This is a genomic window from Pseudomonas sp. 13B_3.2_Bac1, assembly GCF_025466205.1.
GTDB lineage: Bacteria > Pseudomonadota > Gammaproteobacteria > Pseudomonadales > Pseudomonadaceae > Aquipseudomonas > Aquipseudomonas fluorescens_H.
In genome coordinates, this window is sequence record NZ_JANLOG010000158.1 from 1 (window position 1) to 57,340 (window position 57,340).

General features: G+C 61.5%; 50 protein-coding genes (1 of these 50 cut by a window edge). 26 read left to right on the forward strand and 24 right to left on the reverse strand.

The features are described from left to right. Positions 1 to 50: 50 nt before the first annotated feature. Positions 51 to 1,859 carry a sodium-extruding oxaloacetate decarboxylase subunit alpha gene (oadA, locus tag NTD85_RS27380; protein WP_103484036.1) on the reverse strand — a complete coding sequence of 603 codons (1,809 nt, stop codon included), beginning with the start codon at positions 1,857 to 1,859 and terminating at the stop codon, positions 51 to 53. An 11-nt stretch (positions 1,860 to 1,870) separates the two neighbouring features. Beyond that, on the reverse strand, positions 1,871 to 3,286 hold the full coding sequence (locus NTD85_RS27385) for an acetyl-CoA carboxylase biotin carboxylase subunit (RefSeq protein ID WP_027610345.1): 1,416 nt from the start codon (positions 3,284 to 3,286) through the stop codon (positions 1,871 to 1,873). Positions 3,287 to 3,476: 190 nt separating this feature from the next. Here NTD85_RS27385 and NTD85_RS27390 point away from each other — a divergent pair, with 190 nt between their 5' ends. After that, entirely contained in the window at positions 3,477 to 4,439 is a 963-nt protein-coding gene (locus NTD85_RS27390) for a LysR family transcriptional regulator (protein ID WP_045122685.1), read from the forward strand. On the opposite strand, the gene NTD85_RS27395 is transcribed toward NTD85_RS27390, so the two are convergent. The 3 genes from NTD85_RS27395 to NTD85_RS27405 form a co-directional block, all read right to left on the reverse strand. Next, positions 4,381 to 4,593, reverse strand: a complete 213-nt coding sequence (locus tag NTD85_RS27395; protein WP_003229681.1) for a PA3496 family putative envelope integrity protein — start codon at positions 4,591 to 4,593, stop codon at positions 4,381 to 4,383. The genes NTD85_RS27390 and NTD85_RS27395 overlap by 59 nt on opposite strands. 211 nt (positions 4,594 to 4,804) lie before the next feature. After that, positions 4,805 to 5,671: a transcriptional regulator HexR gene (gene hexR, locus NTD85_RS27400; protein WP_007912071.1), complete on the reverse strand. Its 867-nt coding sequence runs from the start codon at positions 5,669 to 5,671 to the stop codon at positions 4,805 to 4,807. A gap of 127 nt (positions 5,672 to 5,798) precedes the next feature. Beyond that, entirely contained in the window at positions 5,799 to 8,672 is a 2,874-nt protein-coding gene (locus NTD85_RS27405) for a putative bifunctional diguanylate cyclase/phosphodiesterase (protein WP_262143731.1), read from the reverse strand. A 258-nt stretch (positions 8,673 to 8,930) separates the two neighbouring features. On the opposite strand from NTD85_RS27405, the gene uvrD reads away from it, so the two are divergent. The 4 genes from uvrD (at position 8,931) to NTD85_RS27425 (ending at position 13,293) form a co-directional block, all read left to right on the forward strand. Further along, positions 8,931 to 11,114, forward strand: a complete 2,184-nt coding sequence (gene uvrD / locus NTD85_RS27410) for a DNA helicase II (RefSeq protein WP_003229685.1) — start codon at positions 8,931 to 8,933, stop codon at positions 11,112 to 11,114. Between the two features lie 141 nt (positions 11,115 to 11,255). Continuing rightward, positions 11,256 to 11,696, forward strand: coding sequence for an EamA family transporter (locus NTD85_RS27415; RefSeq protein WP_262143732.1), 441 nt, complete (start codon positions 11,256 to 11,258; stop codon positions 11,694 to 11,696). A 176-nt stretch (positions 11,697 to 11,872) separates the two neighbouring features. Further along, the gene (locus tag NTD85_RS27420) at positions 11,873 to 12,748 is read left to right on the forward strand and encodes a Tim44 domain-containing protein (protein ID WP_003229688.1); all 876 of its coding nucleotides are present in this window, start codon (positions 11,873 to 11,875) and stop codon (positions 12,746 to 12,748) included. A 137-nt stretch (positions 12,749 to 12,885) separates the two neighbouring features. Beyond that, entirely contained in the window at positions 12,886 to 13,293 is a 408-nt protein-coding gene (locus tag NTD85_RS27425; protein WP_047596914.1) for an SMI1/KNR4 family protein, read from the forward strand. Positions 13,294 to 13,314: 21 nt separating this feature from the next. On the opposite strand, the gene NTD85_RS27430 is transcribed toward NTD85_RS27425, so the two are convergent. After that, positions 13,315 to 15,078, reverse strand: a complete 1,764-nt coding sequence (locus NTD85_RS27430; RefSeq protein WP_003229692.1) for a cation:proton antiporter — start codon at positions 15,076 to 15,078, stop codon at positions 13,315 to 13,317. 282 nt (positions 15,079 to 15,360) lie between these two features. Here NTD85_RS27430 and NTD85_RS27435 point away from each other — a divergent pair, with 282 nt between their 5' ends. Beyond that, positions 15,361 to 15,843 carry an acyl-CoA thioesterase gene (locus NTD85_RS27435; protein WP_003229693.1) on the forward strand — a complete coding sequence of 161 codons (483 nt, stop codon included), beginning with the start codon at positions 15,361 to 15,363 and terminating at the stop codon, positions 15,841 to 15,843. 136 nt (positions 15,844 to 15,979) lie between these two features. Here the strand turns inward: NTD85_RS27435 and pdxY are convergent, their stop codons facing one another. After that, on the reverse strand, positions 15,980 to 16,852 hold the full coding sequence (pdxY, locus tag NTD85_RS27440) for a pyridoxal kinase PdxY (RefSeq protein ID WP_003229694.1): 873 nt from the start codon (positions 16,850 to 16,852) through the stop codon (positions 15,980 to 15,982). 117 nt (positions 16,853 to 16,969) lie between these two features. On the opposite strand from pdxY, the gene NTD85_RS27445 reads away from it, so the two are divergent. Continuing rightward, entirely contained in the window at positions 16,970 to 17,383 is a 414-nt protein-coding gene (locus NTD85_RS27445) for a DUF3301 domain-containing protein (RefSeq protein ID WP_103484033.1), read from the forward strand. 1 nt (position 17,384) lies between these two features. On the opposite strand, the gene NTD85_RS27450 is transcribed toward NTD85_RS27445, so the two are convergent. Beyond that, entirely contained in the window at positions 17,385 to 18,356 is a 972-nt protein-coding gene (locus NTD85_RS27450) for a CobW family GTP-binding protein (RefSeq protein WP_262143733.1), read from the reverse strand. 28 nt (positions 18,357 to 18,384) lie between these two features. Here NTD85_RS27450 and NTD85_RS27455 point away from each other — a divergent pair, with 28 nt between their 5' ends. After that, on the forward strand, positions 18,385 to 18,741 hold the full coding sequence (locus NTD85_RS27455) for an NADH:ubiquinone oxidoreductase (protein ID WP_103484031.1): 357 nt from the start codon (positions 18,385 to 18,387) through the stop codon (positions 18,739 to 18,741). Between the two features lie 4 nt (positions 18,742 to 18,745). On the opposite strand, the gene NTD85_RS27460 is transcribed toward NTD85_RS27455, so the two are convergent. Continuing rightward, positions 18,746 to 19,396: a DUF1826 domain-containing protein gene (locus tag NTD85_RS27460; RefSeq protein ID WP_262143734.1), complete on the reverse strand. Its 651-nt coding sequence runs from the start codon at positions 19,394 to 19,396 to the stop codon at positions 18,746 to 18,748. Further along, positions 19,396 to 20,601 (reverse strand): zinc metallochaperone GTPase ZigA, encoded by a 1,206-nt coding sequence (zigA, locus tag NTD85_RS27465; RefSeq protein WP_262143735.1) that lies wholly within the window; start codon positions 20,599 to 20,601, stop codon positions 19,396 to 19,398. The genes NTD85_RS27460 and zigA overlap by 1 nt, the downstream gene beginning before the upstream one ends. A gap of 234 nt (positions 20,602 to 20,835) precedes the next feature. Here zigA and NTD85_RS27470 point away from each other — a divergent pair, with 234 nt between their 5' ends. Further along, positions 20,836 to 21,213, forward strand: coding sequence for a glutamine synthetase (locus tag NTD85_RS27470; RefSeq protein WP_103522506.1), 378 nt, complete (start codon positions 20,836 to 20,838; stop codon positions 21,211 to 21,213). On the opposite strand, the gene NTD85_RS27475 is transcribed toward NTD85_RS27470, so the two are convergent. After that, positions 21,210 to 22,412 carry an N-acetylmuramoyl-L-alanine amidase gene (locus tag NTD85_RS27475; RefSeq protein ID WP_262143736.1) on the reverse strand — a complete coding sequence of 401 codons (1,203 nt, stop codon included), beginning with the start codon at positions 22,410 to 22,412 and terminating at the stop codon, positions 21,210 to 21,212. The two genes, NTD85_RS27470 and NTD85_RS27475, sit on opposite strands and share 4 nt — an antisense overlap. Before the next feature lie 84 nt (positions 22,413 to 22,496). Between NTD85_RS27475 and folE2 the strand changes: the two genes are divergently transcribed. The 6 genes from folE2 to NTD85_RS27505 are packed head-to-tail and all read left to right on the forward strand — an operon-like array spanning position 22,497 to position 27,703. Beyond that, entirely contained in the window at positions 22,497 to 23,393 is an 897-nt protein-coding gene (folE2, locus tag NTD85_RS27480) for a GTP cyclohydrolase FolE2 (RefSeq protein ID WP_262143737.1), read from the forward strand. Then, the gene (locus NTD85_RS27485; protein WP_262143738.1) at positions 23,390 to 24,058 is read left to right on the forward strand and encodes a metal ABC transporter ATP-binding protein; all 669 of its coding nucleotides are present in this window, start codon (positions 23,390 to 23,392) and stop codon (positions 24,056 to 24,058) included. The genes folE2 and NTD85_RS27485 overlap by 4 nt, the downstream gene beginning before the upstream one ends. After that, complete coding sequence (locus tag NTD85_RS27490; RefSeq protein WP_262143739.1) at positions 24,058 to 24,924, forward strand: metal ABC transporter permease; 867 nt, start codon at positions 24,058 to 24,060, stop codon at positions 24,922 to 24,924. Before NTD85_RS27485 ends, NTD85_RS27490 begins: the two co-directional genes overlap by 1 nt. Positions 24,925 to 24,935: 11 nt before the next feature. Beyond that, a complete protein-coding gene (locus NTD85_RS27495; RefSeq protein WP_262143740.1) occupies positions 24,936 to 25,811 on the forward strand; it encodes a metal ABC transporter substrate-binding protein in 876 nt (291 codons plus the stop codon). Beyond that, positions 25,808 to 26,368, forward strand: coding sequence for a DapH/DapD/GlmU-related protein (locus tag NTD85_RS27500; protein WP_262143741.1), 561 nt, complete (start codon positions 25,808 to 25,810; stop codon positions 26,366 to 26,368). The genes NTD85_RS27495 and NTD85_RS27500 overlap by 4 nt, the downstream gene beginning before the upstream one ends. A gap of 3 nt (positions 26,369 to 26,371) precedes the next feature. Next, positions 26,372 to 27,703, forward strand: coding sequence for a dihydroorotase (locus NTD85_RS27505; RefSeq protein ID WP_262143742.1), 1,332 nt, complete (start codon positions 26,372 to 26,374; stop codon positions 27,701 to 27,703). A 94-nt stretch (positions 27,704 to 27,797) separates the two neighbouring features. Here the strand turns inward: NTD85_RS27505 and NTD85_RS27510 are convergent, their stop codons facing one another. Further along, a complete protein-coding gene (locus tag NTD85_RS27510) occupies positions 27,798 to 28,316 on the reverse strand; it encodes a DUF3617 domain-containing protein (RefSeq protein WP_003229722.1) in 519 nt (172 codons plus the stop codon). Between the two features lie 131 nt (positions 28,317 to 28,447). On the opposite strand from NTD85_RS27510, the gene cls reads away from it, so the two are divergent. Next, a complete protein-coding gene (gene cls, locus NTD85_RS27515) occupies positions 28,448 to 29,887 on the forward strand; it encodes a cardiolipin synthase (RefSeq protein ID WP_262143743.1) in 1,440 nt (479 codons plus the stop codon). A gap of 44 nt (positions 29,888 to 29,931) precedes the next feature. On the opposite strand, the gene cfaB is transcribed toward cls, so the two are convergent. The 5 genes from cfaB to hflK (NTD85_RS27540) form a co-directional block, all read right to left on the reverse strand. Further along, a complete protein-coding gene (gene cfaB / locus NTD85_RS27520; RefSeq protein ID WP_262143744.1) occupies positions 29,932 to 31,119 on the reverse strand; it encodes a C17 cyclopropane fatty acid synthase CfaB in 1,188 nt (395 codons plus the stop codon). A 210-nt stretch (positions 31,120 to 31,329) separates the two neighbouring features. Further along, complete coding sequence (locus NTD85_RS27525; RefSeq protein WP_103484021.1) at positions 31,330 to 33,237, reverse strand: heavy metal translocating P-type ATPase; 1,908 nt, start codon at positions 33,235 to 33,237, stop codon at positions 31,330 to 31,332. Beyond that, positions 33,234 to 34,295 carry a protease modulator HflK gene (hflK, locus tag NTD85_RS27530; RefSeq protein ID WP_262143745.1) on the reverse strand — a complete coding sequence of 354 codons (1,062 nt, stop codon included), beginning with the start codon at positions 34,293 to 34,295 and terminating at the stop codon, positions 33,234 to 33,236. The genes NTD85_RS27525 and hflK (NTD85_RS27530) overlap by 4 nt, the downstream gene beginning before the upstream one ends. Beyond that, positions 34,292 to 35,335 carry a protease modulator HflC gene (gene hflC, locus NTD85_RS27535; RefSeq protein WP_262143746.1) on the reverse strand — a complete coding sequence of 348 codons (1,044 nt, stop codon included), beginning with the start codon at positions 35,333 to 35,335 and terminating at the stop codon, positions 34,292 to 34,294. The genes hflK (NTD85_RS27530) and hflC overlap by 4 nt, the downstream gene beginning before the upstream one ends. Continuing rightward, positions 35,332 to 37,293, reverse strand: a complete 1,962-nt coding sequence (gene hflK, locus NTD85_RS27540) for a protease modulator HflK (protein WP_262143757.1) — start codon at positions 37,291 to 37,293, stop codon at positions 35,332 to 35,334. The genes hflC and hflK (NTD85_RS27540) overlap by 4 nt, the downstream gene beginning before the upstream one ends. A gap of 210 nt (positions 37,294 to 37,503) precedes the next feature. On the opposite strand from hflK (NTD85_RS27540), the gene lpdA reads away from it, so the two are divergent. After that, a complete protein-coding gene (lpdA, locus tag NTD85_RS27545) occupies positions 37,504 to 38,904 on the forward strand; it encodes a dihydrolipoyl dehydrogenase (protein WP_003229736.1) in 1,401 nt (466 codons plus the stop codon). Between the two features lie 111 nt (positions 38,905 to 39,015). Here lpdA and NTD85_RS27550 read toward each other — a convergent pair whose 3' ends face one another. Further along, the gene (locus tag NTD85_RS27550) at positions 39,016 to 39,489 is read right to left on the reverse strand and encodes an Lrp/AsnC family transcriptional regulator (RefSeq protein ID WP_103522514.1); all 474 of its coding nucleotides are present in this window, start codon (positions 39,487 to 39,489) and stop codon (positions 39,016 to 39,018) included. Between the two features lie 144 nt (positions 39,490 to 39,633). On the opposite strand from NTD85_RS27550, the gene NTD85_RS27555 reads away from it, so the two are divergent. After that, complete coding sequence (locus NTD85_RS27555) at positions 39,634 to 40,263, forward strand: LysE family translocator (RefSeq protein ID WP_262143748.1); 630 nt, start codon at positions 39,634 to 39,636, stop codon at positions 40,261 to 40,263. Here the strand turns inward: NTD85_RS27555 and NTD85_RS27560 are convergent. Genes NTD85_RS27560 through NTD85_RS27585 form a run of 6 tightly spaced genes read right to left on the reverse strand, consistent with a single transcriptional unit; the run spans position 40,260 to position 48,467 of the window. Then, complete coding sequence (locus NTD85_RS27560) at positions 40,260 to 42,401, reverse strand: hypothetical protein (protein ID WP_262143750.1); 2,142 nt, start codon at positions 42,399 to 42,401, stop codon at positions 40,260 to 40,262. The two genes, NTD85_RS27555 and NTD85_RS27560, sit on opposite strands and share 4 nt — an antisense overlap. Beyond that, positions 42,388 to 43,581, reverse strand: a complete 1,194-nt coding sequence (locus NTD85_RS27565; protein ID WP_262143751.1) for a DUF3142 domain-containing protein — start codon at positions 43,579 to 43,581, stop codon at positions 42,388 to 42,390. The genes NTD85_RS27560 and NTD85_RS27565 overlap by 14 nt, the downstream gene beginning before the upstream one ends. Before the next feature lie 47 nt (positions 43,582 to 43,628). After that, complete coding sequence (locus tag NTD85_RS27570) at positions 43,629 to 44,447, reverse strand: class I SAM-dependent methyltransferase (RefSeq protein ID WP_003229744.1); 819 nt, start codon at positions 44,445 to 44,447, stop codon at positions 43,629 to 43,631. After that, positions 44,441 to 45,595, reverse strand: coding sequence for an acyltransferase family protein (locus tag NTD85_RS27575; RefSeq protein ID WP_262143752.1), 1,155 nt, complete (start codon positions 45,593 to 45,595; stop codon positions 44,441 to 44,443). The genes NTD85_RS27570 and NTD85_RS27575 overlap by 7 nt, the downstream gene beginning before the upstream one ends. Next, on the reverse strand, positions 45,592 to 46,896 hold the full coding sequence (locus NTD85_RS27580; protein WP_103484014.1) for a glycosyltransferase: 1,305 nt from the start codon (positions 46,894 to 46,896) through the stop codon (positions 45,592 to 45,594). The genes NTD85_RS27575 and NTD85_RS27580 overlap by 4 nt, the downstream gene beginning before the upstream one ends. Beyond that, positions 46,890 to 48,467 carry a glycosyltransferase gene (locus tag NTD85_RS27585; RefSeq protein WP_262143753.1) on the reverse strand — a complete coding sequence of 526 codons (1,578 nt, stop codon included), beginning with the start codon at positions 48,465 to 48,467 and terminating at the stop codon, positions 46,890 to 46,892. Before NTD85_RS27585 ends, NTD85_RS27580 begins: the two co-directional genes overlap by 7 nt. 427 nt (positions 48,468 to 48,894) lie before the next feature. Here NTD85_RS27585 and NTD85_RS27590 point away from each other — a divergent pair, with 427 nt between their 5' ends. The 8 genes in view from NTD85_RS27590 to NTD85_RS27625 are tightly spaced (at most 3 nt apart) and all read left to right on the forward strand, a layout consistent with a single transcriptional unit that may run on beyond the window. Next, complete coding sequence (locus NTD85_RS27590) at positions 48,895 to 49,809, forward strand: GDP-mannose 4,6-dehydratase (protein ID WP_003229752.1); 915 nt, start codon at positions 48,895 to 48,897, stop codon at positions 49,807 to 49,809. Beyond that, positions 49,806 to 50,774, forward strand: coding sequence for a GDP-mannose 4,6-dehydratase (gene gmd, locus NTD85_RS27595; RefSeq protein ID WP_003229754.1), 969 nt, complete (start codon positions 49,806 to 49,808; stop codon positions 50,772 to 50,774). The genes NTD85_RS27590 and gmd overlap by 4 nt, the downstream gene beginning before the upstream one ends. Positions 50,775 to 50,777: 3 nt before the next feature. Further along, positions 50,778 to 52,220: a mannose-1-phosphate guanylyltransferase/mannose-6-phosphate isomerase gene (locus NTD85_RS27600; RefSeq protein ID WP_003229756.1), complete on the forward strand. Its 1,443-nt coding sequence runs from the start codon at positions 50,778 to 50,780 to the stop codon at positions 52,218 to 52,220. Continuing rightward, the gene (locus NTD85_RS27605; protein WP_262143754.1) at positions 52,221 to 53,018 is read left to right on the forward strand and encodes an ABC transporter permease; all 798 of its coding nucleotides are present in this window, start codon (positions 52,221 to 52,223) and stop codon (positions 53,016 to 53,018) included. Next, positions 53,018 to 54,271 (forward strand): ABC transporter ATP-binding protein, encoded by a 1,254-nt coding sequence (locus NTD85_RS27610; protein ID WP_262143755.1) that lies wholly within the window; start codon positions 53,018 to 53,020, stop codon positions 54,269 to 54,271. Before NTD85_RS27605 ends, NTD85_RS27610 begins: the two co-directional genes overlap by 1 nt. Beyond that, positions 54,268 to 55,635, forward strand: coding sequence for a glycosyltransferase family 4 protein (locus NTD85_RS27615; RefSeq protein WP_262143756.1), 1,368 nt, complete (start codon positions 54,268 to 54,270; stop codon positions 55,633 to 55,635). The genes NTD85_RS27610 and NTD85_RS27615 overlap by 4 nt, the downstream gene beginning before the upstream one ends. Continuing rightward, positions 55,619 to 56,749 (forward strand): glycosyltransferase family 4 protein, encoded by a 1,131-nt coding sequence (locus tag NTD85_RS27620; RefSeq protein ID WP_103521801.1) that lies wholly within the window; start codon positions 55,619 to 55,621, stop codon positions 56,747 to 56,749. Before NTD85_RS27615 ends, NTD85_RS27620 begins: the two co-directional genes overlap by 17 nt. Then, on the forward strand, positions 56,750 to 57,340 hold the 5' portion of the coding sequence (locus NTD85_RS27625) for a glycosyltransferase family 4 protein (protein ID WP_103484008.1). Its footprint extends 540 nt past the window's final position; the window shows 591 of its 1,131 coding nt (coding positions 1-591); the start codon lies at positions 56,750 to 56,752; its stop codon lies off the right edge, out of view.

Here is a 57,340-nt window from a genome sequence, read left to right on the forward strand (position 1 = left end):
GGGAGCACATGCCCCCCCGAGGTTTAAAGCGTTGGATCGCGGCAGTTATCTCAGCCTTCGATCTCGATCAGGATTTCACCCGGATTCACTCGGTCACCCTTGGCAACGTGAATGGCCGTGACCTTGCCGGCAATCGCCGCCTGGACTTCGGTTTCCATCTTCATCGCTTCGGTGATCAACACAGCCTGGCCAGCCTTGACGGTGTCGCCCTCCTTGACCAGCACATCGACGATGTTGCCCGGCATGGTGGTGCTGACGTGGCCCGGCGCAGACGCCTGTTTACGCTTGCTGCTGCCACCGCTGACGAACTCGTTGAGCGGTTCGAACACCACTTCTTCCGGCATGCCGTCGATGGACAGGTAGAAGTGACGCTTGCCTTCGGCCTTCACGCCAACCCCGGTGATGTCGACGCGGTAGGTTTCGCCGTGGACGTCGATGACGAACTCGGTCGGTACGCCTTCGCCACCCGCTGAGGCGACCTTGCCGGCTTCAGGAATCGGCAACAGCACTTCCGGGGTCAGGGTGCCGGCGGCACGCTCTTCGAGGAACTTGCGCCCGATGTCCGGGAACATGGCGAAAGTCAGCACGTCTTCTTCGGACTTGGCCAGTGCGCCGATGTCGGCACGCAGCTTGGTCATTTCCGGCTTGAGCAGATCGGCCGGACGTACGTCGATCACCTCTTCGCTGCCGATGGCCTGACGACGCAACTTCTCGTTGACCACGCCCGGCGCCTTGCCGTAGCCGCCTTGCAGGTACAGCTTCACTTCGTTGGTGATGGTCTTGTAGCGCTCGCCGGCCAGCACGTTGAAGAACGCCTGGGTGCCGACGATCTGTGAAGTCGGCGTCACCAGTGGCGGGAAACCAAGGTCTTCACGCACCCGCGGGATTTCCGCCAGGACTTCGCCCATGCGGTTCAGCGCGCCCTGCTCTTTCAACTGGTTGGCGAGGTTGGAGATCATCCCGCCCGGCACCTGGTTGACTTGCACGCGGGTATCGACGGCGGTGAACTCGCTTTCGAACTGGTGGTACTTCTTGCGCACGGCGTAGAAGTACAGACCGATCTCCTGCAGCAGTTCCAGATTCAGACCGGTGTCGTATTCGGTGCCTTTAAGCGCTGCGACCATCGACTCGGTGCCCGGATGGCTGGTGCCCGAGGCGAAGCTGGAGATCGCGGTGTCGATGTGGTCAGCGCCGTTTTCAATGGCTTTCAATTGGCACATCGCCGCCAGACCCGCCGTGTCATGCGAATGGATGAACACCGGCAGCGACTGCTCGGCTTTCAACGCGCGGACCAGTTCACCGGTGGCGTATGGGGTCAGCAGACCGGCCATGTCCTTGATCGCGACCGAGTCGCAGCCCATGGCTTCCATCTGCTTGGCTTGCGCCACAAACGCGTCGATGGTGTGCACCGGGCTGGTGGTGTAGGCGATGGTGCCCTGGGCGTGTTTGCCCGCAGCCTTCACCGCTTCGATGGCTACGCGCAGGTTACGCACGTCGTTCATCGCGTCGAAGATGCGGAACACATCGATGCCGTTGACCGCGGCCTTGGCAACAAAGGCTTTGACCACGTCATCGCTGTAGTGGCGGTAGCCCAGCAGGTTCTGCCCGCGCAGGAGCATTTGCAGACGGGTGTTAGGCAGCGCGGCGCGCAGTTGGCGCAGGCGTTCCCACGGATCTTCTTTGAGGAAACGTACGCAGGCATCGAACGTCGCGCCGCCCCAGCATTCCAGCGACCAGTAGCCGACCTTATCGAGCTTGTCGCAGATCGGCAGCATGTCTTCGGTGCGCATGCGGGTGGCGAGCAGCGATTGGTGGGCGTCGCGCAGGATGGTGTCGGTTACGAAAATTTTCTTGGTCATTGTTGTATTCCTCACAGGCCTGCGTGGGCGGCGATGGCGGCGGCGATGGCCAGGGCCAGCTCTTCGGGTTTGCGCTTGATCGAGTAGTTGGTCAGTTCCGGGTGGCTTTCAACGAAGCTGGTATTGAACTGACCGCTACGGAATTCCGGATTGCGCAGGATTTCCTGGTAGTACGCGGCGGTGGTTTTCACGCCTTGCAGACGCATGTCGTCGAGGGCGCGCAGGCCCCGATCCATGGCCTCTTCCCAGGTCAACGCCCAGACCACCAGTTTCAGGCACATCGAGTCGTAGAACGGCGGAATGGTGTACCCGGTGTAGATCGCCGTGTCGGTACGCACGCCGGGGCCGCCGGGGGCGTAGTAGCGGGTGATCTTGCCGAAGCTCGGCAGGAAGTTGTTTTTCGGATCCTCAGCGTTGATGCGGAACTGCAACGCGAAACCACGGTGCTGGATGTCTTCCTGCTTAACCGACAGCGGCAGGCCAGAGGCGATGCGGATCTGCTCACGAACAATGTCGATCCCGGTGATTTCTTCGGTGATGGTGTGTTCCACCTGCACCCGGGTGTTCATCTCCATGAAGTACACCTCGCCTTCGGCGAGCAGGAACTCCACGGTGCCGGCGTTCTCGTAACCCACGGCCTTGGCTGCGCGCACCGACAGGTCGCCGATGTAGGCGCGCTGTTCCGGGGTCAGTTGCGGGCTCGGGGCGATCTCGATCAGCTTCTGGTTGCGGCGCTGGATCGAGCAGTCACGCTCGAACAGGTGCACCACGTTGCCGAAGCTGTCGCCGAGGATCTGCGCTTCGATGTGCTTGGGATTGACGATGCATTTTTCCAGGAACACTTCCGCCGAACCGAACGCCTTGGTCGCTTCGGAAATCACCCGAGGGAAGTTCTGTTCGAGCTCTTCGCGGCTGTTGCAGCGACGAATGCCGCGCCCGCCACCACCGGAGGTGGCCTTGAGCATCACCGGATAACCGATGCGGTCGCCCTCGGTCAGGGCTTCTTCGATACCCGACACGTTGCCTTCAGTGCCCGGGGTGACCGGCACACCGGCCTTGATCATGCTGCGGCGGGCTTCGGTCTTGTCGCCCATGCGGCGAATGACTTCTGCCGACGGGCCGATGAATTTGATTCCGCGTTCGGCGCAGATGTCTGCCAGCTCTGCGTTTTCCGAGAGGAAGCCGTAACCGGGGTGCAATGCATCGCAACCGGTTTCCACCGCCAGATTCACCAGCTTGCGCGGGTTGAGGTAACCGGCCAGTGGCTCGGCACCGATGCTGTGGGCTTCGTCCGCACGCTTCACATGCAAGGCATGGCGGTCGGCGTCGGAAAAAATCGCTACCGAGCGAATGCCCATCTCGGCGCAGGCCCGCACGATTCGTACGGCAATCTCACCACGGTTGGCGATCAGGATCTTTTTTATCACTTGGAAATTCCCTTGAGCCGGTGGCACCACGACCTGCTAGACCCAGGTCGACGCGTGACCAAATGTTTCAATCTGGTCGCGACCCCACACTAGCCCTCGCAAGGGATTAACAAAAATGAATAAAAATTGGGTCAGGCATAAGCAAAGACTTATAGTTAAACCACCAGCCTGCCGTCAGAGCCTATAAAAAATGCGTAAGTCCTTGATGCGTATGACATTACGCCAATTGCAGATCTTCAACGAAGTGTGTGATTTACGTTCCTACAGCCGCGCCGCCGATGAAATGTCTCTCACACAACCGGCGGTCAGCCTACAGATTCGTCAGCTTGAAGAGCTGATCGGCCAGCCATTATTCGATTATGTCGGCAAAAAACTCTACATGACCGAGGCTGCCGAAGCCCTGCAGCGCGCCAGCCGGGACATCTTCGGACGCCTGGAAAACCTCGATATGCAGCTGTCGGACATGCAGGGCTCGCTGCAGGGCCAGTTGAAACTGGCAGTGGAATCCAGCGCCAAATACTTCGTGCCGCACCTTTTCGCCGCCTTCAAGCGCCAGCACCCGGAAGTGAACCTGCAACTGACCGTGGTCAACCGCGGCCAGGTGATTCGTCGTCTTTCGGACAACCGCGACGACCTGGTGATCATGTCGATGGTGCCGCAGGACATGGGCCTGGAATTTCTGCCGTTTCTCAACAACCCGATCGTCGCCGTGGCGCGCCCGGACCATCCGTTGGCGCACATGGGGCCGCTGCGTTTGCAGGATCTCGAGCCTTACACGTTGCTGATCCGTGAGCCCGGCTCCGGGACGCGACTGGCCTGCGAGGAATACTTCAAAGAGAAACGCGTGCACTTCACCCAGACTCAGGAAGTGGCCTCGGCCGAAGCTCAGCGCGAATGCGTGGTGGCGGGTCTGGGCCTGGCGCTGTTGACGCGCCACGCCCTGAACCTGGAGCTGGCAACCGGCGGCCTGGTGGAGCTGCCGGTCGAAGAGTTGCCGCTGTTTCGCAGCTGGTGTCTGGTGCAAGCCAAGGCCAAACGGCTGTCACCGGTGGCGCACGCCTTCCTGGCGTTTATCCGCAGCGAACGCGTGCAGATCAGCGCGCTGGTTGAGCGCTTCGACGGGAAGCTGCCGGTGCTGCCTGCCAGTAGTTGAGTTCGATGTCCTCGGGAAAATCGTTGATTTCGCTCTGAAGCTGACGGAGTTCGAAGCGATCTTCGATGGCGCGACGGAATTCCATGCGGCGCTGGTCTTCCTGTTGACGACGGGTTTTCGCGGCGCTGTTGCGTTCTTCGTAGGGCTGAGCCATTTCGAGTCTCCCAAGGCGAGTACGGGAGTTTCACGATAGGCGTGGGGGATGACGGTTTGGCTGCGCTGGGATGACAGTGCGATGAAAGTTTGCCGATTGCGTTTCATTGTGGCGAGGGAGCTTGCTCCCGCTGGACTGCGAAGCAGGCCCGGCCTTTCAGGGCCGCTGCGCGCCCCATCGGGAGCAAGCTCCCTCGCCACAAAAGCAGGCTTCAGTCATCCAGCGCTTTTGCAGCTTTCGGGGACAGCCGCAAGCTGCGCAGACTGCGCTTCACGCTCTTCAGGTGATTGACCAGGCTCGGCCCGCGCGCCATGGCCACGCCCATCGCCAGCACGTCGATCACCACCAGATGGGCGATGCGCGAGGTCAGCGGCGTATAGATTTCGGTGTCTTCATGCACATCGATCGCCAGGTTGACGGTCGACAGCTCAGCCAGCGGTGTCTGGCTCGGGCACAGGGTGATCAACGATGCGCCGCTCTCGCGAACCAGGTTGGCGGTGATCAGCAGATCCTTGGAGCGCCCGGACTGGGAAATGCAGATCGCCACGTCAGTCGGCTTCAGCGTCACCGCCGACATCGCCTGCATGTGCGGGTCGGAATACGCCGCCGCCGTCAGCAGCAAACGGAAGAACTTGTGCTGCGCATCCGCCGCCACCGCGCCCGACGCACCAAAGCCGTAGAACTCGACACGCTGCGCCTGAGACATCAGCGTCACCGCGCGCTGCAATTCCACCGGATCGAGCTTCTCGCGAACCTCCATCAAGGTGTGCAACGTGGTGTCGAAAATTTTCAGACTGTAGTCGGCGACCGAGTCGTCTTCATGGATCGCGAACTGACCGAAACTGGCACCGGCGGCCAGGCTTTGCGCCAGTTTGAGCTTGAGATCCTGAAACCCGGAGCAGCCGATGGCCCGGCAGAAACGCACGATGGTCGGCTCGCTGATGCCGACGCTGTGAGCCAGGTCGGCCATGGAACTGTGCATCACGGCCGCAGGGTCAAGCAGCACGTGGTCGGCGACCTTGAGCTCCGACTTGCGTAACAGGTGACGTGACTGGGCGATGTGTTGCAGCAGATTCAAGGGGCTGGACTCTTCTTATGGGCAAGGATGTAGCACGCTTGTAGTTATACTACATGAATTGGCTTTTTGCCTGCTCAATGCGTAACTCCATGTCCCCGTATCAGGCGCGATGGACTGCATGTAGCCCTTAAAACGAATTTCCCTGTTCGCGCAAAAGCCCGGCCAGACGCTCGGCCTCCACCGGGCGACTGATCAGATACCCCTGAACTTCGTCGCAGCGCTCAGCACGTAAAAACTCCAGCTGCTCCTGCCGCTCGACACCTTCGGCGACCACTTTCAACGACAGCCCATGGGCCATGGCGATGATCGCCCGAGTGATCGCCGCATCCTCGCTGCCCTGCCCCAGTCCGCGAATGAATGCCTGATCGATCTTCACGTAATCCACCGGAATCCGTTTGAGGTAACTCAGCGACGAATAGCCGGTGCCGAAATCGTCGATCGCCAGCTTCACCCCCAGATCGCGCAACTGCTGGAAGGTCGCGATGATGTGTTCGACGCTGTCGAGCAACTGGCTCTCAGTGAGTTCCAGTTCGAGGTAGTGCGGCGCCAGCCCGGTTTCCTCCAGCACCTGGCGCACCAGACTGACCAGTTTGCCCTGACGCAGTTGATGCACCGACAGGTTCACCGATACCCGAATCGGCTCCAGCCCTTGGCGCTGCCATTCGCACGCCTGCCAGCAGGCCTGGCGCAGCACGAATTCGCCGATCGGGCCGATCAGGCCGGTTTCCTCGGCCAGACCGATGAAGTCCCCCGGCGGCACCCGGCCCATGCTTGGGTGATCCCAGCGCACCAGCGCTTCCGCCGCATTCAGGCGCCCGGTCTGCAGGCACAGCTTCGGCTGGTAGAACACCTTGAGCTGCTTGTCTTCGATGGCTTTGCGCAACTGGTTCTCCAGTTGCAGACGCTCAAGGGTGCTGGCTTGCAGGCTGTCGGTGTAAAACTGGAAATTGTTGCCGCCCAGATGCTTGGCGTGTTGCATCGCCATGTTCGATTGACTGACCAGCGCGGAAATCTCCCGGGCGTTGTCCGGCAGCATGCTGATGCCCATCGAGGCACTGACCACCAGCTCATGCCCTTCGATCGTCAACGGCAGACGCAGCTTGCTCGACAGACGCGTGGCGACCCGCGCCAGGCTCGACAGGTTGCCGTAGGCATCGAACAGCACGGCAAATTCGTCGCCGGACAGCCGCGCGATGGTGTCGGCCTCCGGCAACGCATTGACCAGCCGTCGAGCCATTTTCTGCAATAGCTGATCCGCCACCTCGTGACCGAGGCTGTCGTTGAGCAACTTGAAGCGATCCAGATTGATGTGCAGCAGCGCCAGACTGCGGCGCCCGCCCTGACGCACGCGCTGATGGGCTTCGTGCAGGCGTTCGCGGAACAGCGAGCGATTGGCCAGCCCGGTCAGCTCATCGTAGTGCGTCAGGAAGCGCATGCGCTCTTCGGATTCGCGCCGCGCCGAAAGATCGGCGAAGAAGCCGACGATATGACTGACGTTTCCCCGACTGTCGCGCACCGCGTTGAGTTGCAACCACTGCGGATACAGCTCGCCGTTCTTGCGGGTTTCGACCAGTTCGCCCTGCCAACTGCCGTGCTGCTCCAGTGCGTGACGGATCGAAACATAATGCCGCCGCGCATCACGACTGCACGGCAGCTCGACGACATTGCGCCCGAGCATGTCGTCGATGTCATAACCGGTGACACGACTGAACGCCTGATTGATCGCGATCAGCGCGTAGTTCGGATCGAGAATGACGATGCCTTCGCTGGCCGCTTCGAACACCGTGGCCGCCAGTCGCTGCTGTTCTTCAAGACTTTTGCTCGCGCTGATGTCGCGCCGGGTACCGACCATGCGGATCACCCGCCCACTTTCACTGCGCTCCACGGCGCGACCGCGGTCCTCGATCCACACCCAATGGCCGTCGCCGTGGCGTACGCGGTATTCGATCTGATAGTCCTCGGTGCGCCCTTTCAGGTGCTCGATCAGCGCCTGCTTGAGCGACGGCACGTCCTCGGGGTGCAGACGGGGCTTGAGGTCGCGCAGGAGCGCCGTGACGTACTCCGGCGCAAGGCCGAACAGTTCCTGGATCTGCGTGTGATGGACTTCGTCGGTTTGCAGGTTCCAGTCCCACAACCCCAGCTCACTGGCCTTTAACGCCAAGGCCAGACGGGCTTCGCTTTTGATGAGTGCCTGGCTGGCCACATCCAGTTCACGGCTGCGCAGGGCCACGCGATCTTCCAGTTCGACCTGAGCCTCGCGCAACTGGCCCTCGGCGCAGCGCCGCTGTTCGATCTCTTTGCCCAGTTCCTGATTGAGCTGTTCGCTGCGGCTCTGTGCCCGCTGCAAGTGTTCGATGAGGTGTTGGTTCTGAAAGCGCCGCAGCAGGCCGCGATCAATCAGCCGATTGACCTGCCACGCCACCACGCTGAGCGAGCCCAGCAGGATCAGCCCGAGCCAGCCCCAACCCCGCGCCAGTTCATCGCCGCCCCAGAACAGGTAACCGATCGCCGGCAGCAGGCACGGCAAGGTGAAGGAAAGAAACGCCGGCAGACTGACCGCGTAGGCAACACTGGCCGACAACGTCGCAGCACCGATCAGGCCGAAGACCCAGGCCTGCTGCATGAAGTTGTCGGCGGGCACCAACGCAATACCGGCCCCGGCGAGCGTCAGGCCGGTCATGGTCGAACCGAGCAGGAACATGCGGAACCAGATCGGCTGAGCCTGACGATCGGGGATTGCCGAATCGAAGGCCGCGACCTGAATCACCCGCAGCGCCACCAGCGACAGCAGCCAGACCAGCCAGATGCTGACCACGAAATAGCGCTGCGGGCTCCAGAGCAAACCGGCGCAGACCAGACCATTGATCAACATGAAGAGTGTGGGCAGCAATGAGCCCTGATAAAGCAGACGCGTGCGTTCGACCGCCATCTCGGTGGCGTAGTGTTTGCGGATAACCCGGGGTTCCACAGAGGGGCCCGACAGTTCGGAGCTGAGGGTCATGGGCAACGTTCTTGTTCTTATTAGGACGGGCATGCGCCCGAAATGTGCACGGAGCATACACAAGCCGATCCAGTTGCCAAACTGCTCCAGATCATAATTTCAGCGAAACTTTTCGCCCCCGCAGCGCCGACAAAACCCGCAGAGCGAGGCGGGCCGAAGCCTGTAGCCAATGACCGACCGGTCGTCATTGGCGGCACTTTCATCGGCTAATGCAAAGCTCGGTTTGCCCGGGCCTGCGGCGCACCCTAGAATGCCCCGATGCGCGATGATCTCTCCCTTCTGCTGAACTCCCTCAACGATGCCCAACGGCAGGCCGTAGCAGCCCCCGTTGGCCGTCAGTTGGTCCTGGCCGGTGCCGGCTCCGGTAAAACCCGAGTGCTGGTGCACCGTATCGCCTGGTTGATCCAGGTCGAAAACGCCTCGCCCCACTCCATTCTGTCGGTGACCTTCACCAACAAGGCCGCTGCCGAGATGCGTCATCGCATCGAGCAGTTGCTGGGTATCAACCCGGCCGGCATGTGGGTCGGCACCTTCCACGGCCTGGCGCACCGCTTGCTGCGGGCGCACTGGCAGGAAGCGGGCTTGAGCCAGACTTTCCAGATTCTCGACAGCGACGACCAGCAGCGACTGGTCAAGCGGGTGATCCGCGAGCTGGGGCTGGACGAACAGCGCTGGCCGGCCCGTCAGGCCCAGTGGTTCATCAACGGGCAGAAAGACGAAGGTCTGCGTCCGCAACACATTCAGGCCAGCGGCGACTTGTACCTGGCCACCATGCGCGGCATCTATGAGGCCTACGAGGCTGCCTGCCAGCGCGCCGGCGTGATCGACTTCTCCGAACTGCTGCTGCGCGCGCTCGACCTGTGGCGCGACCATCCGGGCCTGCTGGCGCACTATCAGAAGCGCTTCCGCCATATCCTCGTCGACGAGTTCCAGGACACCAACGCCGTGCAGTACGCCTGGTTGCGTCTGCTCGGCAAGGGCGGCGACAGCCTGATGGTGGTCGGCGACGACGACCAGTCGATCTACGGCTGGCGCGGAGCGAAAATCGAGAACATCCATCAGTACTCCTCAGACTTCCCGGATTCGGTGACCATTCGTCTGGAGCAGAACTATCGCTCCACTGCCGGCATCCTCAAGGCCGCCAACGCCCTGATCGCCAACAACACCGGACGTCTCGGCAAAGAGCTGTGGACTGACGGCGGCGACGGCGAAGCGATCAACCTGTACGCCGCGTTCAACGAACACGACGAAGCGCGCTACGTTGTCGAAACCATCGAAAGCGCGCTGAAAACCGGCCTGGCCCGCAGCGACATCGCGATTCTCTACCGCTCCAACGCCCAATCGCGCGTTTTGGAAGAAGCCTTGCTGCGCGAGCGCATTCCGTACCGCATCTATGGCGGCCAGCGCTTTTTTGAACGCGCGGAAATCAAGAACGCCATGGCCTACCTGCGCCTGCTCGAAGGCCGTGGCAACGATGCCGCACTGGAGCGGGTGATCAACGTCCCGGCCCGTGGTATTGGTGAGAAAACCGTCGAAGCGATCCGCGACCATGCACGCCACAGCGATGTGTCGATGTGGGAAGCGATGCGCCAACTGGTCGCCAATAAAGGCCTGACCGGTCGTGCTGCCGGCGCCTTGGGTGCGTTTATCGAGCTGATCGAGAACCTTGCCGCCAAGTGCATGGAGATGCCGCTGCATCTGATGACCCAGACCGTCATCGAGCAATCGGGGCTGATCGCCTATCACGAAGCGGAAAAAGGCGAGAAGGGCCAGGCCCGGGTAGAAAACCTTGAGGAGCTGGTCAGCGCCGCGCGCAACTTCGAGAACACCGAAGAAGACGAAGAGCTGACGCCGCTGGCGGCGTTCCTCGGCCACGCTTCGCTGGAAGCCGGCGACACTCAGGCCGACGAACACGAAGACAGCATTCAGTTGATGACCCTGCACAGCGCCAAGGGCCTGGAGTTCCCTTACGTGTTCCTGGTGGGCATGGAAGAAGGTCTGTTCCCGCACAAGATGAGCCTGGAGGAACCGGGTCGCCTTGAAGAAGAACGTCGTCTGGCCTACGTCGGTATCACCCGGGCCATGCAGAATCTGGTGATGACCTATGCTGAAACCCGACGCCTGTACGGCAGCGAAACCTACAACAAGGTCTCGCGTTTCGTCCGTGAAGTGCCGAAGGGTCTGATTCAGGAAGTACGCCTGTCGAACAGCGTCAGCCGACCGTTCGGCGGCAACCAGTCGATGAGCGGCAGCAACCTGTTCAGCGGTAGCGAGATTCCGGAAACCGGCTTCAGCCTGGGTCAGGCGGTGCGTCACTCGATCTTCGGCGACGGCGTGATCCTCAACTTCGAAGGCGCCGGCGCGCAGGCGCGGGTGCAGGTGAACTTCAGCGAAGGCAGCAAGTGGCTGATGCTCGGGTACGCCAAGCTGGAAGCCATCTGACGCCGGTTTCGCTTTTCTGTGGGAGCGAGCCTGCTCGCGAATGACATCACCGTGGTTGATCTGATAAACCGCAGTGTGGCTTTCGCGAGCAGGCTCGCTCCCACAGGGGTCGGCGTTGGATGATCTAACAAGGACATTTCCATGGGCTCAGGCTTCTTTTCTTCCTGGACATTCTGGGCCCTGCTCTCGGCGACTTTCGCCGCGCTGACGGCGATCTTCGCCAAGATCGGCATCGAAAACGTCAATTCCGACTTCGCCACCCTGCTGCGCACCATCGTGGTCCTGGTCAGTCTGGCCTTGATTTTGTACGCGACGGGCCAATATCAGTCATTGGGATCGATTTCCGCCAAGAGCTATCTGTTCCTGCTGTTGTCCGGTCTGGGGACCGGCGCGTCGTGGCTGTGCTACTTCCGCGCGCTGAAAGTCGGCCCGGCCTCGCTGGTTGGGCCAGTGGACAAACTCAGCGTGGTACTGGTGGCGGTGCTCGGCGTGATCCTGCTGGGCGAGAAACTCGACTTGCGCCAATGGGGCGGCATCGGCCTGATCACCGCCGGTGTGGTGCTGCTGGCGTTGCGTCGATAAGCAAGTTTCCCGCTGAACCTATCCCATTTTCCTACAGACAAAAGTACATGGCCTTATTGCTTCGACGGAGCTGAACATAACCTGTCAGGCAAAAGCCCGAAACACTCTCTCGCTAGCCAGTAACACTTCAGCTGTGCAACATGGCGCGCGTGTCTCCACAAACGGGAATTCCCTTTATGAAACGTTTTCTTAGCATCGCCATGGCGTTGTGCATCGGCCTGACGATGAGCCTCGACGCCAACGCCAAGCGCTTTGGTGGTGGCAAAAGCGCCGGCGCTGCGCCGACGCACCAGACCAGCCAGATGGCTCCTTCTTCCCCAGGCATGGGCGGCGCAGCAGCGACCGCTGGTGCTGCCGGCGCTGCCGGTGCCGCGGCCAAGGCTGGCGGCGCTTCGAAATGGCTCGGCCCTCTGGCCGGTATCGCCGCCGGTGGCCTGCTCGCTTCCATGTTCATGGGCGGCGGCTTCCAGGGCATGCAGATCTTCGACATCCTGATCATGGCCGTGATCGCGTTCGTGATCTTCCGCTTCATCGCCGCTCGTCGACGCAAGCAGCAGGAGCACCTGGCTCCGGCCGGCGCGCCGATGCAGCGTGAAGTATTCGAGCAGAAGCCTGCTGCCATGGGTTCGATCTTCGGTGGTTCGGCCGCGCCGGTTGCCGCTCGTCCGGTGATCAACGCACCAGCCTGGTTCAACGAGCAGAACTTCCTTGCCGCCGCGCGCAGCCACTTCCAGGCGCTGCAGCAGCACTGGGACGCCAACGAAATGGACAAGATCGCCGAGTTCGTGACCCCGCAGATGCTCGACTTCCTCAAGCGTGAGCGTGCGGATCTGGGCGACGGCTTCCAGTCGACTTACATCGAAAACCTGCAGGTTCAGCTGGACGGCGTGGATGATCGTGCCGACAAGACCATCGCTACCCTGACCTTCAGCGGCGTGTCGAAGACCTCGCGTTTCGACCAGGGCGAAGTGTTCAGCGAAAGCTGGAACATGGAACGCCCACAGGGCGAAAACCAGCCTTGGCTGGTGGCCGGTATTCGCCAGAACGGCTGATCCCCATCGCGTTACGCATGTGGTAATAAAAACCCCGGCCTCGGCCGGGGTTTTCTATTTCACGGTTGCATCTATAGCGAGCTACTGTATAAACCGGCCCATATAAACCGCGCCATTCAAGCAAGAGGATCCCGGACGTGGAAGAAATCATCGAACAACTGCGCGAAGCCAACGAACCCGTACCGGTTCCCCTGGAATTGCCCGACGAAGACCAATTGGTAGAAATCGAAGAAGAACTCTTCATCAACATCCCGTTCGTCTTCAAAGAGTTTCTGCTGACCGTCAGTGACGTGGTGTACGGCAGCCTCGAGCCGGTGACCGTCACCGACCCGCAATCGCACACCTATCTGCCGGACGTGGCGGCCAACGCCTGGGACATCGGCGTACCGCGCGACCTGATCCCGATCTGCCAGGACGGCGACAACTACTACTGCGTCGAAGAAGACGGCACCGTAGTGCTGTGGTCCGGCGAAGAAGAGTTGATCACCGAAGAATCCTGGGAATCGGTGTGGCATTGGGCGCGGGACGTCTGGCTGGAGAGCTGATTAGCCGGATGCCCGGGCCGGTCAGTGCCCCGACGACTCCTTGTGGTTGTCGAGGGTTTCCAGCAGGGCCACCTGCATCCGCGTGTGCACGCGGATGAACCAGCGCCAGAGCAGCGCCGCAACGGCGGCCGCGACCACGGCGACCAGCACCAGCAACTTGTTGGTCGGCAGGATACTGGCCGACAAGGCTGCCAACAGCAGGAAGATCACCAGCAGCGAGAGGATCGGGATCACTTCGGAGATCACCCGACGCACTCGCTGCGTGTGACGCCCGGCCATCTCCGGCTTCACGCCCATTTCCGCCAGCAGCATCGACAGCGCCTTGAGCTTGCGATACGCCGCGATCAGGAATGGCAGTGACAGCAGCAGCGCCCCGCCCCAGATCAACGCCTTCTGCCAGCTCGGATCACCGATCCAGTCCTGCATCCAAACCGACAGCCGTCCGGCAAAGAACGCGCCGCTGAAGAAGATCGCGATCACCAGCGCCAGATTGACCCCGACCTGCAACAGGATCCGCCGGATCATCGCCGCCAGCATCGCGCCCTCGCCTTGCGGCTGAATGCTGCGCAGCCATTCGCCATACATGCCGAACACCCGGCCCAAACGCTTGGGCACCGCCGCCGAGAGCTTGATCGACAACGGGTCGGCCGCGCGAATCAGGTACGGCGTCAGTAGCGTGGTGATCACCGACACCGCCACCGCGACGGGATACAGAAAGTTGCTGGTGACCTGCAGCGTCATCCCGAGCGCGGCGATGATGAAGGAAAATTCGCCAATCTGTGACAGCCCCATCCCCACACGCAGTGAGGTTCGTCCGTCATTGCCGGCGATAAACGCCCCGAGGCCGCAGGACAACATCTTGCCGAGCACCACCGCCACGGTAATGACTGCAATCGGCCACGCGTATTGCAGCAGGATCATAGGATCGAGCATCAGGCCGATGGCGACGAAGAAGATTGCACTGAACAGGTCGCGAACCGGCTCGATCAGCCGTTCGATCTTCAGCAGTTGCCGCGACTCGGCCATGATCGCGCCGATCAGGAAGGCGCCGAGCACCATGCTGTATTCAAGCTTGACCACCAGCAGGCAGAAACCGAAGCACAGGCCAAGCACGGTGATCAGCAGCATCTCGTTGCTTTCGAATTTGGCGACATAAGCCAACAGACGCGGCACCAGCAGAATGCCCACCACCAGCGCAACGATCATGAACAGCGACAGCTTGCCGACCGTGGAGAAGACTTCGCCGGAGCTGACCGTGCCGCTGACCGCGATACTCGACAGCAAGGCGATGATGCCGATGCCGAGGATGTCCTCGACGATCAGTACGCCGAAGATCAGCTGCGCAAAGCGCTCGTTCTTCATCTTCAGGTCGTTAAGCGCCTTGACGATGATGGTGGTTGAGGAGATGGCGAGGATCGCGCCGAGGAACAGCGAGTCCATGGTGTTCCAGTCGAACCAGCGACCGATCTCGTACCCGATCCAGATCATCAGGACGATTTCGAGGAACGCCGCGATAAACGCCGTGGCGCCAACCTTGAACAACTTGCGCAGACTGAATTCCAGCCCGAGGCAGAACATCAGAAAAATCACCCCCAGCTCGGCGAGGGTCTTGATGGTTTCTTCGTCGTGGATCAGGCCAAACGGCGGCGTGTGCGGCCCGATGATGAAACCGGCGACGATGTAGCCGAGCACCACCGGCTGCTTGAAGCGGTGAAACAGCACGGTGACCACACCTGCGACCAACATGATCACTGCCAGGTCCTGAATAAAGCTGATGGCATGCATGGTGTGGGCTCCTTGTATGACGTGACCCGCCGTCAGACATCAGAAAGGTCTGAGCGAGCTGGGTAAAAATCCGCTTTTCGTGTGGGAATTGCCCTTGGGCAGGGCCTTTTGCAGGTTAACACCGCGACTTCCGGCTGGAAGGCGGTGCAATATAAGGAAACAGATCGGTCGCGGCGTGACGGCAGCCACTCGTCTGGCGTCCCGATAACGGTGCTTTTGAAAAAGCCACCAGGCACCCGCAGAGGTGCGTCCAGCCATCCAGCCTTGATCCGTGAGAACGTTATGGAACCCGGAAACGCCCAACTGTCGATGACGGTATTGATGACCCCCGACATGGCCAACTTCTCTGGCAATGTCCACGGCGGTACCCTGCTCAAATACCTCGACGAAGTGGCCTACGCCTGCGCGAGCCGCTATGCCGGCCGCTACGTGGTAACGCTGTCGGTGGATCAGGTGATTTTCCGCGAGCCGATCCATGTCGGCGAACTGGTAACCTTCCTTGCGTCGGTCAACTACACCGGCAACACCTCGATGGAGGTCGGCATCAAAGTGGTGACCGAGAACATCCGCGAGCGCTCGGTACGCCACACCAATAGCTGCTTCTTCACCATGGTCGCGGTGGATGACCAGCGCAAACCTGCCGCCGTACCGCCACTGCAACCGCAGAACAGCGAAGACAAGCGTCGCTACATGCAGGCCCAGCAGCGCCGGCAGATTCGCCAGGAGCTGGAGAAGCGCTATCAGGAGATCAAGGGCGACGCCTGATCGATCCTTTGGAATGATGTTGCTTTTATAGATAGCCTTCGCGAGCAAGCCCGCTCCCACCTTCAATCGCAGTCCGCCCATGAGAACGCGGTCGAAGGTGGGAGCGGGCTTGCTCGCGAATGGGTGTAACGCGGTTTTACAAACTGATCGCCGTCGCCTCGAACTTCACCCGCGGATGCGCGATCCGGTCCTGCGCCCGCACCAGTTGCAGCTCGTAACTGGCACACGCCTGGGTTTCCAGCAGCACTTCATGCACCGCCGCTGCAGTGAATTCAAACGCCGCCACCAGACTGTCACCGAGCAGCACCCGTGCCAGGAACAAACCGGACGTCAGATCGCCCACACCCACCGGTTGACGCGGAAACGCCAGCAGCGGACGGCGCAGGTGCCAGCTTTCGTCGGCGGTCACCAGCAACATCTCGAAACCGTCCGCCGGTTTGCCCGGATAATCCAGGTGTTTGACCAGCACCGCTTTCGGGCCGCGTGCCAGCAGTGCCCGGGCCATCCCCAGGCAATCAAACAAGGACTGCGGCTTGCGCCCGGAGAAGCTGTCCAGCTCCAGCTGGTTCGGGCACATGATGTCCGCCACGGCTGCCGCTTCTTCCAGCAGGAAATCGCTGACTTCGGTCGGCACACTGCAGCCTTTCTCCGGATGACCCATTACCGGGTCGCACAGGTACAACGCCTTCGGATTGACCGATTTGATGCGCTCGACACCACTGAGAATCGCCCGGCCCTGCGCCGCGCTGCCCAGATAACCGGAGAGCACGGCGTCGCAGTTGCCCAGCTCGCCAATGGCGGCAATGCCTTCGACCAGTTCGGGGATCTGGTGCGGCGACAGCACTTCACCGGCCCACTGCCCGTACTGGGTGTGGTTGGAAAACTGCACGGTGTTGAGCGGCCAGACATTCACCCCGACCCGCTGCATCGGAAAAACCGCGGCGCTGTTGCCGGCATGGCCGAAGACCACATGGGACTGAATGGCGAGCAGATGAGGCGTACGTTTCATTCGGGTTATTCCGTAAAACGATTGAAATTCAAGCCGCGCAGTATGCGACGAAACACAGCCTGTACGACAGACCGGCGACGCAGTTAAGCTGAGCTTATCTTTTGGAGTTTCCTGTTGATGCTGACCCTCGAAAACATCTTCGTGCTGATGCTGTTCGCCGCTGCCGGCGCATGGCTTTGGCACAACCACGGCTTGCGCGAGCGGGCGCTGGAACGGGTCAAGCAGCATTGCATCAACGTCGGCGTCGAACTGCTGGACGGCAACGTCGCGTTGAAAAAAATCGGTTTGATCAAGGATGGCAGCGGCCGGCGGCGCCTGGCCCGGGTCTACAACTTCGAGTTCACCGTGACCGGCGAAACCCGGCACAACGGCACCATCACCCAGTTTGGCGCACACAGCGCACAGATCGAACTGGCGCCCTACCCGGCACCGTTCGACGACACGCCACCCGTGGTCGAGGTCACCCGCCCACGGGCCGAAGTGATCGAGCTGAGCCAGTGGCGTCAGGATCACAACAAGTGGAAGCCTTAAGCTAACCCGCCTGAACCCGGCATTGCGCCAGGCCTACCTGCAAATCCTCGACACTTTGCGCGTCGGCAAAGATCAGCTCGATACGTGAATCCCGGCGCCACTCGCTGGGTTGCCAATTCAGTTCAGCGTTATCCAGGGCATTGGCTGAAACCCAACCCTGTGCGCTGTGGATAACCAGTTTGGCCCGTCGCCAGTCCAGGCTTTGCAGCCATTGGCTCAGGCGTTGCGTATCGAACCTCTGTCCCGGGTGCCAGCGCCAACCAATGCTCCAACCGCCCTCCTGTGCCTGACTCAGGCAAATCGGCGATTGCGGATCGCTCCAGATCGCCGGAATCGACCCCAATCCCTGCGGCACGATGAGGTTATCCACACCTGCCATTGCTTGCGCAGCCACACCCGGCAACTCACGCAACGGTAGTTGCGCCTGCTGCGTCCAGATCAGTTTGACTGCCGGCAAACGCTCGGCGATGGTCTGCCGAACAGCCTCATTCAGACTTTCTGCCTTGTTCAGTAACAGCAGACCGGCGTTGCCCAAAGCCTCCTGCTGAGCGGGCGGCAGCGCTTTCCCGGCTGCCAGCGCCTGGGCATCCAGCACTGACACACAGGGCTGTACCGCCAGTACACCACGCCACGGCGCTTCGCTTAACTGCTTGAGCAACTGCGCCGGATGGCCCAGCCCGGACGGCTCAATGAACAGCCGATCCGGCCGGGCCTTGCGCAGCAAACGGCCGAGGCCGATTTGAAACGGCGCACCATTCACGCAACACAGACACCCTCCGGCGACCTCGCCCAGTGCGATACCATCGGCGTCGCGGGTCAGCAACGCGGCATCGAGGCCGATCTGGCCGAACTCATTGATCAGCACCGCCCAGCGCTCGCCTTCCGGCCGCTGGGCCATGAGCTGGCGAATCAGACTGGTCTTGCCGGCGCCCAAAGGGCCGGCGATGACATGGGTAGGAATGTTCTGCAACATGACTGGGAGTTTTCTGAGGGGATTGGGCATGCGTTGGATGGGATGGTCGTTGCTGTTGATGCTGCTGTCGAGCGAAGCCTGGGCCCAGGCCTGCGTGGTGCACAGCCAGGGCGAGCGACTTGACGTTAAAGTCTGCCAGCAAAACCGCAATATTCCCGAGAAGCTGTTTAGCGACGGCTTCTGCCAACCGACCTTGGCCGGGCAGAAAGTCGAGGTGCAGTACGTCGATCAATGCCCGAGCGGCGCGTTCGGCGTGTGCAGCAACGCGCAAGTCGCCAATATGCCCTATCGCCAGGATATCCACTATTACGGTGTCGCCTCCGACGCGGCGTATTTGCAGCCGTACTGCGAAGGCCAAAGCCAGGGCCAGTGGCTCAAGCCTTGAGCTGTCAGCCGAGCCAGTCGAGGGTCAGCAGCAGCCGTCGCTCACCCGCCGCCGGTTGCGGGGAGCGATGAATCAGGCCAAAGCCTTCATTGCCGAGCCACTTCTCGCCCTTCAATAGCGCCACATCACCCCGTTTGAGTTGCTGGATTTGGCTCATGCCCTGTGGCTCGGCGTTGGCCTGGCCCAGTTGCTCGCGATCCATCACGCCCTCCTTGAGCCACTGGCTGCCAATCCCCGCAAAGGTTGTGATCAAGCGCACCGGCACATAATCGACATGGAAACGTGGGCACATGGCTTTATCCAACACCCGCAGGCGCAAACCGATACGCCGTGCCCCCAGCAGACAGGCGAAGGCACTCACCAGCCATTGCAGGTCAGCGATGAAGGCTTCGTAGCCTTGCAGATCACGGAATCCGGCGGCCAATCCTTTCAGATCAGGGTCGGCGTCTTCATCCGGCAGTTCGATGCACAGCGATTCCGCCAGAGGCTCGTTGAGCGACAGCAGCAATTCTGCAAAATCGGCGATGTGCAGCGGCAGTTGGCGCTGCCAGACCGCAAGATTGACGTCGTCTTCGAGGATTCGCGTCAGCGTTTTCGGCGTCGCTCCCTGATGCTGATGGCGCGCCCGGTTTTGCTGCAACTTGAGCGCGAGCATCAGGCGGCCTCTTCGTGCCAAGGGCCGAACGGATCCGGCAGCCGGCGCCAACCGTCTACGCCAATGGCCATTTCTTCGTCAGTCAGCAGGCAGGCATCGAGATCCGACTTGAGCTGTACGAAGTCGATGTTCTGGCCGATGAATACCAGCTCCTGACGACAATCTCCGACGCTCGGCGTCCAGTTTTCCATGATCGCTGCGGTACTTTCCTGATCCTGCGGCCATTGGTTTTTCGGCACGAAACGCCACCAGCGGCCTGCGAAACCATGGCGCATCAAACCGCCGGCCTGCGACCAACTGCCTGCGTCGGAGGGTTTGCTGGCGAGCCAGAAGAAGCCTTTGGAGCGCAGCAGTTTGCCGTTCGGCCATGGGCGATCGATGAAGTTGAAGAAGCGCTGCGGATGGAACGGGCGGCGTGCGCGGTAGGCCGTCGAGGCGATGCCGTATTCCGTGGTTTCCGGCACGTGCTCACCGCGCAATTCCTGCAACCAGCCCGGGGCCTGAGCGGCTTTCTCGAAGTCGAATCGGCCCGTGTTGAGGATTTTCTCCACCGGCACCTCGCCCATCACCATTGCAATGATCTCCGCCTGGGCATTGAGGCGCTTGAGGATTGCCATAAGCTCTTCGCGCTCCTGGCGGCTGATGAGGTCGATTTTGCTGATCAGCAGTACGTCGGCGAACTCGATTTGTTCGATCAGCAGATCGGTGATCGAGCGTTCGTCTTCATCGCCCAAGGTCTCGCCTCGGGAAGCCAGACTCTCGGCCGCCTGGTAGTCGAGGAGGAAATTCACGCCGTCGACTACCGTCACCATGGTGTCGAGGCGTGCGACGTCGGCGAGGCTCTGGCCCTGCTCGTCACGGAAGGTGAACGTTTCGGCGACCGGTAGCGGCTCGGAAATGCCGGTGGATTCGATGAGCAGGTAATCGAATCGTCCTTCGCGGGCGAGCTTGCTGACTTCTTCGAGCAGGTCCTCGCGTAACGTACAGCAGATACAACCGTTACTCATCTCCACCAGTTTTTCTTCAGCACGGTTCAAGCTGACATCGCGCTGAACTTCGCTACCATCAATGTTGATCTCGCTCATATCGTTAACGATAACAGCAACGCGCAAGCCTTCTCGATTACGTAGTACGTAATTTAAAAGTGTACTTTTTCCGGCACCGAGAAAGCCCGAAAGAATGGTCACGGGAAGCGGAGATGACATTGGATAATCCTCATCAAATGGTGGCCGATGTGCACGTTGGCCTGGTTTGGCGTAGCGCACCGCGTTCTATGGCTTCAAAACAGCGATCTGGTAGAAGCAGACGCTTGAAATCGGCGAACTCAGACTCAATACAAATTAATGTTATAGTATAACAATATGAATAAGCCAGCCCCGCTCTTGCCCAAACCGATAAAGCGCAGGAAGCTGCAAGCAATCTGCCCATTGGGAACCGAGATGAAAACTGCTTTGAAATGCTCGCTGCTGAGTCTCGCGTTGCTGTCGGGGGCCGACGCCTGGGGGCAAATTCCCACACTCGCCAACTGCACACACAGCGCCAATCTGCTGGCCTGCATCGACGCGCAAGGCAATGCCTACAGCGTGAACACGGTGGGCAGCACAATTTATCTGCGGGGCTTTGAAAAGGACGGCAACCGCTACTGGGCGCAGACCAACAGCCGTTTCGGCCAACTGACGTTCTTTACCGGGATCGCCTCTGACGGGGAAGCCTGGGTGGGCTACACCCGTCGCGTCGGTTGGACGACGATCAATCGCTTTTCCAGCTCTGGCGGCAGTAGCGCGAAGTTCACCTGCAGCCGGATCACTGGCTGCTAAACCTGCGCGTTTTGCTGCTCCTGCTGCCAGGCGATATAGCTGTCGACTGGTGGATTCTTCTGAAAGTAACGCTGTAGCCCTTCGAACAAACCATCCGCCACGGCTTGCTGATGCCGAGGCGTGATCAGTCGCTGACTGTCTCGGGCGTTGGAAATGAAGCCGGTTTCCACCAGAATCGACGGCACGTCCGGCGACTTCAACACGGCAAATCCTGCCTGCTCCACGCGCTTCTGATGCAGCGTGGTAATGCCTGCCAGACTGCCGAGAACCGTGCTGCCGAGTTGCAGACTGGCGGCGATGGTGGCGTTCATCGACATGTCGAGGATCACTCCGGCGAGCATCGGATCCTTGTCCTTGAGGTTGAGCAGACTGGTCGCACCGAGCAGATCCGCGCCATTCTCCCGCTGCGCCATGAAGCGCGCAGTCGCAGACGTCGCGCCACCCTCGGACAGGCAATACACAGACGCTCCCGACGCCGTCAGACGTGGCGCCGCATCGGCATGCACTGAGATAAACATGTCGGCCTTGTGCTGGCGCGCTATATCCACCCGTTTGCGAAGTGGCACGAAGAAATCATCATTGCGCACCAGTTTCACGTCGAAGCCTTTCTCCCTCTTCAGCCGTTTGGCGAGTAATTGCGCGATGGACAGCACCACATCTTTTTCCCGCTCACCTTTGGCACCAACCGCGCCCGGGTCTTTTCCGCCGTGCCCGGGGTCTACGACGACGATGATGTCGCGCTTGGGGTGAGTTTTATTCAAGGGTGTTTCACGTGGAACCATTGCCGCACTTGATGCCTGTTTGGCGTTCACCAGATCAAGCACCAAGCGGTGTCCTTGGCCATCTTCGGGCGCCAAAAGGAAGCTGTTCAACAGCACTGGATGGTTCAGGTCGAGAACAATCCGTGTATCACCCTGACCAAAGTGACCTGATCGAATGGAGCGAATAGCGGTATCGGCAAGCAGCAACTGGCTGAAATCACCGCTCAAACTCGCCCCTGAAAGGTCAATGATCAGGCGTTCTGGAGCGCTCAGGGAGAAAGTTTTGTAGCGCACCGGACCGCTCAGGTCGAACACCAATCGCAGCTTTTCATCCGAGCGCCAGAGCCGCGCATTGCGAATTTGTGTGGCCGAGACACTGAAGGGGAAAGCCAAGGCCGTACTGGCCAGCAGCAGATTGAGCAGATGACGTCTGTTCATATGAAAGCCCGTTCATGAAAAAGCTATCGTGATTTGAATTGTTATAATGTAACATCCAATTCAATCAACACGATGGTTCCGAACATGAATTCGCTGACACTTCCGGATATAGCGACTCAAGTCGCTCGCCAGGCGTTACCGCTTGATTGGGTGGGCATGTGCGGTATCGCTCTGCCTGTTCTATTGGAAGGCCAACGTCTGAGCGCAAAAGCAGATGCAGGCGTCAGTCTCGATGATGGCGAGTCGCGCGGTATTCACATGTCGCGGCTGTATCTGGCGCTGGCGGCGCTTGAACGGCACAACCTCTCTCCCGTCTTATTGCGCGAGGTACTCGAGGATTTTCTGATCAGCCACGAAGGTTTATCCAACAGCGCCTACCTGAACATCCATTGCGGAGTACTGCTGAAAAGGCCTGCGTTAGTCAGCCCTCTGGCCGGCTGGAAGAGCTATCCAGTGAGCATTTGTGCCAGCCTGAAAAGCAAAGTGTTCCACGTGGAACTGAAAATCGAAGTGCCTTACTCCTCAACTTGCCCCTGCTCAGCAGCGTTGGCGCGGCAGTTGATTCAGCAGCAATTCATCAATGATTTCGCCAACAAGCCACTGCAACATGCCGAAGTGTTGGCTTGGCTTGGATCAAGCCAAGGCATTGTCGCCACCCCGCACAGCCAACGCAGCACCGCGCAACTGCATATGCATCTCGACGAGTTCATCGACGAGCTACCTCTGAGCGTCATCATCAATGATGCCGAAGCGGCACTCGGCACCGCCGTACAAACCGCCGTGAAACGCGCCGACGAACAAGCCTTCGCTCTGGCCAATGGGCAAAACCTGATGTTCTGCGAAGACGCCGCGCGACGACTCAATCTGGCCCTGCGCCGCTCCCCCGGCGTCAGTGGTTTCCACCTGCGGGTAATCCACGCCGAAAGCCTGCACGCCCACGACGCTGTCGCGGAAAGCCACTGGCACCGAGAACTCGCATGATCCGTTGCCAGACCCTGACTTGGGGCGCACCCGGCCAACCACTGACTTCGCCACTGACGCTCTCGCTGCAACACGGCAGCCTCAGCGCCATCATCGGCGCCAACGGCTGCGGTAAAAGCAGCCTGCTGAAAGTCATCGCCGGATTGCAGAAGCCTTTATCGGGAAAAGTCGCACTGGGTGTTCCACGTCAGGGCGGCTTGGCGTTCCTGCCGCAACAGCAACACCTCGACCGACAGTTCCCCATCAGCCTCGAAGAACTGGTGGCCGCGGGTTTCTGGGGCCGCCGATTGTCGACGCAACTGCGCGCGCAACGACTCGCCAGTGCACTGGAAAACTGGCACTTGAGCGGATTGGAAAAACGTCCGCTGATGGCCCTTTCCGGCGGTGAATTGCAACGCGCCCTGCTCGCCCGTTTGAGTCTGACGGACGCCCCGTTACTACTCCTCGACGAACCCCACGCTGCCCTCGATGAGCTGGGCCAGCAGTTACTCTGGCAACACCTCCACGCCTGGCATGCCGAAGGGCGAACACTGCTGGTGGTCTGCCACGACCTCGCCGCGGTGCGCCAACACATCCCGCAGACATTGCTGATCAAAAATCGTCAGTGCGTGTTCGGCACCAGTGCCGAACTGATCCAGCAAACACCCAACACGCAGGTGGCCTGATGCTCACCGTCAGCCACCTCTGGCAACCGTTCAACGAGTTCGTGTTCATGCGCCGCGCACTGCTCGGCGGTGTGGTACTGGCCTGCAGCACGGCTCCGCTTGGCGTGTTTCTGATCCTGCGGCGCATGAGCCTGATCGGTGACGCCGTCGCCCACGGCATCCTCCCCGGTGCGGCGCTGGGCTTCTGGTTCGCCGGTCTGAGTCTGCCGGCACTGACACTCGGCGGCCTCGGCGCCGGCCTGGGCATGGCCGGTCTCGCCGCCTGGATCACCCGTCGCACCGGTCTGCGCGAAGACGCCAGCCTCGCCGCGATCTATCCGATCTCGCTCGCCAGCGGCGTGTTGATTCTAGGCATCGCCGGCAAGCGTCTCGACCTGTTGCACTTGCTGTTCGGCTCGGCACTCGCCGTCGACGGTCCGACCCTCAACGGCATGTTGTGGGTGTCGGGGCTGAGCCTGATCGCCATGACTCTGATCTACAAACCGCTGCTGCTGGACACCCTCGATCCGCTATTCCTGCAAACCGTCAGCCGTCTCGGTCCACTCGCCCACGGCGTGTTCCTGACCTTGGTGGTGCTCAATCTGGTGATCGGTTTCCAGGCCATCGGCGCCTTGATGGTGGTGGGTCTGATGATGCTGCCCGCCGCCGCTTCACGATTCTGGAGTCGGCGCCTGCCGAGCCTGATTGCCATCTCGGCGCTCATTGGCTGCCTCTCGGTGGGGTGCGGATTGTTGATCTCGTTCTACTACTCGCTGCCGAGCGGTCCGGCGATCGTGCTGGTCGCCGGCATCGGTTATCTGCTGTCCGTGGTGTTCGGACCGGTGCACGGTTTGCTGCGCCGCCCGCCTTTGCTCACATCCCAATGAGGTGTTTCCCGATGCGTGCTCTACTCGTGTTGTTCAGCCTGATGCTGTCGATGTCGTTGTCGGCGGCGGAAAAATTGCCGGTGGTCACCAGCTTCAGCATCCTCGCCGACATGGTTCATCAGGTGGGGGGCGAGCATATTCAGATCACCAACATGGTCGGCCCGGACGCCGATGCCCACACGTATGAACCGACGCCCGATGACGCCAAAGCGCTGCTCAAGGCCAGGCTGATCATCAAGAACGGCCTCGGTTTCGAACCATGGCTCGATCGCCTGGTCACCAGCACCGAGACCAAAGCCCCTGTCATCAGTGCCAGTCATGGCGTGATTCCACGCTCGCTGGATGAAGACGGCGAGAGCGTTCCCGACCCGCACGCCTGGCACAATCTGGCGAACACCGAGTTGTACATCGCCAACATCACCAAGGCGCTGATCGCCGCCGATCCGGCGAACCAAGCCGAATACCAGCGCAACAGCCAGGCCTATCTGAAACAGATCTACGCCCTGCTCGCCGAAGCCAAGGTCAAGCTCGGTTCACTGCCGCCGGGCAATCGCAAGATCGTCACCAGCCACGATGCCTTCGGTTATCTCGGTCAGGCCTACGGCATCGACTTCATGGCGCCGCAAGGTCTGTCCACCGAACGCGAGCCATCGGCCGCCGAAGTCGCCGCGTTGATTACCCAGATCCGTCAGGCCAGGGTCAAAGCGGTGTTCATGGAAAACATCAAGGACGCGCGCCTGCTCAAGCAGATCGCTGATGAGAGCGGCGCGCATATCGGCGGTACGTTGTACTCCGATGCCCTCGCCGCCAGCGGCCCGGCCAGCACCTTTACCGGGCTGTTCGAATACAACCTCAACACCCTTTACGACGCACTGAGCCAGCCATGATCCGCAAGAATCCTTCAGGCGATCTGCCGCAAATTGCCGAGTCAGCCTACGTCGACAAAACCGCGATCATCTGCGGCAAGGTAATCATCGGCGAGAACGTTTTCGTCGGCCCCTACGCGGTGATCCGCGCCGACGAAGTCGATGCTTCGGGAGCGATGGAGCCGATCACCATCGGTGCCAATTCGAATATTCAGGACGGCGTGGTGATCCACTCCAAATCCGGCGCGGCAGTGACCATCGGTGAGTTCAGCTCGATCGCTCACCGCTCGATCGTGCACGGTCCGTGCGTGGTTGGCGACCGCGTGTTCATCGGCTTCAACAGTGTGTTGTTCAATTGCGTGGTCGGTGATGGCTGCGTGGTGCGGCACAACTCGGTGGTCGATGGCCGCGATTTGCCGGACGCGTTCTACGTGCCCTCCACCACCCGCATCGGCCCCAACACCGACCTCTCGCAGTTCCCGCCGGTGAGTGTCAGCGCCTCGGAGTTTTCCGAAGACGTGGCGCGCACCAACGTCGATCTGGTGCGCGGTTACAAAGCCTTGCAGAACGAGTTCTGAACCATGAGCAGCGTGCTGATTCGCAACGCCAGACTGGTCAACGAAGGACGCGAGTTCGACGGCGATCTGTTGGTCAGCCATGGCCGCATCGTCAAGATTGCGCGCAGCATCGACGGTGAAACTGCGCGGGTGGAAATCGACGCCAACGGCCAATGGCTGTTGCCGGGGATGATCGATGACCAAGTGCATTTTCGCGAACCGGGGGCGCCGGACAAGGGCTGCATTCACACCGAGTCTCGAGCGGCGGTGGCGGGCGGCATCACCAGTTTCATGGACATGCCCAACACCCAACCGGCCACCCTCACCCTCGAAGCACTGGCGGATAAAAAGCGTCGGGCGGCGATCAACTCTGTGGCCAACTACGGCTTTCACTTCGGCGTGAGCCAGGACAACCTCGACACCGTCGCCGCGCTCAACCCCTGCGAAGTGGCCGGGGTCAAAGTGTTCATGGGCGCCTCCACCGGCAATCTGCTGGTGGATGATCCCAAGATTCTCGAGCGCCTGTTCGCCGAAGTGCCGACGATTCTGCTGGCCCACTGTGAACACACGCCGAGCATCGAGGCCAACGCAGTGCGACTGCGTGCGCGCCTGGGTGAGCACCTGCCGGCCAATATCCATGCCTTGATTCGCGATGCCGAGGCTTGCTACCGCTCTTCTTCACTGGCGGTGGAACTGGCCAGACGTCACGGCACCCGCCTGCACGTTTTACACCTGACCACCGCCCGCGAGCTGGCGTTGTTCGAAGACAAACCACTCGCGCAAAAACACATCACTGCTGAAGTCTGCCTGCATCACCTGCTGTTCGATGAAAGCGACTATCCAGCCGTCGGCAACCTGATCAAATGCAACCCGGCGATCAAGACCCGAGCCGACCGCGATGCCTTGCGCGCGGCGCTACTGAGCAATCGACTGGACGTGATCGGCAGCGATCACGCGCCACATACCTGGGCGGAAAAACAGCGCCCATATGCCGAAGCGCCGTCCGGTTTGCCGCTGGTGCAACACGCTTTGCCGGCGCTATTGGAACTGGTGGCCGATGGCGTGCTGCCGATCACCACGCTGGTGGCGAAGACCAGCCATCGGGTGGCGGATCTGTTTGCGATTCCGGATCGAGGTTATTTGCGGGAGGGGTATTGGGCGGATCTGGTGCTGGTTGAGCCAGCGGCTCTGGAGGTGTCGCGGCAACCGATCCTGTCGCAGTGCGGGTGGACGCCGTTTGCTGACAAGACTTTCCGCTATCGGGTGAATACGACGTTGGTGTCGGGGCAGATTGCCTGGCGCGAGCAGCGTATTAACGAAGGATGTCAGGGCCTGCCGCTGCGGTTTATGCGCTGAATGATCAGGTGTCTGACAGGACGTCTTCGCGAGCAGGCTCGCTCCCACAAGGAATCGCACTGGCTTTGTGGGAGCGAGCCTGCTCGCGAAGCTTTTAAGCTCTTGGCTTCACCGTGCCGCAATCCTGACCCAACCACACCGCGCGGGTTTCCAAGCTGCCCTTCTGGTTGATCCCGATGGCGTTGAACGTGCCGTTGGCCACGGTGGTGAACTCACGATCACTGACAAACGTCGCGACACCGGTGCCTTGCGCTTTCGGGCAACTGAAGCGGAATTTCCACTGATTACCGGTGCGCTCGGTGATCTGCTGTTTGCAACCCGACTGCGGATCGGCCAGCGGAATATCGTTGGTCGCCACTTGCTGCGGTGTCAGGCAGGCGCGGATGCCCTTGCCACCGATGTTGATTCCGTTCTTTTCCAGCGCCGCGCGCTGTTGCGGCGTCATCTGGCCTTGCAACTGACCGAGGATCGACTGCACATCCATTGGCTGGTCATCGACCTTGACGTTGCTCGAGGTCATTTCCCATAGCCCCGGCTGCAGCATTTGTGCCTGCGCAATCACTGGCATTGCCAAACCCAGGCCCAGTGCCAAACCCAGCAGACGAACGTTCATCGAAAAACTCCTGATCAGTAGTGGCCGTTAGACGCCGGCCGATTGCTTCGGTTCATGCGCCAATTAAATAGCGACAATCGCCTCGGAACATGGTCTGTTACGCATTGAATCTTCAGGAGCAAGGTTGCCCCATGGATTATTTTGGACCGCACATTTTCGGTTATCTGATCGCTCTTATACATAGCCTCGGCTTGATCGCCGCGATCCACGCGGTGCTGACGGTGCGCACCGCCCAAGGCTCGATCGCCTGGGCATTGTCGCTTATTTTCATTCCTTATCTGACCCTCATCCCCTACCTGGTGTTCGGCCGCAGCACTTTCGACGGTTACATCAAGGCGCGCCGTCAGGCCAACGAACAGATGCGCCAGGCGATATCCGAGCTGAACTGGCGCCCGTGGGTGGAAGAAGCGCTCACCGCCCGCGCGTCGAAAGCCTATGCCTCCCTACGTGCCATGCCCAAGCTGGGGCGCATGCCGTGCCTGGCAAACAACGAAGTGCAGCTGCTGGTGAATGGACACGCCACCTTCGAGGCGATTTTCCAGGCAATCGATCAAGCGCGCGAAGCCGTGCTGATCCAGTTTTTCATCATCCATGACGACCGCCTCGGGCAGCGCCTGCGCGATCTGTTGCTGAAGAAAGCGGCTGAGGGCGTGGCGATTCATCTGCTCTACGACCGGATCGGCAGCCACGCCCTGCCCCACAGTTATGTGCAGGCGCTGCGCGATGGCGGTATCGAGGTCAAAGCCTTCGCCACGCGCAGCGGCTGGCTCAATCGCTTCCAGGTAAATTTCCGTAACCACCGCAAAATCGTCGTGGTCGATGGCGTACTCGGCTTTGTCGGCGGGCATAACGTCGGCGATGAATACATGGGCGAGAAGCCGCCACTGGCGCCATGGCGCGACACCCACGTGCAAGTGCGTGGGCCGGTGGTGGCCTGCATGCAGGAGTCGTTTGCCGAGGATTGGTTCTGGGCCGCGCGCACGTTGCCGCCGCTGATCCTGCCGGACGTATACCCGGAGGACGGCGTGCTCTGCCAGTTGCTGGCAAGCGGCCCGGCCGATGCCTACGAAACCTGTTCGCTATTCTTCGTCGAAGCAATCCATGCCGCGACCGAGCGGGTGTGGATCACCAGTCCTTACTTCATTCCCGATGAGGCCGTCTTCGCCGCGTTGCGCCTGGCGGTGCTGCGCGGCGTCGATGTACGCCTGCTGCTGCCATCGCGCCCCGATCACCGCATCGTCTACGCCGCTTCCAGCCTCTATGCGTTCGAAGCGGTGCGCGCCGGCGTGCGGGTGTTCCGCTACGAGCCGGGGTTCCTGCATCAGAAAGTGGTGTTGATCGACAGCGAGATCAGCGCCATCGGCAGCGCCAATCTGGACAACCGCTCATTTCGGCTGAATTTCGAAGTGATGCTGCTGACCGTCGACTGCGAGTTCGCTGCCCGCGTAGAGCAGATGCTCAACGATGACTTCGAGCAGGCTTACGAAGTCGCCAAAGAAGAGAGCCGGGAAGTCCACCGCCTGCAACAGCTCGGCATGCGGATCGCCCGGCTCATTTCACCGATTCTCTAGCAAGCCCCATCACCCTCTCCGAGCGAGAGGGCATGGTTCAGGCATCAAGGGTGGTAGATGTCGTCGCGAGTCCAGGGCAGTTCATGGCTGCCATCCGGATGCGCCTTCACCGCGAGAATCTGGTGCAGATTGATCCAGCCACGCGCGAACGCGTAGGCACATCCGGCCAGATACAGCCGCCAGATACGCAGCGCCTGATCCGGCACCAGTTTCCCGGCGGCTTCGAGGTTGTCCTCCAGGCGCTCGCTCCAATGGTCGAGTGTGCGCGCGTAGTGCAAACGCAGGCTTTCGACGTCGACGATCTCCAGCCCGGCTTCACTGATCTCGGCCGAGATCATCGCCAGGTGCGGCAGCTCGCCGTTGGGGAACACGTATTTCTCGATGAAGTCGCCGGCGCCGCGGCCTACCGGACGGCCGTCGGTGTGTTTGGCGGTGATGCCGTGGTTCATCACCAGACCGCCCTCCTTCACCGCGCCGAACAGGACCTTGCAGTACTCAGCGAGGTTGGCGTGGCCGACGTGTTCGAACATGCCGACGCTGACCACCTTGTCGAAACGCCCGTCCTGCGGCAGATCGCGATAGTCGAGCAATTGCAGTTCAACCTGGTCTTCCAGGCCCTCGGCCTCGACGCGCTCGCGGGCCAGTTCCAGCTGTTCCTTGCTCAGGGTGATGCCGAACACCTTGGCGCCGAATTCACGCGCCGCGTAACGGGCCAGACCGCCCCAGCCACAACCCACGTCCAGCAGGTAATCGCCCGGCTGCAAACGCAGCTTGCGACACAGATGCCGGAACTTGGCTTGTTGTGCCTGTTCGAGGGTTTCACTGCCGGTTTCGAAATACGCGCAGGAATACGCCATGTCGCTGTCCAGCCACAACTGGTAGAACGCGTTGGACAGGTCGTAGTGATAGGAAATGGCCTTGGCGTCGGTTTCCTTGTCGTGCACCGAACGCACAGGCTGTGCATCGTCGTCCTCATTGAGCAAGGCGCTGCTCAATTCGTCGCAGACCCGGATGACCTCGCTGATCGAGCCTTCCAGCTCAAGCTTGCCTTCGACAAACGCCGCCCCCAGCGCGTCGAGACTTGGATGCGAGAGCTGGCTGACCATCTGCGGGTCCTTGACCACGATGGTAACGCTGGGCGCCGGACCCAGATTGAACTCATGGCCGTCCCAGAGCCGCAGGCGAAGCGGAAGCTGCAGATTCTGTAAGGCTGGTGGAAGTTGCGCGAGCATGGAAAATCCCCCTTGTTTCAGACGTCAGATCTGAGGGTAGACCATCCTTGAAAAATAGCAGGCTATCGATTTAATTAGCCGACACTATCGTTCCAGACGCTCCAACATGCCGTCATGCACTCACTGTTTCAGCCCAGATAACGGCAAAGAAGTGTGCGCCCTCTTCCATAGATGACTGTCTATTCGGCGCACAGTTCGATGAAACTCGCTTCAGTGATCATCCTTGAGTTTGAGCAATGGCTCCTGAAACCGCAGCAAACGCCCGGCATTGCCCAACACCAGCAGCGTACTGAGGTTGTGCAATAGCGCGGCAATCATTGCCCCCGCCGCGCCGAGCCAACCGAATGCCGCAAACACCACGATCGCCAGGGTCCAGCCCAGACCGATGATCACATTGACCTGCAAGGTCCGCCGGCACTGGCGACTGAGCCGTACACAAGTGCCGAGGCGGCGCAGGTCACTGCCGATCAATACGATATCTGCCGAGGCCAGCGCGATGTCGGCACCGCCGGCGCCCATCGCCACGCCGACCACGCCGGCCTTGAGCGCCAGCGAATCATTGATGCCATCACCCACCACCATCGGCCGGAAACCGTTGTCGATTTCCTTGAGCACGCGGTTGAGTTTGTCCTCGGGCAGCGCTTGGGCTTCCACCTCTTGCAGGCCCACTTCGCGGGCCAGTGTCTGGGCGACACTCTGGCGATCGCCGGTCAGCAGCAGTTGGCGACCCAGCCCCAGTTCGCGCAATTCATTGAGGGCAAAGCGGGCTTCCGGTTTGACGCTATCGGCCAACAACAACCAGGCAACAAACTCGCCATTCAGCGCCAACCCGGCGATCGGCCCATCGTGCTCGGGAACGGTCGTCGTGACGATGCCCAGTTGCGCGAACAGTTCGGGACGCCCCAGCGCCGCCTCGCCTTGCGCGGTCATGGCCACGACCCCGAGGCCCTGACGCTCGTGAATGTCCGTCAGCGGCAGGCTCTGCTCCTGACTGACCAGCCCCGCCAGTGCCCGGCTGACCGGATGACTGCTGGCCGCGCCAAGACTGGCCGCCAACGCCATGACCGCGGACTGTTGCAGACGCGGGCTGTTGATCGATTGCAGACGCAAGGTGCCATAAGTCAGGGTGCCGGTCTTGTCGACCACCAACGAGGTGAGGTCCGCCAGTTCTTCGAGAAACGCCGAACTGCGGATCAGAATGCCGTGGCGCGCCGCCACCGCCACTCCGGCAATCGCCGTGGCCGGTGCCGACAGCACCAAGGCACAGGGACAGGCCGCCACCAGCACCGCGAGCATCGCTTGCGCGTCATTAGTGACAAACCAGGTCACCGCCGCCAACAGCAACACCAGCACCATGTAGCTGCCGGCATAACGTTCAAGCAGGCGGGTGATCGGTGGCTTCGAGCGTTCGGCGTTCTGCATCAGCGCGATGACTTTGCCCAGCGTCGATTGATCGCCGGTACGGGTCACCTCAATGCGCAGCAAGCCGTCGAGGTTGATCGCCCCGCCAAACACCGTCATACCCACCGCCGTTTCTACCGGGACCGATTCGCCGGTGATCGACGCCGTGTCAAGGCTGGCCTGACCGAACAGCACCCGGCCATCCGCCGGCACCCGATCTCCTGCACGCACCTCGACCGTATCGCCGGGTTTGAGCGTGCCGTTATCGACTTCGATGATCGAGCCGTCCGCCTGAATCTTGCGCGCGTGGCTGCGGGTCAATTGGCCGAGAGCATGAATCGCTTCCTGCGAGCCGATCACGCTGCGCTCTTCCAGCACATGGCCGAAGATCATGATGATTGGCAGCAACGCCGCCGTCAGCAGATCGCCGGTCGCCCACGCACCGAGCATCGCCAGGGCAATCAGTTGATCGGTGATGCCGTGCAGGCTTGGATAACGCAGGCTGTACCACGCCGAGCGCATCACCGGCACCGCCACTAATAAGGAGGCGAAACCCAGCAGCAACTGACTGACACCGGTTTGCTCCGGCACCAGCCAACGCCAGATCAGACCGAGGCCGAGCAAGCCAAGGGCGAGCATCGCCAGGGTCAATTGCCGTGCAGCGCGGCGCTGTTCGGCCGAGGACAACAAGCTCGGTGCGGCTGTGGTCGCGGTCATTTACTGGCTCCCTGAATGATCAGGCGGGAATCGTCTTTCGGATCGACCGTGGTCACGGAACCGGCCTGCCCGAGAATCTTCGGCATACGTTCGCGGTACAGCCGCAGCAGCATCTGCGGGTCGGTGCCCTGCTGCTGCGCCTTGGCCAGGCTCAGTACCGTGGCGGTGTCGGCCGACGCCTTAGCCAGCCGCTCACCGGCCTGCGCATGGGCCACTTGCAGGGTGCGGTCAGCTTGCTCGTTGGCGGTCTGGGTGAGCTTTTCCGCCTCGGTGCGTGCATTGGCGACGGCTTTGTCGGCTTGTTGGCTGGCGGTCAAAACGGCATTGAACGCGCTGACGGCCGGGTCGGGCAGACTCGATTGAACATCAACCCGCGCCACTTCGATGCCGATGCCCTGCCCGCTCGCCTTCAATTCAGCCAGACGCTTGTTGATGCCTTGCACCAGATCACCGCGCAAGCGTTCGCGGCGCTCAGCGGCCTGATTGTCGGCACCGATCAACTCCGGTCGAGCGACCAGAATCGTATCCAGATCCCGTGCGGCGGTCAGGGACACAGCGCTGCGCGTGACCAGCCGATCCAGTGCCGGCAGCACATGGTAGCCCTGCAATACGAAGTCATAGGGATCGGTGACTTTGTAAAACACCCGCACATCCAGTTGCACCACGCCGGCGTCGCCGGTCAGCAAATAGCCGGAGCCAGCCAGCGCATCACTCAAGGGTGTGGCGAAAGTCGCAACACGATCAGCCTTGATCGCCTCGCTGCTGCGCAGCAGATTCTCCACTCGGCGCTCAATCACCCGATCCGCCGCTGGCAGCAAAACCACTTGCTCGAACGGCTGCGGCCAGGCCAACAACAGGCCGGCATTCTGGATGCGCTGCAGTGCGCCAAAGTGCAGAACCACCGCGCGATTCTGCGGATCAATCTGCCGCACATTGGAAAACGCCCAAGCCAACGCGGCCAGTACGGTCACTGCGTACAAGGCGAAAAACGCCAGGCGTCCGGCCTGAATCCACGGACTGCTCAGCGAATGTGTTCCACGTGGAACTTCATCACTCATGGCTGCGATCCGGATTTATTTTCGACATTCGGTGGGCCGTCCACCAATACCCGGAACGGCGCAGCGTCGGTGCGCAGGATCAGCTTGGTATCCGGCGTCACGATGGTGCCCAAGGTATCGAGCGAGCGCAGCAGGTTGTACAGCTGCGGCGAGCCAGCGTAGGCGCGTCCATAGATCTGCGCGGCTTCGACTCGCGACTGCGCTTCGATTTCTGCCGCTTTCACCGTGGCATCGGCCTGCACAATTCGCGCATCGCGCTCGGCAGCAGAACGAATCTGCGCGGCTTCACGCTTGCCGATGGCGGTGCGCTCAGTGGCAATTGTTTCACGCTCGGCGCGCATCCGATCAACCGTGGCCGTGAGGGTCACCGAAGGCAAGGTCAGGCGTTCGATGCCCACCTGCACCACGCGCACACCGTAAGTCGCGAGCAACTGTTGGTCGATTTGCTGACGCAGTTGCGCTTCGAAATCGGCAATACGCACTTTGCTGGCATCGGTGTTCACCAGATCCGCTAGGTCGAAACTGCTGGCGGTGGTCTCCAGCGCCGAACCGACAAAGGTGCGAATCTGCCGTGCCGCTTCGTCCGGCTGGTTCTGCACCGCGCGCATGAAACGCTGCACATTGTCCGGGTCGCCCTGCACCTGCCACGCCACGTAAGCCTGAACGATGATGCGCAAACCATCGCGGGTGCCGACATCCTGCAAGCCGCTGGAAGTGGTACGCAGGCGCAGGTCCACCGGGATCGCCGCCTCGAACGGTGCCGGCCAACGCCAGCTCAAACCGGGATCAAGCAACACTCGCGACGGATTGCCGAAACGGGTGATAACGGTCGCCTCGCCCGAGCGCACCTGCACCAGGCTTGCCGCAGCGATGGCAAACGCCACCAGCAACAGCGCCCAGCCCATCCGCCGCCACGGGAACGGCCCCGCCTCTTCCGGCGCACCGTGGTGATGGTGATGATGCCCATGATGATGGTGCCCGGCATGACCGTGATCGTGGCCGCTGTGGTCATGGGAATCGTGAGTGTGCGACTGGCTCAAGGGGCAACTCCTGGTTGAGCGGGGGTGCGCGCGGGCGTCGGATCAGCCGGCAGCGTGAACGTACGCAGGTCGATGGTCGGCGCATTGCTGCTGCCGCCTAAACGGTGGTCGAGTACCAGCAGTTTGGCCTTGCTCAGGCCGAGGCTGAGCTGACTCAGATATTGTTCCAGCACGAATGCCTGGCCGGCGCTGGCGTAGGCTTTCTGTTCAGCGCTGAACTTCAGTTCCGCCGCCTGCGCTGTGGCGTTGATTTCACGGGCGCTGGCACTGGCCTGATCGCGGGCGAGACTGGCCTGCAATTGCGCCTGATTACTGGCTTCGGCCGCCGCACCGCGCTCACGGGAGATCAACGCCTGGGCGCCGATCTGCGCCGCTTGCACGCTGTGGTAAGCGTTGGCAGCACCGGCTGGCGGGTGAATCGCTTCCACCACCGTGGCGAGAATTTCCACGCCGCTGTTGAGTTGCTGCAGATCATTTTGCACCGCGCGGCCGATTTCCTCGCCCAGCCCTACCCGGTCGGCACCGAGCAAACCGTCGAGGGTGCGCGAGGCGAAATCATGAACCAGAATCCGGCTCGCGGTGCTGCGGATCAGCGTCGGTACATCGGCACTGTTGTAGGTAGCCGCCAAGGCATCCTGATCCCGCAGGCCGATGCGATAGACGAAGCGCACGTCCATGTTGACGATCTGAAAGCTCTGCTGATCGCCACGGCTGCTGGCGATCACCTGGGATTTGTCGTTGACGTGGCTGGCATCCCACAAGCGGTTGGCGGTCATCGGCGCCGGGGCTTCGGCTGGCTCGGCCTGGGTCGGCGCAGGCGCATCACCGACGCTGGTTGCCAACTCATGCACCACGCCGTTCTCGACGCTCAATACACGGCCCAGCGGCCACGGCAACCCAGCGTGCAATCCGGGGCCGAACACCTGCACCGGTTTGCCGAAACGCTCGTAGATACCGCGCCCTTGCAGCGGGATTTCGTGGATCCCGGTCAGCATCCAGCCGACGGCGGCGACCAGCGCCAGCACCGGCAGAAAGGCGCGGCGCATGTAGCTGAACGCCCAGATCTGACGCAGATCGATGCCGAAACGATTGTGCAATTCGTGCTGCAAGGCCAGCAGTGGCTGCGGCGGCCAGCGCAGCATGTCAGCGACAAAACTGCGTGCCAGCAGGGTCGGTTCGAGCTGCTCGCGACGGGGACTGAACACCGACAGGACCGCGCGCAATAGCAACTCGATCGCGACCAGTCCCGGCAAGATTCCAATCAATACCGCAAGGCGCACGGGCCACACCGAAGCCTCGCTGGCGAACAGCAGACACAATGCGCCCAGCACCAGACTGATGATCGCCACCCGCGCCAATTGTGCGAGGTTTCCGGCTTCCGGCCATTGCGCCGGGTTTTCCTGAGCCAGTTGCCGCTCCAGCACCAGCAAGCCGAAACCCAACAGCAACATCAGCGCTGCGCCCACCGTGGCCGACAAACCGACGGTCGCGGCCGGCAACGCGAGATTCCACACCTGTTCGATGCTGAGCACTATCAGCACTGACCAGCCACCCAGCCACAACGCGGCCGCGCCGATCTGACCGAGCAGGTGCAGGCCGCGCTGACCCAAACGCTCCAGCAGCCGTTCGTACCAGCCATCAGGGGCCGTTTGCTCGACCTCGTTCAGCGGTTCCTGCGCCACCGGGTGCATGACCCGCGCACGCCATTGCGTCACCCACCACGCCGACTGCAGGCCAGCGACCAGCACCAGCAACGCCGCGCCCAGATTCATCAGCAACGCCGGCCATATCGATTGCGCGGCAAACAGCTCGACAAACAGCGCCAGCACCCACCCTGCCCCGGCCAACGCGCCGAGACCGATGGCCAGACGACGCAATCGCCGCCCCTGCGTGGCCGCTTGTTGAAAGCGCGGCAACCCGGTCACTTGCGTGCCATCGACATCCAGATCGACTTGCATATCACCCCAAAGCCATTGGTTCATTCGCCCATTCGTTACGATATAACGAAAAGCGTGAAATATTCGTACACAAATGCACTTATCTAAAGATGTCCAACCTGTCGCTTGCCTGAAGCCTTGACCGAAATGTCCGGAAATGCACATATTACGTACGTAATTTTATTCGACCACTACTTTTAGCGATCCGCATTCCCAACCTGGAGTAACAGCATGAGCAACTATGACGTGGTGATTCTGGGCGGCGGCCCCGGTGGTTATAACGCGGCGATCCGCGCCGGCCAGTTGGGCCTGAAGGCTGCTTGCGTGGAAGGCCGCGCCACCCTCGGCGGCACTTGCCTGAACGTCGGTTGCATGCCATCCAAGGCCTTGCTGCATGCTTCGGAACTGTACGACGCGGCCATGGGTACCGAATTCGCCAACCTTGGGATCGAGGTCAAACCCACGCTCAACCTCGCGCAAATGATGAAACAGAAAGACGAGAGCGTGAGCGGCCTGACCAAAGGCATCGAGTTTCTGTTTCGCAAAAACAAGGTCGACTGGATCAAGGGCTGGGGCCACATCGATGGCCCGGGCAAAGTCACGGTGAGCGACGATCAAGGCAACAAAACCGAGCTGAGCGCCAAGGACATCATCATCGCCACCGGCTCCGAACCCACGCCCCTGCCCGGCGTCGAGATCGACAATCAGCGCATCCTCGACTCCACTGGCGCGCTGTCGCTGAGCGAAGTACCCAAGCATCTGGTGGTGATTGGCGCCGGGGTGATCGGCCTGGAGCTGGGCTCGGTCTGGCGCCGTCTCGGTGCGCAGGTGACCGTGGTCGAATACCTCGACCGCATCTGCCCCGGCGTCGATGGCGAGGCCGGCAAAACCCTGCAGCGCTCGCTGAGCAAGCAAGGCATCAGCTTCAAGTTGAGTTCGAAGGTCACCAGCGCCACGACTTCGGCCAGCGGCGTACAGCTCAGCGTCGAACCTGCAGCGGGTGGCAGCGCCGAGTTACTGGAAGCCGACTACGTGCTGGTCGCCATCGGCCGACGCCCGTACACCAAGGGTCTGGGCCTGGAGAACGTCGGCCTGAGCACCGACAAGCGCGGCATGCTCGCCAACCGCCAGCACCGCACCGAAGCCTCCGGCGTGTGGGTGATCGGCGACGTGACATCCGGCCCGATGCTCGCGCACAAGGCCGAAGACGAAGCGATGGCCTGCGTGGAACAAATCGTTGGCAAGGCCGGCGAGGTCAACTACGACCTGATTCCCAACGTCATCTACACCCGCCCGGAGCTGGCCAGCGTCGGCAAGACCGAAGAACAGCTCAAGGCCGAAGGACGCGCCTACAAAGTCGGCAAGTTCCCGTTCACCGCCAACAGCCGGGCGAAGATCAACCACGAGACCGAAGGCTTCGCCAAGGTCCTTGCCGACGAACGCACGGACGAAATCCTCGGCGTGCACCTGGTCGGCCCGAGCGTCAGCGAAATGATCGGTGAGTACTGCGTGGCCATGGAATTCAGTGCCTCGGCCGAAGACATCGCGCTGACCTGCCATCCGCACCCGACCCGCTCCGAGGCGCTGCGTCAGGCGGCGATGAACGTCGAAGGAATGGCGACACAGATGTAGTCAGCAAAAGTTTGGGTGACCGGACGACCCCTTTCGCGAGCAGGCTCACTCCTACTGAGGAGCGCGATCAATTGTAGGAGTGAGCCTGCTCGCGATGAAGGCCACACGGTTTCAATCCGGAAGATGCCCCAACGGCAACGCCCCCGGGGTTTTCACCGTGTGAATCGCAAAGTTGCTGCGAATGTCACTCACCCCCGGCAGCTTCAGCAGGCAGCCGCTGAGAAACCGGTCATACGCGCGCAAGTCCGGCACCACCACCTGCAACAGAAAATCCGACTCCCCCGACACCAGAAACGCCGAAATCACCTCCGGCAACGCCGTCACCGCCGCATAAAAGGCTTCGGCCTGTTCATCGTTGTGGCGCTCGACCTTGACCCCGACAAATACCGTCAGCCCCAGTCCCACTTCATCGCGATCAAGGTTGGCCTGATAGCCGCGAATCACCCCGGCCTCCTCCAGCATCCGCACCCGGCGCAGGCACGGTGACGCCGACAGGCCGATCTCGTCCGCCAGCTCGACGTTGCTCAGGCGTCCGTCCCGTTGCAGCGCGGCGAGAATCTTGCGGTCGAAGGCGTCGAGTTTCATGTTTGGCAGATCCTGATGGTCAGATCGAAAAAAGAAAGCAGGTTATGCCAATACTGACCCATTTTGAAGCCGACTACGCAAGCACCTGCCCCACCCTTCGGCCATAGACTGAGCCGACCGAATCGACAACGAAAGGGCGGCAGCATGGCGGGTATGTGGATGTTTTTTCTGGCGCTGGCGGTGGTGTATCTGTTGCCTGGGCCGGACATGATCTTGCTCTTGCAAACCGGCGCCCGGCAGGGCCGCGGCGCCGCGCTGGCCACCGCGGTGGGCCTGGCGATTGCTCGGGGATGTCATGTCGCATTGGCGGCGTTGGGACTGGCGGCGCTGTTCAAAGCCGCGCCGTGGACGTTCGACGTGGTGCGTCTGGCCGGGGCGGCCTATCTGCTGTGGATCGGCATTCAATGCCTGCGCAGCACCTTGCTGCCGAACCTGAATGCCGCCGGTGTGACCGACATCCACGGACAATGGCGTGAAGCGATCCGCCGTGGCTTGCTGACCAATCTGCTCAACCCCAAGGCGCTGCTGTTCTGCTCGGTGCTGCTTCCGCAATTTATCGTCGCCGACGGTGCCCCGGTGCTGACGCAGTTCGCCATCCTCGGCATGCTGCTGGTGGCTGCCGGTCTGCTGTTTGACTCGACCTACGCGCTGATCGGCGCCGCATTGGGCCGCTGGCTGCAACGCAGTCCCTCGGCCCAACGCTTTCAACAGTGGCTGTTCGGCAGCCTGTTGATCGGCTTCGCCCTGCGCCTGACGTTCGTGCAACAGGCCTAGTCTTTGCGCGCCGCCCGGCGTTGCCGACGAGTGATCAGGAACAACGCAACGCCGACCACCAGCACCGCCCCACCGATCTGCACCGGCCATTTGTAAGGGCGCAGTGCCGAACGCGCGGCATCGGTGACTTGGGTGACGTAGCGCTTGTCGGCGTTTTCAAAGTCCGGGTACGGGCACTGATGGCCGAAATCCACCGCCCACGGCACGTACGCGCCTTCCTTCACATAGCGTTCATAGAGATCGCTCTGTTCCTGCAAGCTGCTGTTCCAACCGGCGGCGTTGCACAACACGGCAGCAAACGCCTGACTGGTGTGCGGCAGGTTGTCGGCGGCACGACTGGCCAGCGCGGTGGCAACGAAGCGGTAGTGATAACGCTCGTCCGGCTTGGCTTCGCTGGCTTGCTGACGTTTGACTTCGTCTTCAGCCACCAGCGGCCCGACGTTCAGCGCGGCGTTTTCCAGGCTGTAGTTGCCGCCGAACGTGGCGTAATCCGGTGCCATCTCGTAACCGAGAATATCCATACCCCACTCGCGAGCCGTCCACGCAGCGTTGTACAACGCACTGGCGCGTTTGGTCGGCCACCAGGCGCTGTCGGCTTTTAGACGCTGCTGGCCGTAGAGTTTCGCTTTGTTTTGCAGGTCGGGATTGTCGAAGTAACCGACCGCTTCTTCATACCGCCCCTCACGCAACAGACGTCGGCCCAGCAGATTGCGCAGGCTGGCGGCAACCGGCAACTGCACATAGTTGTCGCGCTCCTGCTGGGTCAGCGGCGGTGGCGCCGGCACGTTGTCATCGACGTAGCGTTTCAGTTCATCGACCGTCAGCACCCGCTCGGCCACTGTCGCGGCGTCGAACCAATAGATGTTGTTGCTGCGGTACAACTGAACAAAGGCTTGCAGGTATTCACCGCGTTGCAGCGCCAGGATCGCGCTCTCGCCTTCGACCCGGCATTTGGGCTGAACGGTTTCAAAGTCCCAGTCCTGCGTGCGCCGATAGCCCCAGTCCTCGGTCTGCGGAAAGGCCTGCGCGGCTTTGGAATAGGCGGCAGCCGCGGCATTTTTATCGCCGTCACGCACCGCCAGTTTGGCCCGCAACCACCACGCAAGGCCGCCGTCACCGGCGTGTTCGAGAAAGGCCTTGGCGTTGGTGTAATCGCCCTGTTGATAATTGACCGCCGCCAGCCGGTCGGCGTTGTCGAAGCTGCCGCGGGTGCTGTTCTGCAGGAGCTTGACCAGTTTCTTCTGGTTTGGCGGCTCATCGCCGAATGACCAGCCCTGACGACTGATCAACGAGGCGGTGACCAGTTGTTGCACCGAAGGGTGTTCGAGCAACTTCGCCAGTTGCTCCTCGGGCAACTGCGCCAGATCATTCATCAGCAGCTTGAGCGAGGTATTGCCCACCGCCGAACCGTGCAGGTTCTGCGCTTCGTACAATTCGATGGCGCCGGCCCAATCGCCCGAAGTGCGCAGTACCCGCGCCTCTTCGCCGAGGCTGGCGACGCCCAGTTCTAACGGGTCACTGAAACCGTCGATGCTCAACTGACGAGCCTGGCGGAAGGCATCTCGTGCCTGTTCCAGTGCATCGATGGCGTTGTTGGCCTCGGTACTTCTGGCCACCCACGCACGGCCCAGAGAGTATGCCGCCCAAGTGCTGCGCAACGGCCGTTGCTCGGCCGGCAACGCCAGCAACTGGCGGAAATACTCGGCCGCCAGTTGATAGTCGCCCGCGCCAAACGCCACGGCACCGGCCAGGTACAGGCGAATCTCCGCCGGCAGGCTGGCGCCCTGCACATCGACCTGATGCGCGTCGGTCAGGCTGCGCAGCTGTTTGACCAGCGCTTGCTGTTCGGCTGTGAGACCGGCCTGCTCGGCCTTGTCACGCTGATTCGCAGGCTCGGTCGGTTCAGCGTAAAAATCGTTGGGGTTGTAGGTCGCCGCGGTGACGTTCTTCAGCCCGGGAATGGCTTTGCCCAGGCGGCTGAGCTCAAAGTTGAAGTTGCCCTCCGGCAGCTCGGCCAGGGTCTGCCCGCGATTGTCGAGCAGGCGCATCGGGAAGTCCGGGCCGCAGGCCAGCGCCGAACCCAGCGGCAGGCTGAGGCTCAGACAGAGCAGATGGCGGGGCCAGTTACGGGTCAACATGCGAACCTCCTTGATCAATAAATGCACAGCGCGCCCAACCAATGGCGCGTTGCCCGCCCGCCGGCAGACGACCGTCGCGCTGGCGGGTGAAGGTAAGCAGATCCGGGCCTTGTTGCAACGCATAACCGGCGAGCGCGTCGGCGCCTTCGCAATCGCGCGCCTTCACGGTGATGCGTGCGGGCCAGGCGTTGTCGAGGTTACCGCGGTTGTTGAGGGCGATGTCATAGAGGCCATTACTCTCGCTGAGCGTCAGGCTCAGTTGACTGCTCAATGCTTCGCCACGGGCGACGGCACGCAGCGTGCTCAGGCTCCAGGCGCGACGATCGTTGACCAGCGGCAGGCGAAACCAGATCAGACCGGCCAGATGCGCCGGGCGATCCTCCCGCAACTCCTTGGCCAGTCGGCTCAATTGCTGCGGATCGGCGAGCAATTCGCGCCGTTGTCCGCCGCGCTCAAGTGGCACTTCACTTTCCACCACCGGGGCGCCGTCAGCATCGGGCAACAGCGCCACACCGTAGGCCGGCAGTGCCAGATAAAACGGTTTGTCGGTTACCCGCCCCCAAGCCTCGGCCCAGCGCCGCGCCTGCTCGGGGTCGAACAGACCGCGACGCGGATCGCTGACCGCATGCACCTGCAGCACACTGCTGTCGACAGTTGCCAGCAGCGCCGGCAGTTGCGGACTGTCGAGCCAGGCCGGCAACGCAGTGATGCTCAGCGGCAGGCTGGCCGGCAATGCGCCGCGCAGATGGAGAAGGAATTCGGTATAGGCCGGCAGACGCGCATTCCCGGCGTCGTGATCGATCTCGATGCCGCTCAGGGTCAGCCCCTGCCCTTGCCAGTCCGCCAGCACCTGAAGGATCTGTGCCGTGACTTGTTGTTCGTCGAGCGCCTTGAGCTGGCCGTCAAGCCGGATCACCGCAATCAACGGCCGAGCATCCCGTTTGAGCAACGCCGGATCGATGCGCGCGCGGCTCCATCCGGCATTCGGAAAGGCCTGCAACGCCAGCACCCGCAGCGTCGAAAAGTCGCCGCGACTGTCTTTCAGTGCAAGCTCATGAGCCGGCGTCCAATGCCGCTGCCAGACGTAGAGCTGCTGATCGAGCGGCGCTGCATCCTGTCGTTCACAGGCGCAGAGCAACAACACAGCCAGCATGGCCGACAAGCCGACGATAACGCGCATACCTTGCAGATCCCTGAGACATCAGGCTGCAAGGTTACACAAACCGCTCAAGGCTTGCGGGCAATGATCACCTGACTTTTCGCCACCACCGCATCCAGCGCCTGCTTGATCTGCGCGCCGCGTGGCGAGTCGAGCACGGTTTGCCAGGTGTTGGCCCAATGCTCGAGCAACGGGTGATCCGGGTTACTGAAATCGACCTTGGCCTCCCAGAACAGCAGCATCCACATCGACCAGTAAAAGCCGTACTGGCTATGGCTGATAATCTCCAGCCCGGCATCGCTGACCATTGCCTTGAACTGTTCTTCACTGATGATGCGAATGTGATTGGGCTTCTGGAAATACTCCGGCGAGGCAATGTCCTTCTGCAGGTCTTCGGAACTGGGGTGCGGCACACTCAGCAGGTACAGCGCGCCCGGCTTGCCGACGCGCACCAGCTCGGCGAGAAATTGCGCCGGATCGTCGACGTGTTCAATCACTTCGGTGGACACCACCCGAGTGGCGGTGGCGTCGGCGATCGGTAGCGGGTTGCAGTCGGTGACATGGCATTCGATCTCACGCGCCGGCGTATCGCTCAGGCGCTGGCGAGTAGCCTCAACCTTGGCACCGTCGATGTCGGCAATGATGATCTTCGCCCCACGCATGCCGCAAAAGTACACGTTGCCGCCGTCCCCGCACCCCACATCAAGCAGGATGTCGTCCGCACTCACCCGGAACCCGGTGAACAGCTCGTCGGTCTCCTGGTTGAACCAGCCGCTGAGCTTCGCGTCGTAAAGGCCGAGCATGTACGGGTCGACTTTGTCCGCAGCAGACGGCGCGGGGACCGGCGCAGGCGACGCTGCCCTGAGTTTCTTCAAAAGGCTCAGCATGAGGTGGCTCCAGAGGATGTGACGGCGGTTCGCGAAGTATCGAGGCGACGCACCAGCGCAGCGCCGCGATTGCGCATCGGCATTTCGATAAAGCGGTAATTGAGTTCACTGAGCAGCACGATCAGGCCGAACGCCAGCAGGATGCTCAGTACAGGGTGCCCGGCCGCGTTCGGCAAACCGGCGCTTTGCAAGCGGAAGATCAGCTCGCGAACCAGCAGATAGGCCGGAATATGGATCAGGTAGATGCCGTAGGACCGACTGCCGATCCACGCCATCAACCGTTGCAGACCACCGGCCGGCAGCAGGTAATCGCGGTTGTACGAGGCGATCCACACCAGCAGCGCGCTGAGCACGGCAATCGAGCCGATGCGGTAAGAGGCGAAGGTGAAACGGTCGGTGGCCATGTAGCTCAGCAACAGTGCCAGCAAAATCAGCGTCGATACGCCGGCCCATGGCCGCTGCAGGAACGTCGGCTGCCAGCGCTGATAACCCGGCTGCACGCTCCACATCGCCAGCAACACGCCGAGGGCCAGCGCATCGGTACGCACCACCATCAGCATTGGCGTGCGCAGGGTGAACAATTGCACCGCCACCAGCGCCAGCAATACCCAGACCAGGTGTTTGCGGCACACCAGAATCAGCAGCGGGAACAACAGGTAGAACTGCTCCTCCAGCGCCAGGCTCCAGTAGACGAAGCTGCTGCCGTATTCGTAGTTAAAGAAACTGTCGGCAAAGCGGAAGTTCGCGTACTGCAACACTCCCGCCAGCGTCGCTTGCAAGTTGGCGTGCAGGGTGCCGAACGCCCCGGAGCGGTTGAGAAACACGCAGGCCAGCAGCATCAACGCCAGCCACAACCACGCCGACGGCAACAGACGAAATACCCGTCGCAACCAGAAGTTACGCGTCTGCGCCCAGTATTCCTGCCGGGTCGTACAAGCTCGCAGCGCCGGGATCAGGCTGCGGGCGATAACGAATCCGGAGATCGCGAAAAACAGATCGACGCCCCACCACGACTGCGCCCAGGCGTGAATGTTTCCCAGCAGAGGCACCCGATCGGTGAACAGGCTGCCCTGCAAATGATGAAACAGCACACCAAGCACCGCGATTGCCCGCAGCACTTCGATGTCCATGATCCGTTTGCTGCTCATGCCCCGGAAATCTCTACATGGGCGGCAGGCAGGCGGTCGAACAACTGCGTCAGAAACATTTGTAAACGCTGCTCGGCCACTGACTGACTGCAGAAACCCTGCAGGCTGTTAATCGCTTGCGCTGCCATCTGCGCATACCGTTGCGGATCGTGTCTGGCCACCTCGTAGCTGGCGCGATAGGCCACGCACAACGACGCCCAGTTGGTCACGTAGCGCAAGGTGCGGAAAGCACTGCGCGGGTCGTGCGGCCAGGCAGTGAGTTCATCGGTGGAGTCGATCAGGAACGCATTGTCGGCGCTCAGGTAATCGATCATCGCCGTGGTGCGCGGGGCGACCGCCGGTTTGCCGCAGGACATGAACTCCATCAGCGGCAGGCACTGGCCTTCGCCGTAAGAGGTGTTGACCACGTAGCGGGTCGCCTGCACCAGTCGTTCGTAATCGGCATCCGCCAGATAGCCATAGATCAGCACGATGCGGCAGCGATAGGACTGGTTCTTGTACAGGTGATGGAGGATGTCGCTCATCGCCAGTTCGGCATCATGGTGGGTGAGCTTGAGCACCAGCGTCGCGTCATCGTTGTCGCGGAACGTCACGCAAAATGCGCTGAGCATGTCTTGCCAGTTCTTGCGCCCGTCGCCGGGGTTGAACACCGAGGTGTAGACCACGCCGTCGAGCAGCAACTCCTGCTCGGTCACCGGGGCCGCAAAATCAATGCCGACGCCGCTGCGCAGTTGCAGCGGAGCGTACGCGTTCAGGTCGAGCTGGCGACTGTCGGCCACCAGGCCCTTGATCTTCAGGCGCAGCGGGCCCGCCTGCGGCTCACGTGGCAACTGCGCACCGCGTGCGGCAAAACGATCCCACACCGGCGCCGGCACCGCGACAATCGGGTAATCGGCCCCCATCGCCTCGCGCACGGCATTGACCGTGTAGCTGGAATGAGTGATCGCCGCACCGCAGGCGCGCAGCACGGTGCGCCAATCGTTGCGCGGCTCACCGGCAAACGGCTCGTCGGGGATGGTGCTGAACTCCCAGGCGAACACCGGCAGCGTCGGGCACGCCAGGTTCAGCGGCGTGCGGTGCGGCGGCGAAAACGACAGGAACACGCACGGCTCGCCCCGGGCGGCGCACTCCCGATAGAGCGCGTCGACTTCGGTCTGCGGATCGAGCACTTCCACCACCCGCCCGAGCCGCTCGAGTACCGGCCGGTATTCCTTGAGCACGAAGTAATAGCTGTACTCCGAGCGTCCCAGGTTCTGCGCGATGGTGTGCTGGTTGGTTTCCGAATAAATGATGATCAGCATGAGGCGTTATCCGTCACTGACACAGCCTGCGGCGTGTGTGCAACCAGCCCGAAGAAGTCCGCCATACGTTGCTGCACGGGCGCGAAAGCGCAGTATTGGTGCATGCGTTCGACCGCGGCCGTGGACATGCGCCGATAATCCTGCGGCTGAGCCTTGGCCATCCGATAACTGCTTTCGTAGGCGTTTTTCAGTGAACCCCAGTCCGGCCGGTGGCGCAGCGTGCGATAGATAAGACGGCTGTCCTGCGGCCAGATGGTCAGTTCCTCGCTGGACTCGACCACGAACGCCACCGAATCGTCGATATAGTCTTCCATCGCAGTGTGATCCGGCGCGATCACCGGCTTACCGCTGGACATGAACTCCATCAACGGCAGGCACAGGCCTTCACAGCGCGAGGCGTTGACGTAAAAACTGGCGGCTTCGTAAAGCCGCGCGTATTGCCCGTCGTCGAGGTAACCGTGCAGCACCAGCACCCGGCAGGCGAACGGCGACAACTGCGCAAGCAGGGTCATCAATTCGCTGTAGTAGGACGTCAGATCGTTATGGGTAATCTTGAGCACCAGCGTAGCGTCGGGCTTGTCGCGAAAGGCCCAGCAGAACGCGGTGACGATGTGGTGCCAGTTCTTGCGGCCGTCCCTGGGGTTGAACACGCTGACGTAGACCACGCCATCGACACGGGTTTCGACAACCGATGAGGTGTCCGGCAAATCCAGAGGCGCAGGTTCGATGACCGGCACGGCGGGGGCGCCGGCGATGTTCGGCAAACGCTGTTCGAGCCAGGCATGCGCCTTGTCTGACAGCAGATCGCGCACACCTTCCCAGTACCAGTGATGCAGAAACTTCACGCGTGGCACCGCCGGTACTTGCTCGCGGCCTGAATCCAGAACCCACAGACGCAAGTAGTGGCGGGCGATCACAAAGCGCCGCTTGAGGGTCAGCGGTGGCGGACGCGCAGCCTCGATTTCAGCGGCCAGCGCTGCCTCTTCCTCGGCAGTCGGCGGTATCGGAATCAGCGCGTCGGCAGACAAGCCCAGCGTGCGGCTATCGAACACGCAGCCCTTGATCGCCAGCGTTGTGCCGGGATTGACCGGCTCACTGACGTGACGTGCGCGGATGGCAGCGAAGTTTTCCCACAGTGGCGTCGGCAGTACCAGCACCGGGAAGTCATCCCCCATGGCCCGGCGGATCGCCCGCGCAGTATGGCTCGACAACGTGATGACCCGGCCCTGACGTGCGAGCATCTGCGTCCAGTCCTGGCGCGGGTCATTGTCCCATTGCTCATCGGGGATCGAGTCGAACTCCCAGGCCACCACGCAGACGGTCGGGCATTCAAGGTCGGTCGGGGTTTTCTGCGGCGGGGTGAAGGAGAGAAACAGGCTGTCTTCGCCGGCCACGCGCAATTGGCGGTACAGCGGATCGACGTCGGCGCTGGAGGACACCACATGCACCCGCCCAAGGCTTTCCAGCACCGGACGATAGGCCTTGAGCACGAAGTAATAACTGTATTCGGGACGCCCGAGACTCTGGCTGATGGAGCTGTCGTTGACGTCCGAGTAAAGAATGAAATTCATGGCATCCCACGATGAAGTCGCCATCCCGGCCGCTTCAATCCATGACGGCCAAGCGCTGGATCGTGGTCGGCATGCCGGCACTCGTCCTGCGTCTTCGGGCCCGTCTTTGTTCTTGTTTTAGTGGTCGGTTGCAGCCGGGATTGCAGTCACTCTGAACAACACCGGGAGAACGCGACGAGGGGCATTCTAAACACATCCGTCGGGGATTCGCGAACCACCCGGCGAGAATAAATCAGGCTACTCTGACGAGAACTGACCAGTCACGGTTTGGCCTGTTGAAATTGCTGCGTAATTGGCACAGATTGGCAACCAAACAACTACAACAATGACTTCGCCCGATGTCCGACCGGTATTTACAAGCGTTCTGACAGACACGCCCATAGAGGCTGTGGGAAATGGCGAAGATTCAAGACCAAGGGGTCGCGGTTTGAAAAAGCGTCTGTTCGTCACGGGGCTGGGTGGATTCGTGGGGCAACATATCCAGTCGCGTCTGGCGTCGCCTGATTCGACATGGCAGCTGCTGCCTGGCGCATCGCCCTACGACCTCACGGTGCCGGACAGTCTCGTCGACCTGTGGCCGCAATTGCCCGACGCGGTGATTCATCTGGCCGGCCAGACGTTTGTTCCCGAAGCCTTCCGCGACCCGGCCCGCACCCTCGAGATCAATCTGCTCGGCACCCTCAATCTGTTACAGGCCCTCAAGGCTCGCGGTTTTGCCGGCACGTTCCTGTACGTCAGCTCCGGCGATGTCTACGGCCAGGTCGCCGAGTCCGCCCTGCCGATCACCGAACAACAACCGCCCTGCCCGCGCAATCCCTACGCGGTGAGCAAACTGTCGGCAGAATTTCTCAGCCTGCAATGGGGCTTGAGCGAAAGCTGGCCGGTGCTGGTGGCGCGGCCGTTCAACCACATCGGCAGCGGGCAGAAAGACAGCTTTGTCATCGCCAGCGCTGCGCGCCAGATCAACCGCATCAAACAGGGCCTGCAAGCCCCGCAACTGGAGGTCGGCGACATTGACGTCACGCGGGACTTCCTCGATGTCGGCGATGTGCTCTCGGCTTATTTCGCACTGCTGGAAAAAGGCACGCCGGGGCAGGTGTACAACATCTGCTCGGGCCGCGAGCAGAGCATCCGCAGTCTGATCGAACAGCTGAGCGATCTGGCGCAGGTCCAGGTGCAACTGGTTCAGGATCCGGCACGCATGCGTCGTGCGGATCAGCGTCGCGTTTGCGGCAGTCACGCACGACTGACCCAAACCACAGGATGGACGCCTGAAATCACAACACAACAATCCCTGCGGGCGATCCTGTCCGACTGGGAGCAGCGAGTACAACAAGAATGAAAAGTGCATTGATCACAGGGATCACCGGACAGGACGGTGCCTATCTGGCCAGACTGTTGCTCGACAAGGGTTACAAGGTTCACGGCCTGGTTGCCCGGCGCAGCAGCGATTCGCGCTGGCGCCTGCGCGAGATGGGCGTCGAAGCCGACATCGAGTACCTCGATGGCGACATGGCTGACGCCTGCTCGGTGCAGCGCGCAGTCATCAAGTCAGCCCCGGACGAGGTCTACAACCTTGCCGCGCAAAGCTTTGTCGCCGCGTCCTGGAATCAACCGGTAACCACCGGCATCGTCGATGGCCTGGGCGTGACTCACCTGCTCGAAGCGATCCGCCAGTTCAGCCCGCACACACGTTTCTATCAGGCCTCCACCAGCGAAATGTTCGGCCTGATCCAGGCCGAGCAACAGGACGAGAACACCCCGTTCTACCCGCGCAGCCCCTACGGCGTGGCCAAGCTCTATGGCCACTGGATCACCGTCAACTACCGCGAAAGCTTCGACCTGCACGCCAGCAGCGGCATCCTCTTCAACCATGAATCACCGCTGCGCGGCATCGAGTTCGTCACCCGCAAGGTCACCGACGCTGCGGCCCGCATCAAGCAGGGCAAGCAGCAGGAACTGGCCCTGGGCAACATCGACGCCAAACGCGACTGGGGTTTTGCCGGTGACTACGTCGAAGCCATGTGGCTGATGCTGCAACAGGACAAGCCTGACGATTTCGTGGTCGCCACCGGCGTCACCACCACCGTGCGCGAGATGTGCCGCATCGCCTTCGATCACGTCGGCCTGAACTACCGCGACTACGTGAAGATCGACCCGGCGTTCTTCCGCCCGGCCGAAGTCGAAGTGCTGCTCGGCAACCCGGCCAAGGCTCAGCGCGTACTGGGCTGGAAGCCGAAAACCGATCTGGACACCTTGATCCGCATGATGATGGATGCGGACATGAAACGCGTCGCCAAGGAGTAGGTCATGCTGATCCCCGTGATTCTGTCCGGCGGTGCCGGTACTCGTTTGTGGCCGGTGTCCCGCGAGGGCCATCCCAAGCCGTTCATGACCCTGCCCGACGGCCAGTCGCTGCTCGGCAAGACCTACCAGCGGGCGGCAGCATTGCTCGACGGCTGGGGCGACATCGTCACGGTGACCAACCGCGAGTACTACTTCCAGAGCAAGGATCACTATTGCGCCGCCCACGTGTCGCGCCATCGCGGGCACTTCCTGCTGGAGCCGACCGGGCGCAACACCGCCCCGGCGATTGCCGCAGCGGCCCTGTCACTGCAGGCGCTGCACGGCGACAACGCAATCATGGTGGTGATGCCCGCCGACCATTTGATCGTCAACCAGGACGCACTCAAGAGTGCCGTCGAACACGCGGTCAACCTGGCGAAGGACGGTTATCTGGTGACCTTCGGTGTGCTGCCGACTGCCCCGGAAACCGGCTTCGGCTACATCGAGACCGGCGCGCCACTGGACGCCAGAGGCGCGGCGAAAGTGCAGCGTTTCGTGGAAAAACCCGATCTGCAGACCGCCACGCATTACCTGGAAAGCGGCAACTTCCTGTGGAACTCGGGCATGTTCTGTTTCACCACCGCGACCGTGATCAACGAGCTGCAACGGCATGCCCCGGAGCTGCTGGAACAGACCCGCGCGTGCATGGACGCCAGCGCCCCGGTGGAAACCGTCGGCTGCCTGCAACAGGAACTGTCACCGGCGTTGTTCGCCGAAATCACCGACATCTCCATCGACTACGCCTTGATGGAGCGCTCGGAAAAAGTCGTGGTGGTGCCCGCCGGTTTCGACTGGAGCGACATCGGTTCCTGGGGCGCCGTGGCCGCACTGGTGCCGGCCGATGCCGACAACAATCGCGCCAGTGGCGAAGCGGTCTTCATCGACAGCCACAACAACTTCGTGCAGAGCGAAGGCCGGCTGGTGGCCGCCGTCGGTGTGGATAACCTGATCATCGTCGACACCGCCGACGCCGTGCTGGTGGCCCACGCCGACCGCGCCCAGGATGTGCGGCGTGTCGCCAAGCAGCTCAAGGACAAATCCCACGAAGCCTACCGCCTGCACCGCACCGTCAGCCGGCCATGGGGCACCTACACCGTGCTCGAGGAAGGTCCGCGCTTCAAGATCAAGCGAATCGTGGTCAAGCCCGGCGGCAAGCTGTCGCTGCAAATGCACCATCACCGCAACGAACACTGGGTCGTGGTCGAAGGCATGGCCAAGGTCACCAACAACGGCACGGGCACCCATCTGGTGGCCAAGAACGAATCGACGTTCATCGCCGCCGGACACCGGCATCGCCTGGAAAACCCTGGCGTGATCGACCTGGTGATCATCGAAGTGCAAAGCGGCGAATACCTGGGTGAAGACGATATCGTGCGCTTCGAAGACCAATACGGCAGGACGGATTGAATGCTGCTTTCCCTTTACCGCTCGCTGCACAGCTACCGGGGTTTCATCCTCGGCAGCGTGCAGCGGGAGTTTCAAGCGCGGTACCGCAACTCACTGTTCGGCGCTCTGTGGCCGATCTTCAATCCGCTGTCGATGATCATTGTCTACACCGTGATCTTCTCGCACATCATGCGCGCGCGCCTGCCGGGTGTGGACGACAGCATGGCCTACAGCGTCTATCTCTGCGCCGGGTTGCTGGCCTGGGGAATGTTTTCGGAAATCACCCTGCGCAGCCAGACCATGTTTCTGGACAACGCCAACCTGCTGAAGAAAATCAGCTTTCCGCGCATCTGCCTGCCGGTGATCGTGCTGATCAACGCCGGGATCAATTTCGCGATCATCATCACCCTGTTTCTGGGTTTCCTGCTGGTCACCGGGCGCTGGCCGGGCATGGCGCTGCTGGCGCTGATTCCGCTGATCGCGCTGCAAATGATGTTCTGCGCCGGGCTGGGAATGATTCTTGGCGTGTTGAACGTGTTCTTCCGTGATGTCGGCCAGCTCTTCGCCATCTGCCTGCAGTTCTGGTTCTGGCTGACGCCGATTGTTTACCCGATCACGATTCTGCCGGAGTGGGTCCAGCGTCTGTTGCAGCTCAACCCGCTGACCAGCCTGATCGGCAGCTATCAGAACCTGTTCCTGTATGGGCAATGGCCGGTCTGGAGTTCGCTGCTACCGGCGTTCATCGCCGCCGTGCTGATGTGTCTGATCGGCCTGCGCCTGTTTCGCCAGCGCGTCGGCGAAATGGTGGATGAACTCTGATGGGGCATATTCGCGTTACAGGCCTGGGCAAGGCCTATAAACAGTACCCGACGCGCTGGAGTCGCCTGGCGGAATGGCTGATACCTTTTTCACCCGTTCGTCACCATCAGCACTGGGTACTGCAGGACGTCGCGTTCGAGATCGCGCCCGGCGAGGCGGTGGGGATCGTCGGCGCCAACGGTGCGGGCAAGAGCACGTTGCTGAAGATGATCACCGGGACCACTCAGCCCACGTGCGGCAAGATCGAAATCGAAGGTCGCGTGGCCGCACTGCTGGAGCTGGGCATGGGCTTTCACCCGGACTTTACCGGTCGCCAGAACGCGTTCATGGCCGGGCAGTTGCTGGGCCTGCAGGTCAGCGAGATCGAAACGCTGATGCCGGACATCGAACACTTCGCGGAAATCGGCGAAGCCATCGACCAGCCGGTCCGCACCTACTCCAGCGGCATGCAAATGCGTCTGGCGTTCAGCGTCGCCACCGCGCGGCGCCCGGACATTCTGATCGTCGACGAGGCCCTGTCGGTGGGTGACGCCTACTTCCAGCACAAGAGCTTCGAACGCATCCGCAGCTTCCGCAAGGCCGGGACCACTTTGCTGATCGTCTCCCATGATCGTTCGGCCATCCAGTCGATCTGCGATTCGGCCATCCTGCTCAAGGATGGGCGCATGGCCCTGTACGACAAGCCAGAAGTGGTGCTCGATTATTACAACGCCCTGATGGCCGAACGCGAAGGGCAGATCGTGCGTCAGGAAATGCTCGCCGGCGGCGAGGTGCAAACCGTGTCCGGCACGGGCGAGGCAGGCATTCTCAGTGTGCGCCTGCTGGACGAACACGATCGCGCCATCGACGCTGCCGAGGTCGGCCAGCCAGTGGTACTGGAAGTTCAGGTGGAGGTTCGGCGCGACATTGAACGACTGGTGCTCGGCTTCATCCTCAAGGATCGTCTGGGCCAGATGATGTATGGCATCAACACCCATCGTCTGAACAAGGCTCTGACTGACCTGCACGCCGGCGAACGCTTCACTTACCGCTTTGCCTTCGTCATGGGCCTGGGCAAGGGCAACTATTCCGTATCGCTGAGCCTGTCACGCCTGGACTCGCACCTGGACCGCAACTTCGAATGGCGCGATTACGGTCTGGTGTTTCATGTGATCAACAACCGCCAGGAAGATTTCGTCGGCTGTTCCTGGCTCAACGCCAAGACCTCGATCACCCGCCATACCGAGGCAGAGCTGACCGAGCGTGCACCATGACCCGGCTGCTGGTGGAGTGCACCCACGTCTTCAAGCACCCGACGATCAACTCCGGTATTCAACGAGTAGTGCGTAACGTCATCAAGCAACTACCCGAGCGGGTGGGTGATGTCGAGTGCCTGCCGGTGATTTCGCTCAGGGGCCAGCTCTATCGGGTCACACGCCTGGCCCCGCTGGACGCGCCATTGCTCAACGCCGTTGCGACCTTTGGCGAGCGGCTGGAACGCCTCGCCCACCGATTCTGGCAGTGGCACCAGCGCCTTGATCCACGCTGTCCGTCGAAATTCACCCGACGCGTTCTGTACGTCGCTTACCGACTGACCTCCTTCGGCTTGTTTGGTTGTCCGCTGCGCCTGATCAGGCTGATGAACCGCAAGCAACTGCTCAAGCGCTGCACGCCACTGCAACATCAGCCTGGCGACCAGCTGGTGCTGCTGGATTCGTCCTGGCATTCGGACTTTTTTCCCCACGCCGAACAACTCAAGCGTGACGGGGTGGGTATCGTCGCCGTGATCTACGACCTGATCCCGCTGACCCACCCGCAGTTCTACGACACGCGGCTGGTGCAGGTCTTCAGCGCATGGTTCGACTGGATCACCCGCACCGCCGATGGCTACATGGCGATTTCCGCAACGGTGCGCGATCAGCTGCGCGCCGAACTGCAGCGACGGGTCGGCCCGGCACACACCGACAGACTCTGGTTCGATTATTTCCATCTCGGTTCCGAACTGGATCTGCACAGCGCCAGGGCTACCGTCGAACCGCGCCTGCAACAACTGTTCAGTACACCGGAGCCCGTGTTCCTGATGGTCAGCACCATCGAACCGCGCAAAAACCACACGTACCTGCTCGATGCCTTCGAGCGGGCCTGGGCCGCCGGCTGCACGGCGCGGCTGTGCATCGCCGGACGCATCGGCTGGAAGTGCGACGCTCTGCTCGCCCGGGTGCACAATCATCCCGAACTGAATCGCCGCCTGTTCATGTTCAACGAGTTGAGCGACACCAGCCTCGAACATGCCTACGCCCACGCCAGTGCACTGGTGTTCCCCTCGTTTGTCGAAGGCTTTGGCCTGCCACTGGTAGAAGCCATGCAGCGCGGCTTGCCGGCGATGGGCAGTGACATCGCGGTGTTCCGCGAAATCGGCGGCGAGTTCATGGCCTACTTCGATTTGCAGGACCCGCAAAGCCTCGCCGACTTGATCATCCGGTTCCAGCAAAGCGGTCAGTTCCCCGCTGCCCGCAATGTGGCTGACTGGCGCTGGATCGGCTGGCGCGAGGCCAGCGCCCAATTGACCGAACGCACCGCACACAACGTCCTGAAAGCGCCATCGGCGCCAGCGAGGCCGTATGCGCATTGCCCTTAACGCCCGGATCCTGCAGGCACCGCGCACCGGCATCGGCCATTACGTCGCCGAACTGGTTCGCGCCTTGCGCAGCACCACCGATGTCGAAGTGGCGCTGTTCCACGGCTGGGGCTGGAGTTCGGCGCTGCCGGAAGCGGCGATGCCCGGCTATTCGCGCCTGACGCCGCTGCTGCGGCAGATCCCCGGCGCCTATCAGGCGCGGCGCTGGCTGGAGCAGAAACGCTTCGATCAGGGCCGCACGCAAGGCATCGACCTGTATCACGAGCCGAGCCTGTGGCCGCTGGCCTTCGATGGCCCGACCGTGATCACCCTGCACGACCTGACCCATCTGCACTTTCCTGATTCGCAACCGGCGGCGCGCCTCAAGGAAATCGAACGGCGCCTGGCTGCTGGCGTGCAACAGGCGCAACGGATCGTGACCGACTCACAGGCGATCGCCGACGAGGCCCAAGCCTACTTCGGCCTGCCGGCCGAGCGTTTCGTGGTGGCGCCACTGGGTGTGGCCGAGCGCTTCCACCCACGGGAACCACACGCCATCGAAGCGGTGCTCAAGGCGCATGCCGTTGCCGCGCGAGAATATTTTTTGTGTGTCGGCACCCTGGAACCGCGCAAGAACCTGAGCCTGGCCCTGCGTGCCCACGCCTTGCTGCCGGATGCCGTACGCCAGCGCTTTCCGCTGCTGATCGTCGGCATGGCCGGCTGGCAACAGGCCCAGTTCAGCGACGAACTGCGCCAGGCCCTGGCCTCAGGGCACGTTTGCCTGCTCGGCTACCTGCCGGATGAACACGTCGCCCAGCTGCTGGCCGGCGCCCGTGCGCTGGTGTTTCCATCACTGTATGAAGGTTTCGGTCTGCCGGTCCTGGAAGCCATGGCCAGCGGCACCCCGGTGATCCTCACCCGATCTTCAGCCATGCCGGAAGTTGCCGGCGCGGCAGGCAACTACATTGAACCTGACGATGCACACGGCTTGCGCGATGCGCTGAATCGCCTGATCGACGATCAAGCGCATTGGCAGGCCTGCCGAGAAGCCGGACTGCACCGGACGCGGCTTTTTTCCTGGGTACGTTGCGCACAGGCCACCGCCGGTGCCTACCGCCAGGCCATGGGAGGCTGAATGCGAGTTCTTCACTTTTTCAAAACCTACTTGCCTGACTCGGTCGGCGGCATCGAACAGGTGATCTTCCAGCTGTGCGAAAGCGGCGCGCATCATGGCATCGACGGTCAGGTGCTGACCCTCAGCGCCGATCCGACCCCGCCCGTGGTGCAACTCGGTCAACATGAAGTGCATCGCGCCAGACTCGACATCCAGTTCGCCTCCACCGGTTTTTCCTGGAGCGTGTTCAAACAGTTTCGCGAGCTGGCCGCCGAAGCCGATGTGGTCAACTACCACTTCCCCTGGCCGTTCATGGACCTGGTGCACTTCGCCAGCGGCATGAACAAGCCGAGCGTGGTGACCTACCACTCGGACATCATCCGCCAGAAGCATCTGCTCAAACTCTACCGACCGCTGATGAACCGCTTCCTCGCCAGCGCCGACCGGATTGTCGCGGCATCGCCGAACTACCTGCACACCAGCGACGTGTTGCAGCAGTTCCAGGACAAGACCCGGGTGATTCCGTACGGCTTGAACAAGGCCGGTTATCCACAGGCGGACAGCGAACGCATGAATCGCTGGCGCCAGCAGCTTGGGGATAAGTTTTTCCTG

Excerpts from the sequence above, each read along its gene's own strand:
- NTD85_RS27585 (WP_262143753.1), bottom strand. The coding sequence starts at position 48,467 with ATGAATTTCATTCTTTACTCGGACGTCAACGACAGCTCCATCAGCCAG.
- NTD85_RS27620 (WP_103521801.1), top strand. The coding sequence starts at position 55,619 with ATGCGCATTGCCCTTAACGCCCGGATCCTGCAGGCACCGCGCACCGGC.
- NTD85_RS27415 (WP_262143732.1), top strand. The coding sequence starts at position 11,256 with ATGGGCTCAGGCTTCTTTTCTTCCTGGACATTCTGGGCCCTGCTCTCG.
- cfaB (WP_262143744.1), bottom strand. The coding sequence starts at position 31,119 with ATGCTCGCGCAACTTCCACCAGCCTTACAGAATCTGCAGCTTCCGCTT.
- NTD85_RS27615 (WP_262143756.1), top strand. The coding sequence starts at position 54,268 with ATGACCCGGCTGCTGGTGGAGTGCACCCACGTCTTCAAGCACCCGACG.
- NTD85_RS27390 (WP_045122685.1), top strand. The coding sequence starts at position 3,477 with ATGCGTAAGTCCTTGATGCGTATGACATTACGCCAATTGCAGATCTTC.
- folE2 (WP_262143737.1), top strand. The coding sequence starts at position 22,497 with ATGAATTCGCTGACACTTCCGGATATAGCGACTCAAGTCGCTCGCCAG.
- oadA (WP_103484036.1), bottom strand. The coding sequence starts at position 1,859 with ATGACCAAGAAAATTTTCGTAACCGACACCATCCTGCGCGACGCCCAC.
- NTD85_RS27550 (WP_103522514.1), bottom strand. The coding sequence starts at position 39,489 with ATGAAACTCGACGCCTTCGACCGCAAGATTCTCGCCGCGCTGCAACGG.
- NTD85_RS27470 (WP_103522506.1), top strand. The coding sequence starts at position 20,836 with ATGAAAACTGCTTTGAAATGCTCGCTGCTGAGTCTCGCGTTGCTGTCG.
- NTD85_RS27460 (WP_262143734.1), bottom strand. The coding sequence starts at position 19,396 with ATGCTCGCGCTCAAGTTGCAGCAAAACCGGGCGCGCCATCAGCATCAG.
- NTD85_RS27420 (WP_003229688.1), top strand. The coding sequence starts at position 11,873 with ATGAAACGTTTTCTTAGCATCGCCATGGCGTTGTGCATCGGCCTGACG.
- NTD85_RS27405 (WP_262143731.1), bottom strand. The coding sequence starts at position 8,672 with ATGACCCTCAGCTCCGAACTGTCGGGCCCCTCTGTGGAACCCCGGGTT.
- NTD85_RS27435 (WP_003229693.1), top strand. The coding sequence starts at position 15,361 with ATGGAACCCGGAAACGCCCAACTGTCGATGACGGTATTGATGACCCCC.
- NTD85_RS27600 (WP_003229756.1), top strand. The coding sequence starts at position 50,778 with ATGCTGATCCCCGTGATTCTGTCCGGCGGTGCCGGTACTCGTTTGTGG.
- zigA (WP_262143735.1), bottom strand. The coding sequence starts at position 20,601 with ATGTCATCTCCGCTTCCCGTGACCATTCTTTCGGGCTTTCTCGGTGCC.
- NTD85_RS27475 (WP_262143736.1), bottom strand. The coding sequence starts at position 22,412 with ATGAACAGACGTCATCTGCTCAATCTGCTGCTGGCCAGTACGGCCTTG.
- NTD85_RS27510 (WP_003229722.1), bottom strand. The coding sequence starts at position 28,316 with ATGAACGTTCGTCTGCTGGGTTTGGCACTGGGCCTGGGTTTGGCAATG.
- NTD85_RS27490 (WP_262143739.1), top strand. The coding sequence starts at position 24,058 with ATGCTCACCGTCAGCCACCTCTGGCAACCGTTCAACGAGTTCGTGTTC.
- NTD85_RS27555 (WP_262143748.1), top strand. The coding sequence starts at position 39,634 with ATGGCGGGTATGTGGATGTTTTTTCTGGCGCTGGCGGTGGTGTATCTG.
- gmd (WP_003229754.1), top strand. The coding sequence starts at position 49,806 with ATGAAAAGTGCATTGATCACAGGGATCACCGGACAGGACGGTGCCTAT.
- NTD85_RS27450 (WP_262143733.1), bottom strand. The coding sequence starts at position 18,356 with ATGTTGCAGAACATTCCTACCCATGTCATCGCCGGCCCTTTGGGCGCC.
- NTD85_RS27430 (WP_003229692.1), bottom strand. The coding sequence starts at position 15,078 with ATGCATGCCATCAGCTTTATTCAGGACCTGGCAGTGATCATGTTGGTC.
- NTD85_RS27495 (WP_262143740.1), top strand. The coding sequence starts at position 24,936 with ATGCGTGCTCTACTCGTGTTGTTCAGCCTGATGCTGTCGATGTCGTTG.
- NTD85_RS27565 (WP_262143751.1), bottom strand. The coding sequence starts at position 43,581 with ATGCGCGTTATCGTCGGCTTGTCGGCCATGCTGGCTGTGTTGTTGCTC.
- NTD85_RS27525 (WP_103484021.1), bottom strand. The coding sequence starts at position 33,237 with ATGACCGCGACCACAGCCGCACCGAGCTTGTTGTCCTCGGCCGAACAG.
- hflK (WP_262143757.1), bottom strand. The coding sequence starts at position 37,293 with ATGCAAGTCGATCTGGATGTCGATGGCACGCAAGTGACCGGGTTGCCG.
- NTD85_RS27610 (WP_262143755.1), top strand. The coding sequence starts at position 53,018 with ATGGGGCATATTCGCGTTACAGGCCTGGGCAAGGCCTATAAACAGTAC.
- NTD85_RS27575 (WP_262143752.1), bottom strand. The coding sequence starts at position 45,595 with ATGAGCAGCAAACGGATCATGGACATCGAAGTGCTGCGGGCAATCGCG.
- NTD85_RS27455 (WP_103484031.1), top strand. The coding sequence starts at position 18,385 with ATGCGTTGGATGGGATGGTCGTTGCTGTTGATGCTGCTGTCGAGCGAA.
- hflK (WP_262143745.1), bottom strand. The coding sequence starts at position 34,295 with ATGAGTGATGAAGTTCCACGTGGAACACATTCGCTGAGCAGTCCGTGG.
- NTD85_RS27445 (WP_103484033.1), top strand. The coding sequence starts at position 16,970 with ATGCTGACCCTCGAAAACATCTTCGTGCTGATGCTGTTCGCCGCTGCC.
- uvrD (WP_003229685.1), top strand. The coding sequence starts at position 8,931 with ATGCGCGATGATCTCTCCCTTCTGCTGAACTCCCTCAACGATGCCCAA.
- NTD85_RS27605 (WP_262143754.1), top strand. The coding sequence starts at position 52,221 with ATGCTGCTTTCCCTTTACCGCTCGCTGCACAGCTACCGGGGTTTCATC.
- NTD85_RS27505 (WP_262143742.1), top strand. The coding sequence starts at position 26,372 with ATGAGCAGCGTGCTGATTCGCAACGCCAGACTGGTCAACGAAGGACGC.
- cls (WP_262143743.1), top strand. The coding sequence starts at position 28,448 with ATGGATTATTTTGGACCGCACATTTTCGGTTATCTGATCGCTCTTATA.
- pdxY (WP_003229694.1), bottom strand. The coding sequence starts at position 16,852 with ATGAAACGTACGCCTCATCTGCTCGCCATTCAGTCCCATGTGGTCTTC.
- NTD85_RS27485 (WP_262143738.1), top strand. The coding sequence starts at position 23,390 with ATGATCCGTTGCCAGACCCTGACTTGGGGCGCACCCGGCCAACCACTG.
- NTD85_RS27580 (WP_103484014.1), bottom strand. The coding sequence starts at position 46,896 with ATGCTGATCATCATTTATTCGGAAACCAACCAGCACACCATCGCGCAG.
- NTD85_RS27560 (WP_262143750.1), bottom strand. The coding sequence starts at position 42,401 with ATGTTGACCCGTAACTGGCCCCGCCATCTGCTCTGTCTGAGCCTCAGC.
- lpdA (WP_003229736.1), top strand. The coding sequence starts at position 37,504 with ATGAGCAACTATGACGTGGTGATTCTGGGCGGCGGCCCCGGTGGTTAT.
- NTD85_RS27395 (WP_003229681.1), bottom strand. The coding sequence starts at position 4,593 with ATGGCTCAGCCCTACGAAGAACGCAACAGCGCCGCGAAAACCCGTCGT.
- NTD85_RS27500 (WP_262143741.1), top strand. The coding sequence starts at position 25,808 with ATGATCCGCAAGAATCCTTCAGGCGATCTGCCGCAAATTGCCGAGTCA.
- NTD85_RS27570 (WP_003229744.1), bottom strand. The coding sequence starts at position 44,447 with ATGCTGAGCCTTTTGAAGAAACTCAGGGCAGCGTCGCCTGCGCCGGTC.